The following is a 57,671-nucleotide window of genomic DNA, read 5'->3' as shown; positions in this document are numbered from 1 at the left end:
AATGCTATGCATGAGTTTACCTGAGCCAATAATGGCATCGACCGGGCAGGCGCTGATGCATTTGGTACAACCAATACATTCATCTTCACGAATAATCGCTTTCATGCGTTGTGGCCGACCATCAGTTTGAACAGGCCAAACACTTTCTTCTGCTGGCAGTTGAGAGCGACCCAGTAATTCAGCCAGAGCATTTGCTACAGGTTGTCCGCCTGGTACACATTTATTTGCCTCTTCACCTTCACTTATGGCTTTTGCATAAGGCAGGCATCCATCTCGATGGCCGCAAAGTCCGCATTGTGTTTGCGGCAACAGGGCGTCAATTTTTTGAATCAAGCTAATTTGAGTGTTCATGTATAACCGGGAGTGCTAGGCAAGCAGCGTGAAAACAATGTGCTGGAGAGCAATACTAGCATGTTTTTACATAGAATTCCTGTGCGCAAAAATGGAACCATAAATGCATTAATATTGGGCAAAATATTACATTAATATATAGCTAAAAGTTATTCAATTTATAAATAAAATGACTAAATAATTAAATTAAATATATGTTCTATATAGAAAATTGAAGTTTTTTTCAAAAAACTATTGCTGAATAGGTGCAAGTGATATTTAATGTTTTGCGCCAAAATATATCATTGATTGAAATTTTGACCAATTTTGATCCATTTTCTGCTGAGGATTAAGCGTTGAAATACAACAGCCTTAACGACTTCCTAAACTACGTTAAATCACGTGATCAACATCAACCAGAGTTTCTACAAGCTGTAGAAGAGGTAATGACTAGCCTTTGGCCATTCATTGAAAAGAATCCTGAATATGCTGATCATGGATTACTTGAACGTCTTGTAGAACCTGAACGTGCGATTCAGTTCCGTGTTTCATGGGTAGATGACAAAGGCCAAACTCACGTAAACCGTGCTTTCCGTGTACAGTACAACTCAGCTATTGGGCCATTTAAAGGGGGGATGCGTTTCCACCCTTCAGTGAACCTTTCAATTTTGAAATTCCTAGGTTTTGAACAAACTTTCAAAAATGCCTTGACTACATTGCCTATGGGCGGTGGTAAAGGTGGTTCAGACTTCGACCCTAAAGGTAAGTCTGAAGGCGAAATCATGCGTTTCTGCCAAGCATTAATCATCGAGTTGTACCGTCACCTTGGTTCTAATACTGATATTCCTGCGGGCGATATTGGTGTAGGTGGCCGTGAAGTGGGTTACATGGCTGGTATGATGAAAAAGCTAAGCAATGACACTTCATGTGTATTCACTGGTAAAGGCTTAACTTTCGGTGGTTCATTGGCTCGTCCTGAAGCAACTGGTTACGGTACTGTGTATTTCGCTGAAGAAATGCTAAAAACTCGTGGCGACAGCTTTAAAGATAAAGTCGTGACTATTTCTGGTTCGGGTAATGTTGCTCAATACGCTGCTGAAAAAGCAATGTTCTTGGGTGCGAAAGTCGTTTCACTTTCTGACTCTGCGGGTACTGTATTCGTTAAAGATGGTTTCACTGACGAACTTCTTGCGGAAGTGATGGAACTTAAAAACGTTCAACGAGGCCGTATTTCCGAGTTCGCTTCTAAACACGGTTTTGAATATTTTGAAGCTCAACGTCCTTGGGGTATCAAGTGTGATATCGCGCTTCCATGTGCAACGCAAAACGAATTAGATGCAGACGATGCAGCTAAACTTCTTGCAAATGGCGTGATCTGTGTTGCTGAAGGTGCAAACATGCCTTCTACACTGGATGCTGTAGAGAAATTCGTTGAAGCGAAAATTCTTTATGCGCCAGGTAAAGCATCGAATGCAGGTGGTGTAGCGACTTCTGGTCTTGAAATGTCTCAAAATGCATTGCGTTTAGGCTGGTCTTTTGAAGAAGTTGATGAACGTTTACACGCGATCATGAAAGAAATTCATCGTAACTGCGTGAAATACGGTACTAAAGAAGATGGTACTGTGAACTATGTTGACGGTGCGAACATTGCTGGCTTCGTAAAAGTAGCTGACGCAATGCTTGCTCAAGGCGTATTCTAAGTTTGACTTAGTTTAAGCTTTAAAAAAAACCGATGCTTTGGCATCGGTTTTTTTTATGTTTTAAATAAATTGCTTATTTAATCATTGAGCGTTCGACCGTCATGTCATGGATATACGCGTACTTCGACTGATCTGCAGCGGGATGCTTGATTTCATAACGTTTGACCCGAATGATTTGTCGCTCGTTGGGGTTATGGGTAAAACCTTCGATCTGGTCATAGAACAAAGTCCAGTCTTTATCGATCTGGGTTTTTACACCGCTTTCACTGTATTTAACTTCCCGAACCTGTAAACAGGTTTGTGGCGCAACACCGCTACATGGTTTAGTTTCAGGTGAAATTTCCAGAAAAATGGTTTCAGCTTGGCTTTGATATTTAGTTTCAGCTGTCATTTTTCCTGTAAAAATATATTTCTCACCTGTCGCTGAAATGATGGTCAATGTAGGTTGCTGTGCATCTTTTAAATCTAAAATAAATGGAGCTTTGCGATTGTCAAATAAATCTTTAGCGACACTTTCTTGTTGCATGGCTTTTGGTTCACATGCCATTAGGGTTCCCATTAGAGGCCCTGTCACAATCTGGTTATGTTCCACTTTCCAGCTGCTGCCCATACCATTACAGCTGGTAGCAATGCTCAAGCGGCCTTTATCGTCAAAATTCAGTACCAATGGTTTAGGTGCAGTACCGGTACGGGTACTCCATTGATAAGAAGCTAAAGTCTGATCGGCTTTTTGTTGATGTAACACTGACACGGCAACATCTCCAGCTTTTTGAATATCGCCAGACTGACATGCGGCAAGCATGAGAGGGAAAAGGGCTATCGCTAAAAATTTAAGTTTCATGTTAAAAGTACTTGGTTTTGAAGAATTTTTATGAGGATATCGTATTGTTATTCAAAAAATATGGATAAATTCTGGTGAATTAGGTATCAAAATGTATCCATAACTATAATTTTGTTAATAATTAATAAAAAGTTATGAATCAATCAAAACGGTAAATATCCATACCCAGCGAGCCCATGCTGAAACTGCTATGCACGATACTGAAACGATGTCCGGTCCCCATCGCAAAGAACAGTGGCGCAAAATGTTCCAAGGTCGGATGATTACGCTCTACATAGGGGATATTTTGCCAGTCCAGCACAGCGTCATAATCACCATGGTTCAGTTTGCTCACCACATAGTTACGGAAAGTTGAGGCCCATTCAGGTACAGCAGCAGCTTCACCATTCCATGCCAGTTCACGCAAGTTATGGGTAATGCTGCCTGAACCAATCATCAACACTTGTCTTTCTCGAAGTGGTGCAAGGGTTTGACCGATTTTATAAATCTCTTCGGCAGACATGTTCATGGGTAAAGAAATTTCTACCACTGGAATATCAGCATTAGGATACATATGCAGCAATGGCATCCATACGCCATGATCACGTGGACGGGTGCTATTGGCATGAGCAGCCAAGCCGGCACTGGCTAAAAGGTGCAGGATTTCTTCTGCAAGTTCCGGCTGACCTGGCGCAGGGTAGCGCATTTCATACAGCTCAGGCGGAAAACCGCGAAAGTCGTGCCATGTTTCGGGGCGAACACTGCTACTCACTTCAAGGGCATTACTTTCCCAGTGGGCTGACATCACAATAATGGCTGGTGGTTGAGGCAGATTTAAACTCAATCGCTCCAAGGCCGGGCCAACCTGTTCCGGATTAAGCGCCAGCATGGGTGATCCATGTGAAATAAATAAACCGGGTAAAGTTTGTAAATTCATGATGACGCGCCTAATTCAAATAATATCGATTGAGGATATGATGCCAAATAAAGAGAAATAGAATAAATACAATTTATATCAACATATTGTTTCGTTTATAGAACAATAGAGCAGGATTCAATTAGATCTATGATTTAGGCTTAGAAATACACCAGCTTTAAACGATTTAGCCAAACTCAAAACATCCTGCTATTAGCTTGCTTAACCCGCCCGATGATAAGGATGATTATTGTTGATACTCATGGCACGGTATAGCTGCTCGATCAGCATGACGCGAACCATAGGGTGAGGCAGAGTCAGCTTGGAGAGTGACCAGTGCCATGCAGCGGCTTTACGCACCGCTTCTGAGTGACCATCCGGGCCACCTATGGCCAAAACCACATCATTGCCTTCAAGCATCCATTGTTTCATGGTTTCGGCCAGTTTTTCAGTACTGAATTCTTTACCGCCAACTTCCAGTGCAATTAAGGTTTCATTATGTTTCAGTGCATTCAGAATGCTTTCACCTTCAATCTGGCGATATTTCAGGATATCGGCTTCAGAATCGTTTTTTCCGCGTTTTGCCATAGGTAATTCTATAATTTGGGTCTGCACAAAAGGCTGGATACGTTTGAAGTAATCTTCAAAACCGGTGAGCACCCAGGCTGGCATTTTTTGACCGATGGTAATAATACGGATTTTCATAAGATTCGATGATTTAAGACTCATCTTTATTATAAACGCTAAAACTGATTTTACTTATTTTTGAGCAACAAATTGCAATTGAAAAGGCGTGCCAGATGCTGCTTTAATCTTCAGCAATAGATTGAATATGCATAAGAAAAGAGGAAGATAATAAATGAGATTAAAAAGGGATAAAAATTTAGGCTTATGGTTGAGCACCTTCCTTTGCACTCTTTTGTTCAATACTTCAAGTTGGGCATTACCGAGCATAGCACCCGCCAGTACCGATAATTTAAAGGTCTATCTGGAGCAAATTATAGGTCAGCAGGGACATCGTAATTATAAAAACTCACAAGAGCTGCAACGCGTTTCTGCCTGGATTAAAGAACAGATGCGTTTGTTTGGCATACCCTGCCAGTATCAAAATTATTCGGTCAATGGTTTGGGCTATCGCAACGTAGTATGTACCTTAACCGCAGGTCATGCTGACAAAGTGATTGTCGGCGCGCATTATGATGTATTTGGCGAGCATCAGGGGGCGGATGATAATGCTTCGGGTGTAGCGGGAGTAATTGAAACGGCGCGGATACTGGCGCAGCAGAAATCCCAACTGGCACATAATGTGAATTTTGTATTTTATACCTTGGCTGAGCCGCCATTTTTCAAGACTGAACAGATGGGCAGTTTTGTGCATGCTAAATCTGTACAGGCGCAAAAGGAGCAGATTCAGGGTGTTTATATTTTAGAGATGATTGGTTACTTTGATGAAAAACTGGTACAGGAATATCCAGCGGGGTTGAAATGGGTGTATCCACAGCATGGTAATTTTATTGCTGCGGTGAGTAATTTACAGTCTTATGATCTGGGGGCGAAATACTGTCAAGCGATGCGTAGGCTCGATCGTTTGGAGTGCCAAAGACTGGTAGCTCCTTCTTTTATTAGTGCCATGGAGGTTTCTGATCATTTGAATTACTGGAAGTTTGGTATTCCGGCCATGATGATTACAGATACGGCTTTTTTCCGTAACAAGCATTATCACACTGCGGCGGATACGCTGAAGACACTCAATATTGGAAAAATGGCCAACGTGATTGATGGTCTGGTTTATAGTTTATTGCTTCAAGCTGATGAATAAAAAACGCAGCCCCTTAAGTGAAAACTGGGACTGCGATCAAAAGGTCATCTACCTGGAGATGTAGATGACCATTCACATAACTTATTAACTACAAATCAATTAGAAACGAACAGCGCATTTAGGGTCTCTATACTATTAGATAAGGGTGAGAGGTGGATTTTTCAAGCCCTTTTCTATTTATATAGTAAAACTTATGCACATAAAAAAAGAGAGCCGAAGCTCTCTTTTTTGTAGCGAATTGCAATTAATGACGGGCTGCTTTGCCTTCTGTAATTGGCTTCACAATCGGTGTTTTTGGCAAAGGCTTTGGTGCTTCGGTTAAAGCCAATGGCAAGATATCATCGATACTTTTCACTGCTTTAATTTCCAGACCTGCTTTCACGTTGTCCGGAATTTCCACCAAGTCACGTGCGTTTTCTTGAGGGATGAAGACCAGTTTAATGCCACCGCGATGTGCAGCTAAAAGTTTTTCTTTTAAGCCGCCAATACGCATTGCACGACCACTCAGGTTGGTTTCACCCGTCATGGCAATATCCGCGCGAACTGGAATACCTGTGAAGGCAGAAACCAGGGCAGTGGTGAGTGCCAAACCTGCAGATGGACCATCTTTCGGAGTTGCACCTTCAGGTAAATGCACATGGATATCGGTTTCTTCAAATCTTGAAGCCTCAATCCCAAGTTCATCTGCACGGGTACGTACTACAGTCATTGCCGCAGTAATGGATTCTTTCATGACATCACCAAGTGAACCGGTGGTAATGAATTTACCTTTACCTTTTACAGCTGCAACTTCAATGGAAAGCAATTCACCGCCCACTGAGGTCCAAGCCAAGCCATTTACACGGCCTACTTGCGCTTCTTCTTCGGCCATACCGAAGTCGAATTTATGCACGCCTAAGTAATCAGGCAAGTTTTCCGCAGTCACATCGATATGCAAGTTTTTGGCTTTTTTGCTTACCGCTTCTTTCACGACTTTACGTGCAATTTTTGACACTTCGCGTTCAAGGCTACGCACACCCGCTTCGCGAGTATAACGACGCACGATGTCACGAATCGCTTGTTCATGAATAGTCAATTCTTTGCCACGTAAACCGTTGTCCTTAATGGCTTTTGGAACCAGGTAACGTTCAGCAATATTGACTTTTTCCTCTTCGGTATAACCCGGCAGACGAATTACTTCCATACGGTCAAGCAAAGCTTCAGGAATATTCATGCTGTTCGCAGTACAGATGAACATCACTTCAGAAAGGTCTAGATCAAGATCGAGGTAGTGATCGTTGAACTTGCTGTTTTGTGATGGATCGAGTACTTCAAGCAAGGCTGAAGCCGGATCGCCACGGTAATCCTGTGCCATCTTGTCAATTTCGTCGAGCAAGAACAATGGGTTCTTCACGCCAACTTTGGTCAAAGACTGTACTACTTTACCGGGCATCGCACCAATATAAGTACGACGGTGACCACGGATTTCCGCTTCGTCACGCACGCCACCTAAGGCCATACGCACAAATTCACGACCTGTTGCTTTGGCAATCGATTCACCCAGTGAAGTTTTACCTACCCCTGGAGGACCAACCAGACAAAGAATTGGACCTTTGAGTTTTTTCACGCGAGATTGAACAGCCAGGTATTCAACAATACGTTGTTTAACTTCGTCCAGACCATAATGGTCAGCATCCAATATTTCTTGTGCCTTGTTCAGGTTAATGCTGACCTTGCTGGCTTTATTCCAAGGCGTATCTAAAATCGCCTCGATATAATTGCGCACCACGGCAGCTTCACTTGAAGCAGGTTGCATTGCTTTGAGTTTACGGAATTCAGATTCCGCTTTTTTACGCACGTGTTCAGGTAAATCGGCTTCTTCAAGACGACGCTCAATTTCAGCCACGTCATCTTCAGCACCGCCGTTCATGTCGGAAAGCTCGCGCTGAATCACCTTCATTTTTTCATTCAGGAAGTATTCGCGCTGGTTTTTCTCCATCTGGCGTTTTACCGAGTCATGCAAAGTTTGCTCAATCTGTTGTTCTTCAGATTGTTGCAACAAATAAGTCATGAGCTCAGTCAAATGTGCTTCAAAGTCATCCTGTTCCAGGAACTTTTGTTTGACATCGATGTTCAATGGCACACGAGTGGCCACGAAGAACAACAGTTGCAATAAATCATCGATTTTATTGGCAGCAGTAATCAATTCACGTGCATTACGTAATTTTGCTTCTGCATATTGTGCAAATAAAGTTCGCAGTTCTTGGACGCGTGTTTCTTGAGAGTCAGCTTCAATATTCACTGTCATGGGGCTAAGTGCATGTTCGGCTGATAAATATGCATCGTTGTCGATGATTTTGACCAGTTTCGAACGGTGTAAGCCCTCAATGAGTACTTTTATACAGTTTTCATCATTTTCATGATTCACAACTTGCACAATCTTCGCGACAGTACCGTATTGATATAAGTTGTCGTGATCAATTTCTTCTGTAAGAGAATCTTGTTGTGCAACTACAAATACCAGATTGTCACTGTTACGGGCCACGTCAACTGCATTGATCGATTTTTCACGACCTACAAATAACGCAATTTGCATGTGTGGATAAACCACCACATCACGTAGCGCTAAAAGTGGTAATACGCTTGGAACCTGTGTATCTAAGGTTTCTTGATTCATAATAATTTCAGACATGGGCACTCCTAATGAGTAACAACAGTGTTGCCATGTTTTTTATAGTGATGGGTATTTTAAAAAATACAAGGGCAGGGCAAATGAAAATGTATAAAAAATGAGTAAATGTGTGATTTTAAAATATTCCTGTCAGTCAAAAATACCCATTCAACGCTTAAAGTGTAGATATTTTGCAGGGGTGAGTAAGGCATCGAGAGGTTGATCCCAGACTTCACGATGTAAAGGCTGCTGAATCAGCTGAAAGTCATGCGCAATACCAAGCCGATAGGGTTTATGGGGGGCGCTGGCGAGGGTTTTGTCGTAGAAGCCGCCGCCCATCCCAATGCGGGTGCCATAAATATCACAGGCCAGCAAAGGCATGATTAAAAAATCCAGCGTCGAAACATGCAGGCCACGCCCGGCCATAGGCTCTTTCATGCCGAGTGGATGATATGAAAATTGATTGTTTTTGTATTGTTGTTGAGTGATTTTGACCCAGTGCAATTGCTGGTTCATGGTGCAAATCATGGGAAGATAAACTTCTTTGTCCAGTTTGAAACAATATTCAATCATTTTTTTGGTATGGATTTCACCAAAGGCATTCAGATAGATGCCGATTTTTTTGGCATGCTGAAAAGATTTTAGCCGGATCAGTTGCTGAAGTACTTTTTGTTGCGCCTGTTTTTGTTGAAAGCTGGAAACGGCTCTGCGCTGATGTCGAAGTTGCTTGCGTAAAACTTTTAAATCCACTGACATCTGTTATAGGTTCCCAAAAAATATATACATTTTCATCGTAAAAGCAGTTTAACTGTTTTTCAGCTCTTTCAAAATCGGGCAACAGCTTTCATTGGTGGTTTTACATTCATCTACCCAACTGCTTAAACGGGTTTTGAGTGCCTGCAATTCCTGAATCCTTTGATCAATTTTTTCCAGACGTTGCTCAATGACATGCCTCACCTGTTCACGATCTTCGAGTTGAAGTTGCAGTAATCCCTGTATTTCACTGAGTTGCAAGCCTGCATCTTTACCTTTTTGAATAAAGCTTAAGGTTTCAATATCTTTGTCATTGTAATAACGGTAACTCTGCGCGGATTCAGGTACGCGCATTAAACCGATGCGTTGATAATAGCGAATGGTTTCGACGTTTACATGACAGTGTTTGGCCAGTTTTCCGATGGTGAGCATAAAATATCCTCAAATGACTTGACTCCGTACCTGGGTACAGACTTTATGCTAACACAATGAAAGAATAAAACAGGTGAGTCGGATGAATGAGCAACAAAAATCTTCCTGCTGTGCAAAACAGGATTCAGCTCTTGAATTAGTAATAGTTGATCCGGTGTGTGGCATGACCGTGTCTGGACATTCGGAACATGTTTTTGAATTTGAAGGGAAAAAATATTTGTTCTGTTGCAATGGCTGCAAACAGAAATTTATCGATTCTCCTGAGCAATATCTTCAACAGCAAAACAAGCTCGCTTCCGGTTGTGGCTGTACCAGTCGGGCAAAAGCTGTTGCATCATCAAGTTCGTGTTGTGGCAGTCAAAAAGCTGAGTCAAAACAGTATATTGATCCCGTCTGTGGCATGACCGTGACAGATTTATCCAAGCCGCATAGCGAATATTTGGGACAAAGTTATTATTTTTGCGGTCAGGGCTGTTTGAATAAATTTCAGGCCAATCCTGAACAGTATTTAGAAAAGAATAAATCTAAAACTTCGGGCTGCGGTTGTGCATCTAAATCAAAAACAGATGAAAAAAAATCTTGCTGTGGTTCTCAAAATCAACAACCCGTAGCGCAATCATCAGGCTGTTGTGAGGGAAATAAAGCGCAAACCGTAGAGCAGGTGAGTGAAACAACTGTTGATCCCGTCTGTGGCATGCAGGTGAAAACCGATTCTAAATGGCACAGCCAGTTTGAATCAAAAGATTATTATTTCTGTTCAGAACGCTGTTTAACTACATTTAACCAGCAGCCTGAGCAATATGTACAAACTCTGCAAACAGCATCTTCCTGTTGTGGTTCAACAGCAAAAGTGGCGGTTGAAGAAAAGAAATCCAGCTGCTGTGGCGGAACTCATCCTGCATCAGTGCAGAGTTCAGAGATCGATCCCGTGTGTGGCATGGTGGTAGATACGTCAACCGACTTAAAAACTGATTATTCGGGTAAAACTTACTATTTCTGTAATCCGTCCTGTCTGGAAAAATTTAAAGGCGATCCGGAGTTTTATCTGCTTCCAGCAGACCAGCGACCTGTACCGGAAGGCGCGGAGGATATGGATTATACCTGTCCGATGGACCCTGAAATTGTGCAGAAAGGGCCGGGAACCTGTCCGATCTGTGGTATGGCTTTGGAGCCGATGCAACCGACTTTAAATGATGCACCCAATCCTGAGCTGGTCGATTTTAGTCATCGTTTTTGGATGACTTTACCACTGACTTTAATTGTCTTTGCATTGGCCATGGGTTCGCATATTCATGCTTTTATTCCGCAGCATATTCAGCCGTGGATTGAACTGGTGCTTTCTATTCCCGTCATCCTTTGGGCAGGGAAACCTTTTATTGAACGCTGCTGGATTTCCTATAAAACCCGTAACCTGAACATGTGGAGCCTGATTGGGGTCGGGGTACTGGCGGCATTTATTTACAGTCTGGTGGCGACAGTTTTTCCATCCCTGATTCCGATGCAGGCCAAAACCGGTCATGGGGTTGCCGTGTATTATGAAGCGGCCTGTATGATTGTGTCCTTGAGTTTGCTTGGGCAAATCATGGAGTTAAAAGCTCGTGCCAAAACAGCAGATGCACTTAAATCTTTGCTGAAACTACAACCGCATACTGCAAAACTGGTGCAGCATGATCAGGTGGTGGAAGTGGATATTGGCATGGTGAAACAGGGCGATATCCTGCAGATTTCTTCAGGTGATCAGATTCCACTCGATGGCATTGTGGTGGAAGGCAAAACCTATGTTGATGAAGCCATGATGACGGGTGAACCTGTACCCGTCAAAAAAGAACTTGATGACCGGGTGATTGGTGGGACGGTGAACCAGCAGGGCAGTATTCGTATTCAAACCACGGCAGTGGGTGCCAATACCACCTTGGCGAAAATGATTCAGACCGTGGCGGAAGCACAGCGTTCCAAAGCGCCGTTGCAAAAACTTGCCGATGTATTTGCCAAATATTTTGTGGTGATTGTTTTAGCGATTAGTGTGTTGACCTTTATGGCTTGGATGCTCTTTGGCAAAGCACAGTTTGATCTGGCGCTGATGTGTGCAGTGGCTGTACTCATTATTGCCTGTCCATGTGCTTTAGGGCTGGCAACCCCGATGTCGGTGATGGCAACCACAGGGCGGGCAGCGCAAAAAGGCGTGCTGTTTAAAGATGCTGAAGCGATTGAGGCTTTAAGTAAAGTCACCACTTTAATTGTCGATAAAACTGGAACCTTGACTGAAGGTAAACCGAGCCTGAAAGAGATTAATCTGCTTTCAGATACAGCCCAGCAAACGCAAGTGGAACAATGGATTGCCTCGATTGAACAGTATTCAACCCATCCGATTGCACAGACTTTAACCAAGCTTGTTCCGCATGAGCAACTGCTGAAAGTCATTGATTTTGAAGATGTCACTGGTTTTGGGGTGAAAGGTCAAATTGAGGGTCAAACCCTGTATGTGGGCAGTCAAAAGCTGATTGATCAGTTGGGTTTGCAGCTGCCTGAACATGTTCAAGTGAAGCTGGATGCTCAACGTGAGAGCGGTAATGTGATTAGCTTTCTGGCTAATCAGCTGCAAGTTCTGGCTTATATCTCCATTCATGATGCGATTAAACACAATGCCCATCAGGTGATTAATCAATTGATAGCCGATGGCATAGAAGTAGTCATGGCCACAGGTGACCATGAACAAAATGCAAAACTGGTCGCAGCAGAACTAGGAATTCAGCAGGTTTATGGCAACTGTACCCCGACTGAAAAATTAGACATCGTGAAAAAATATCAGGCTCAAGGAAAAGTTGTGGCCATGGCGGGAGATGGCATTAATGATGCGCCAGCACTTGCCCAAGCCAATGTGGGTGTGGCAATGGGCAATGGTACCGATATTGCCAAACAGACGGCTCAAGTAACTTTGGTGAAAGGAGATATTCGCGGTGTGGCAGATGCCATTCACATGGCTAAATTAGGGGTAAAAAACATGAAGCAGAATCTGGCATTCTCTTTTGTGTATAACGGTTTAGGTGTGCCGGTCGCAGCAGGTATTTTTTATCCTTTAACAGGTTTGTTACTCACTCCGATGCTTGCTGCGGTTGCCATGTCACTGAGTTCTTTGTCTGTCGTGATTAATGCACTTCGTTTGCAAAAGTCTGAATAGTACTGAAAAGTGTAGTCGTTGATATAACCTACCCAAGATGAAAATCTTGGGTATTTTTTTGCATAAAAATATCAATGAATATAGGCTGAAAAAAAATTGAAGTTTAAAAATGAAGTTTTTGAAAATGTAAAATAGATGAAGAAATATTGTAATAAATCACGCTTAGAATAATAAGAAAAAACACTCCGAAGATGCCGCTGCATGTCGTTACCCTGAACCCGAAGAAGTTCAAGGTGGACGCGACGCATACTTGCTGGGTTTCCCATGCGAAGATGGGCATACACTCTAAATATGCAGAACACAATCCGTAGATTTAAGTATCGGCAGGGATATAGACTCGCTGGCGAACACCTCAGAGATGAAGTAAGTATAACCAATAATGAGATATTGGCAAATCATCCGTGTGCAGGAACTGTAAACTTAGTTTTCAACTGTCGATACTTTAGTCAATTTAAATGAAAATTAAACTAACTCATCCACTTCTTCTAAAATTGTCGTCAATAAGCGTTCACAGTGTGAGTATTCCTGCAAGGATTTGTTCATGGCCAGCACTTCCTGCATCAGTTCCAGTGCCACCATAATAATCAGCTTGCTGGGTTCAACCCGCGGTGCTTTACGACGAAAATCATCATATTTTTCATTTAATAATTCAGCAGCACGTTCCAGATCGGCTTTCTCGGTTTCCGTGGTTGCCAAGCGGAAATTATGACCCAGTACACGCAGTTCCACAGCAATTTGTTCACTCATGATTAAATATCCTCATTTGCATCGGCTGGGTGAGCAAGCTGTTGAATTTCTTGCGCATGCTGATCTTGAGCAGTACCTAAAATTGCAAGACGCTGAATAATGGCTTCAACTTTGGCTTTAGCATGTTCATTTTTTTGTAACAATCTTTCACGTTCCTGTTGCAAGCCCTGAATTTCCTGTTGAGCAACACGGTGATCATTTTGCATTTTTTCTTTAATGACACGTAATTCATTACGTTCAGCCAGAATTTCCTGAAAACGGTTTTTAAGATCGGTACAACTTTTCTCCAAACGGCTATAACGGTCGGCCAAAGATGCGGCATCTGTATTCAATTGCTTGAATTGGGACTGGGTTTCGCTTAATTGCTCGCTCAGATTATCTATTTCTTCTTGTTTTTGGGTGATAATGCCATTTTTTTGCACAATTTGGGCATGATGATGCTCGGCAGAATTTTCTTTTGCCGCGGTGAGTGCACTATTTTCACTTTCATAATGCGTAAGTCGCGTTTTTAAAACGCCAATATGCGCCTGTAGACGCTGTAATTCTTCTAACATATGGTAGTCGCACAGTATTGCAAACAAAGGTAATATATACGAAGTATAGAGATTGGATAAACGAATGCAAGACGATATTTCAGGTTGGTCGGAATGGCACCACAATTTTTCAAAAATTGAAGAGATTTCAAGCCCAAGTGAGTTACATGGGCTACTAACGGGTATTGTTTGTGTTACTCAGGCACCGACTGGTGATGAATGGCAACAAATTTTAGCCACGCTTGAAATTCCTGCGCTAGAGCAGCAGGTTTTAGAGATATTAGCCGATGAAGCAGAAGATATTGCCCATGCTTTATCTGAAGATGAACTCGACTATTTACCTTTGCTTCCGGATGATGAACACGTTCTTGCGGATCGTGTACAAGCCTTGGCGGACTGGTGTGCCGGTGTGGTATTGGGATTTGGTCTGGCATCAGGACATATCCGTCAAGATGAAATGGAACTGATCGAACATCTTCAAGATGTAGCAGCAGTCGAGTTTGATGCGTCGGATGATGACGAAGAAGGCGAAGAAAGCTATCAGGAACTTTATGAGTTTGTGCGCCTGATTCCAGTGAGCCTGTCTTTGGGACGCAAGAAAGTAGAAGTTGCAGAAACGCCATTGTTGCAAAATATTCAGCCGCAGTTGCAAAAAAAATAGCGCGACTACAGAAGCCAGCAGTGTAGTGGAAATGTTTACTCCACATCGTCCGAGCTAATTCGGGCGATTTTATTCAAGAACAGACCCTTTAAAAGTTATAACCTACTCATAAAAGACAAAAGTACACTTAATGATGAAACTGACTCAAGCAGATTTTCAGGAACGTCGTGACCGCCTGGCAGAAGAAATGGGTCCGCACAGTATTGCAATTATTGCCACCAGTCCGGTTGCTATGCGTAACCGCGATGCGGATTATAAATTCCGTGCCGATAGCAGCTTTTTCTACTTGACGGGCTTTGCAGAGCCTGAAGCAGTGGCGGTGATTGAAACTTTTGAATCGATTGATGAAGGTTATACCTATAGCTTGTTCTGCCGTGAACGCAACCGTGAAATGGAAATCTGGAACGGTTATCGTGCCGGTGTCGACGGGGCAGTAGATGATTATGAGGCGGACGAGGCTTATGCCATTGACCTGCTGGATGAAGAAATTATCGAGAAATTGCTCGATAAACAAAAACTGTTCTATCGGATTGGCCAGCAGGCCGATTTTGATTCCCGTGTAGCAAAATGGATTGCTCAGGCCAGTGGTGAATCACGCAAAGGTACTTCAGCACCTGCGCATGTGATTCAGCTGGACCGCATTCTGGATGAAATGCGCTTACACAAATCCGAAAAAGAAATTAAGTTGATGCAACTTGCGTCGAATATCAGTGCTGAAGCGCATACCCGTGCCATGCAGACCGTGAAACCGGGCATGATGGAATATGCGCTGGAAGCAGAATTGAATTATGTGTTCGGTAAAAATGGCTGCCTACCTTCCTACAACAGTATTGTGGGTGGAGGTAAAAATGGCTGTATCTTGCATTATGTGGAAAATGACAAAGAGCTCAGAGATGGTGATTTGGTGCTGATTGATGCAGCATGTGAATATCAGCTATATGCCTCCGACATCACCCGTACTTTCCCGGTCAATGGCAAGTTTAGTCCTGAACAAAAAGCCTTGTATGAACTGGTTTTAAAAGCACAGCTTGCAGCGATTGATGTAGTACGTGTCGGCAATTCCTATAAAGAACCGCATAATGTTGCGGTGCGCATTCTGGTTCAGGGCTTGCTGGATTTAGGCCTTATGCAGGGTGATCTGGAAGAAATTATCGAAAAAGAAACTTTCCGTCAGTTCTATATGCATGGTACCGGTCACTGGCTGGGCATGGACGTACATGATGTTGGTTCATATAAAATTGATGGTGAATGGCGTACTTACGAAGACGGCATGGTGGTAACTGTTGAGCCAGGTCTGTACATTGCACCAGATGATGAAACTGTAGATGCAAAATGGCGTGGTATTGGCATTCGTATTGAAGATGATGTGGTTGCTACCGAAAATGGTCCACTGGTGCTCACCAAAGATGTGGTGAAAACGGTAGAAGATATTGAAGTGTTGATGGCTCAAGCAAAAGCAGCCTAAGCGAAAGTGTATGTTAAAAGCCGGTCGAAAGATCGGCTTTTTTATTGTTTTACATTTAAAACAAATTCCAAGATCTATTTCGCGTGAACATGAGATTATTTTGAGCCTAAATATTATATTATAGCTTTTTAAATTTCCTACTTTCTGTCATTTCGAACATTATGGGCTGTGTTCATGCATAACATTCAATTTCACAACTTTGAGGAAGCAGGAAAACAAGTTCTTGAATATCTTCATGAAAATTTAGGTTTTGGCTTGTGGATGATCACTCGTGTAGAGGGTGAGAATTGGATTGTGTTACAAGCAGAAAATGAAAAATATAATGTTAAAGCGGGAAATTTTTTTCGTTGGGCTGATTCATTTTGCTACCATATGGTACAAGGCAAAACGCCAAATATCGCTCCATGTGTGAGTGATATTTCACTGTATGCGAACGCAGCTATTAATCAAAATTTATCGATTAAATCGTATATTGGTCAGGCTTTATTTAATGAAGATGGCTCTGTGTTTGGCACCATGTGCGCAATTGATACTGAAATTAAGCCAAACGATATTTTAAAAGATGCACCATTGGTGCAGCTACTCGGCAGTTTATTAAGCTCTATCCTGCAAGGTGAATTACGTGAAAATCAGCAACGTCGATTACGTGAACGTTTTGAAGTTGAAGCTTTAACTGATGGGCTAACAGGATTATTTAATCGCCGTGCCTGGGATCGTCTTGTTGAGTCAGAAGAAGGTCGATGTCGGCGTTTTGGTTTGCCAGCGACGATTTTTAGTATCGATTTAAATGACTTGAAACAAGTGAATGACCAATTTGGTCATTCACAGGGCGATCACCTTATTCAGAAGGCAGCAGAACTGTTGCTGAAAACCACTCGAAGCAATGATGTGGTTTCACGTTTAGGGGGGGATGAGTTTGCTATTTTATGCCCTGAAATGTCGATGTTCGATGCGGAAGCTTTGTTTAAGCGTCTGATCAGTGTGTTTTTAGAGGAAAATATTCACGTTGCAATAGGCTATGCAACTCGACAATTAGATTCCGATTTACCTGGGGCATTTATTAAAGCTGATAAAAATATGTATGAACATAAGCGGCAAGTGAAGCTAGAAAACACGAGCGTTTAGGTACTCATGCTGATATCAATAAATCTCAGTAAAAGCCGGTCAGTTGATCGGCTTTTTTACTTACGTTTATCGCCAATAATTCAAATAAAACTCACCAAGTTAAAAATTAGAACCTATAAAATGACACTAACTCAACACAGAAAATCGGTTTTTAGCATTAAAACAACATATTAACTCCAGTTTCGTTCTCATAATTTTGATCATTAAATATACAGTTGGAGAAATTTATGAAACTTAATACGATTGACTGGATTGCCTATGCTTTAGCGATTATTGGTGGCCTAAACTGGGGCTTAATTGGTGCATTCAACTTTGATTTGGTCGCTGCGATTTTTGGTGAAATGAGCACTCTATCTCGAATTGTTTATGTCCTGGTGGGTTTGTCTGCACTCTATTTAATTTATACAGGCACGAAATTAGGCAGAACAGTACATCATACTGATACACATACAAATATTGTGCGTTAACAGCCAAGGTTTGAATGTATAGATTAACTTGAATCTTGATGAAGTCGATTGTTGCGTCATTTATATCATCGGCTTATTTGCATGACTTAATTGTCCTAAACAAAAACGGAGCCTAAGCTCCGTTTTTTATGAGAATAAGTTGAGAACTATATGTTTTTCTGTGGGAAGCTTTAATTGATATTGAGCTTAGGAATCATTATTTCAACATATTTTGCTATGGTAGAAATTTTAAAATTATTCCTACAATTCGAGTAATAGTGAAAATTCCCCGTATGGCGAAAAGGTAGCAATGCATGAACATCTGTATAGCCGAAATTTAGCCACATTTCCATATCATGAACAAGCAAAGTTCTAATTCATTATAAAAATGAAAATCTTTGATGTAATATAAAATCCATTACAGCTTATACGTATTTCGATTAAATCTCCTGAATTCGAATACCTGATAAAAAAAGGATGAAAGCATGCAGCAAGAAGTCATCATTGTTGGCGGCGGTATGGTCGGACTCAGTCTGGCTTTAATGTTGGCAAAGGCTAATATTGGGGTGAAGCTGCTCGAAGCCATCAAATACCCAAATTATGATGATGCCAATCTTGCACCTTATCACTCCAGTTTTGATGCACGAAACAGTGCCTTGTCACGACGTAGTGTACAGATTTATCAGGAATTGGGCTTATGGAATGCCTTGCAAGAACATGCCACCCCTATTTTAGAAGTGCATATTACCGAACAGGGCAGCTTTGGTAAGGCGCGTTTAAAAGCAGAACAGGAAAAAGTCGAAAGCTTTGGTCAGGTGATTGAAAATGCCTGGCTGGGCCGTGTACTACTGACTGAAGTACGTCAACAGCCTTTAATTGAATTGATTGATGGCGTACAAGTCACCTCACTGAAACAAGATTCTGATCAAGCTTTTATTGAAGCACAACGTGGCGAAGAAACATTATCTTTACAAGCAAAACTGCTGATCGCTGCCGATGGCCGTGACTCATTCTGCCGTAAAGCCCTAGGGATTGGTGCTTCAGAGCATGATTATGATCAGGTGGCGATTGTCACTACTGTGCAAACCTCAAAACCGCATAACCATGTTGGCTTTGAACGTTTTAGTCCACTTGGACCTTTAGCATTATTGCCATTACCGGGTGAATATCGCCGTTCGGTGGTCTGGCCGGTGAAAAAAGGTACAGAAGGGGAATGGTTAGGCGAAGAAAACGACCAGCACTTCTTAGATGCCTTACAGGAAACTTACGGTGACCGAGCCGGCAAATTCCAGAAAACGGGTCGTCGTTTTAGTTTCCCTTTATCACAAGTGCTTGCGGAAAAACAGGCCGTCGGTCGTGTGGTGTTGATGGGCAATGCGGCGCATACCATTCACCCGGTAGCCGGTCAGGGCTTTAACCTGTGTATGCGTGATGCCTATGTCTTGGTGCGTTATTTAACTGAACAACTGGCACAAGCAGCCGACTTGGGTGATGCAGTCATGCTGCTGGAGTATGAAAAATCTCGTCTGACCGATCAACAACGGGTGATCAAGTTCTGTGACAGTGTAGTGCGTGGTTTTAGTAACCAGAATCCCATCCTGAAATTAATACGCAATACCGGACTGGTGGCTTTTGATACTATTCCAGGGATTAAGCCGCTGGTGGCCAACTATGCCATGGGGTTGAAAGCATGACACTTAACCAAAATAGCAAAGTTCTTGATGTGGTGATTGTGGGTGGTGGTCTGGTTGGCGGTTTGACTGCATTGTTGCTTGCTCAAGGCGGTGTGCAGGCGACAGTACTGGATGCGGCTCCTATTCTAGATGCAGAAAAAACCAAGGCGATTGCCAATCCGCGTGTATTGGCATTAAGTCAGGCGACCATTCATTTGCTGAAAACGGTCGGGGTGTGGGAAAAACTGGCACGTCAGATGCCTTATAGTGGCATGCAGGTGTGGAATAAAAACGGCTATGGTGAAATCAATTTCGGTCAGGTATGCATAACAACACTAACGGCTGAACAGGGATTGGGTTCAATGGTCGAGCCGAGTATCCTCAATCTGGCGATTCAGCAACAAATGCTGCAGCAGCTTGAAGATTACCGCACTCAGGTTAAAGTGACAGCTATAGAGCAGGGTGTAGCAGGCATTTGGCATATCCATCTGGCAGATGGAACCCAGCTGAAAACCAAGCTGCTGATTGGTGCAGATGGTGCCAATTCTTTTGTCCGTGAACAAGCCTTTATTGATCTGGATATTCTCGATTACAAGCAGGCTGGCTTGACCTGCGCGATTCGTACAGCCCAGCCTCATCAGCATGTGGCCCGACAGATTTTTCTGGAAACGGGACCATTGGCTTTTTTACCGATGGCCAGTTTAAAGCCGGAACAGGATGGCTATTGGCAATCGATTGTCTGGACATTACCAGACGATTATGCAGAAGAATATGCAACTTTGAATGATAGCGATTTTACTGCGTTGCTCACGCGCGAAAGCCATCACATGCTGGGCGAAGTTTTAGAGGCAACGCCACGGGCACAATTCCCGCTGAAAGCCCGTGCTGCACAGCAATATGTCAAAGCCGGTTTAGCCTTGATTGGAGATGCTGCACATGTGATTCATCCGCTTGCCGGTCAGGGGGTGAATATTGGTTGCCTGGATGCCGCCATTTTATGTGATGCACTGCTGCATGATTTAAAACGTGGGGTATGGGCACATGAACAAACCTTGCAGCGTTATGAGCATCGCCGTAAAGGTCAGAATGATGCCATGATGCACAGCATGTCGGCGATTGGATGGATGGAAACCACAGTGCTTTTCCCGGTGGTTTGGGCTAGAAATTTCGGCTTAAAACAGGTGGAACAACATGCGGCATTAAAAGATGCCTTTATGTCACAAGCCAACGGATTACAAACCTTAAAAGACACTTGTTATGCAGTTTGAGGTTGAACAACTGTTTTTTGTACAAATATTTATACAAGTTTACTTTTTTGATTAAAAAAGATACGATTTTTTTAAAATTGACCCTATGCGAAACGTGCAGAGATTGTTAAATTTCTTCCTAATTCGCAATCAATTTAAATTGGATTGATAGAAGTCATTGGTGGGGAGAAAGAAAGATGACAGATATGAATGACTACGATGATGTAGAAGAAACTGCAGTTGATGAAGATGAAGCAAAAGCTGCTGAAAAAGGTGCGTCTGACAGTGATACAACTGCAACTGATGGTGATGTTGCCGAAGCTGAAACACTTACAGTGACTGCCAAACTGAAACAGCGTCAAGCTTTGGAAGATGAAGTTGCTGCTTTCCTTGCTCGTGGTGGTCGCATCACTGAAGTACCTGCAGATGAGTCAGCAAAAGATTAATAGAATCTTTTGCCGGGTTTCGCTACAGAATAAAAAAGCATCACTTTGGTGATGCTTTTTGTTTTGAGCTGACAGCCGTTCAGATTTTATTGCTGAGTTCCAACGCACGTTGATAAGCCACTTTCTTTTTAATTCCGGTCAAGTCTGCTGCCAGTTGCGAAGCGGCCTTTACTGATAAGTCCTGTAATAAACGGCTCAATAACTGATCCAGTTTTTCCTGTTCCAGATCCTTTTCTTCAGTTGCACCGCCAATCACCAGCACAATTTCACCTTTTTGCTGGTTGTGGTCAGCTTCAATAAACTGCACCAGTTCTGCCAGGGTCATCTTTTTGATGGTTTCAAAGGTCTTGGTAATTTCACGAGCAAAACCCACTGGGCGATCGGCACCAAACACCTGTGCCATATCTTTCACTGATTCCAGAATGCGATGCGGTGCTTCATAAAAAATCAGGGTTTGGGTTTCATCTTTCAGCTTTTCTAACTGGCTAAGACGCTGGCTTTGGCGAGAAGGCAAAAAACCTTCAAAACTAAAACGGTCACTCGGTAAACCGACTGAACTCAGCGCTGCAATGGCTGCACATGCACCAGGTACCGGAACCACACGGATATTGTGCTGCTGAGCTGCACGAACCAGTTTAAAACCTGGATCGCTAATCAGCGGCGTTCCTGCATCACTAATCAGCGCCATATTCTCGCCGTTTAGTAATCTTTGAATCAATACATCAATTTTATTGCTTTCATTATGTTCGTGACAGGCAGTAAGCGGAGTTGTAATATTAAAGTGCTTTAATAATTGAGCAGAAGTGCGCGTATCTTCTGCCGCGATGATACTTACAGACTTTAGAATATCAATAGCACGATAAGTAATGTCATCTAAGTGCCCAATTGGGGTCGCTACAACAAATAACTGAGCACTCATAAGGTTTCTCCAATGTTGAATAATAAAAAAATATTGATGAGCTTCATCCTGTATTGCATTTTGAATCACGCCCAAGCTGAAGTGCTGGTCATTTTACCCGAATCGGGACCTTTGGCGCGAGCCGGATTAAGTATCAAACAGGGTTTTATGAGTGCTTATCATGCATCAGACCTGAAAACGCCAATTAGATTTGTAAACTCGGACAAAAAACAAATCGCGCAGTTGCTTAAACAAAATGTCAATAAAAAAACCCAACTGGTGATTGGACCCTTGGCACGTCAAGATGTGGAAGCTGTAATCAAGGCGCAGCCGAAAGTTCGGGTTTTGGCTCTGAATGAGGTGTCATCGCAGTTTGCCAATGTGGGACAATTCAGTTTGTCCAAGCAGGATGATGCGGTGGCGCTAGATCAGGTATTACAAAATGACAAAATCAAAGAGCTGTATGTATTGCAGCAAAAGGATTCTGAAATTGACAATGAACTGTTTCTGATTTCTTTGCTTACCCAGACTGATTACCCGCTGAATTTAATTGAGGAAGCCCCGAAAAAATTAAATAAACAAACCGGTTTATTGTTACTGGGCAATAATAGCTGGCTAAATAAACTGGCAAAGCTGCCACATAAAAACATCTATATCTTAGCCAATGCCATTGAACAAGATCAGGCATTACCCGTAGGGGTGAAGTTTTGTGATGCTCCGGCCTTATATGGCACTGAATGGCCAGATGTCATGCAAGCCAATCAGCAAAACAGCGTTTCCATGGCCTATCAGCGGCTGATCGCCTTTGGTGGTGATGCCTGGCATATGGCAAGCCAGTATTTAGTAGACCCTCATTTAAAAAGCCTGCAGTTTCAGGGACGTACTGGCTTGATTCAAATCAATAATAACCTAATTCACCGGATTCCCCATTGTTATGAAAATACCAAAAAAGGGATCAGGGCATTGTGATGTCAAATCTTCCAGCACATTTAAATTTGGGACAATGGGCTGAACAGCAAGCGTTAAAGTTATTAAGAGAACACGGTTTTCAGTTGCTTGTAGCAAATTATCATTGTCGTTATGGGGAAATTGATTTAATTGTACATAAAGCTCAGGAACTGATTTTTGTCGAAGTTAAAGCGCGTTCAGTGACCCAATATGCCCAATCCTGTGAAAGCATTTCTTTTTCCAAACAACGCAAGATTATGAAATCGGCACTGTGCTTTTTGCATGCCTATCCGGAATATCAAACTTGTTATTGTCGTTTCGATGTGATTTGTTTTGATTTTTCTCAACAATTTGCAAAAACCATACAGCAAGATTTTTCCAAATTCACTTATGATCAACAATGGATTGAAAATGCTTTTACTTTTGATCAAGAGTTTATTAATCTTTGAACAAAATCAGAGCATAAATGCTGAAATAAAATAGAATTTAAATTAACGATTAGGAGTCTTGCTGAGTGTTTAACCGTATTGCAATGACGTTACTGTGTGTAGCAAGTTTATCTGGTTGTGCAAGTTTTATCTCAAGTGGCACAGGGTCAGCCCCGGTAGGTACAGAAAGTGGCGCCCGTTCTCTTGGACAGGTATTTATTGATTCCTCTATAGAACGTACCGCTAAAATCAATTTATATAAATTAGACAGTCGCTTTAAACAATCTCGCGTTAATATTGAAAGTTTTCATGGCAATGTATTATTAACCGGTCAAGTGCCGGATGCACACTTAAAGCAGTTGGCTGAAGATAATGTCCGTGCCATGAGTGATGTGAAGACCGTGCATAATTACATTACTGTCGGTAACCAGATTGGTTATGGCACGATTATGCAAGATACCACCGTGACTGCGAATACCCGCGGCCTGATTATGAAAGCCGTAGTGGTATCTGACAGTAAAGTGCGCATTCACACCGAAGATGGTGTTTTATATGTGATGGGGCGTTTAAATACCGCAGAAATTAATGATCTGAACCAAGTGCTGCAGCAAGTTGGCAATGTCACTAAAATCATTACCCTGATTGATAATATTGAACAGTCTAGAGCAGTGACTTCAAGCTTGAGTAGTGCGCTTGTGAATGCACAACCGGTGGAACAGACACCAGTGGCCATTGATCCCGATCAAGCAGAGCCAACCTATGCTCAATAAGGTTGTACAAGCAGTTAGAAAGGAAATCGAGCAAAAGGTCGAAAAAGCGAAAATACTCTACAAGGATTTTCGCCTTTACGATTTTGGCAGTTATGCCCTTAACCGTTTAACCCCACGCAAAGGTTATACGCTGCATGAAAATATTGCTTATGGCTTAAAAGCACGTCAGCGTTTTGATATTTTCTCCGCTGCATCTCCGCTTGAGCAGCGGCCTTTAATCGTGTTTGTCCACGGTGGGGCATGGTTGCACGGTGATAAAAAAGATTATCGTTTTGTTGGTGAAGCCTTTGCCAAAGAAGGTTATGACGTTGCGGTGATTAACTATCATCTTGCACCAGAACATGTGTTTCCAAGTTATATTGATGACCTGAGTCTGGCGCTGAATTATTTGACTCAGCATCAATCCAGATTGAATATTCGGACTGAAAAAATAGTACTGATGGGGCATTCAGCCGGTGCATTTAATATCATGTCGGCCTTGTATCATCCCCATCCTTATAGTCTGCAATGCCGTTCTCAGATTCGTGCCATTATTGGGTTGTCGGGACCCTATCATTTTGATTATAAAGATGATCCGCTATGTGCAGAGGCCTTTGACCAGAGTGTGCCTTATCAGCAGGTGATGCCTTACTATTTTGTTGAATCCAATCAGGTGCGGCATTACCTGTTTTTGGCTTCCAATGATCAAGTTGTAGGGCATAGTAATTCGCAGGATTTGCACAGTATTTTGCAGGAAAAGGGCAATCATAGCCAAATGATTACCATTCCCGGAACAGGACATGTGTCTATTATGGGTTCGGTATCGAGTCTGTTTAGCCGTTATTTTCAGACCAAGAAACAAATTTTGGCGGTTCTGGATGAAGCTTTAAAACCCTAGTTTACAGCCATTCACGGGTGTCATCTGCTACGGGATGACCTTCGGTAATGTGTTTAATCATGGCGTAGGCAATACTGCCTTTAAATGGAATTTCAGGCAGTTGATCCATTTTAAAGAATTGTGCATCGCTAATTTCTTCTTCTTGAAGCTTGATTTCTCCAGAAGCATATTCAGCACGGAAGGCCAGCATCAAGTTACTTGGGAAAGGCCAGGGCTGGCTGGCAAGATACTGGATATTTTTTACTTTTAAACCGACTTCTTCAATTGTTTCACGGCGTACAGCTTCTTCCAGCGTTTCTCCTACCTCAACAAAACCGGCAATCAGGCCGTACATATTGCTTTTGTTGTTGGCATTTTTAGCCAGCAGAATTTCATCTTGACCACGGGTAATGATGGTGATGACGCAGGGCTGTACCCGTGGATATTGATGATAACCGCATGCTGGACAAACCATGGCATATTCAGTTGCATGGGCTTCAGTTGGATGTCCACAATGACTACAGAACTTGTGGTTACGGCGCCATTCTAACAGCTGGATGGCACGACTGGCAGCTTCAAACTGCGGGGTATCCCACAAGGTTAACAATTGACGGATAGGAACCAGTTGCAAGCCTGCAGGAATAGGCTCATTTTCGAGAAGATCACGGGCAATCACCTGATCACCCGTGTTGAAGTGAAGGTCACTTGCTAAACGTTCTACCCGAGGGAGCTGAAAGTTTTCATCGACTAGAAGTTGATGTTGATGAAAGATATAAGCAAGTGACAATTCAGACATTAGGCAACAGTTTTCAGTTTTTCGCTACTTTGCAATGCTACATCAAACATGGACTGCAGGACAGGCTGTTTTGATTTTAAATTGTCAATCAGGATATCGGCACTGGCTAAAGTATCGAGGGTGTGGTTGATTTGTTCAGCAGTAATCGTTGCAGCATTTTCAATTTGCTGTTGAATAAAGGTTGCAGCCGTATTCAATGAAGTTCGACCCGATTCTGCATTTAAGAACAGCAGAGCACCGCCAATTTCACGTAATTGGGTAGGAATATTTTCAAGTGCAGCCAGATTTTGATCTTGCAGATACTGCATCAAGATTTGGCTAGAAAGGTCAATCACAGCTCTAGTTTCGTTTAATAAAGCTTCATGTGCTTCATCTAAACGGTCTAAAGAAATGTTCATATTATTGACACGAAGTTGTAAACGGCTTGAGGTGTAATGGCGTTCCAGAACCCCAATCGAGTTCATTGCTGACAAAATGCAATTCATCAACTGCTGTGCAAAATTTTCATCTTTTAAAATATCACCCTGGCTGAGTGATGCAGCCTGACGCGATAAATCCTTATATGCTTCATTCAGGTTCAATACTTTAAAGATATTGGCCAGACTGAGTAATTGCGCTTGTAGTTGCTGCGTTTTCTCGGCTGTCATATTTTGATAGTTAAATTCAATATCATTACGAATTTGTCCCATTTCAGCACTCACCAATTCACTAATGGTATGCATGGTATCAAAATCAGGGCCATAGAGATGTCGGCTGAACACCTGCAATTGTGTATCCGTTAAGTGATCTTCACCAATATTCAGCTGGCTACGGATATGTTGAGCCGTCTCATCTTCCTGGCTAATACATAGGCTTAAAATATTAGCTAGATCAGATAGGTTGGGCTTGAAGCGATCTGGCGCGCTGAAATATTGGGCCATATTGCGTTCAATGCTGACCAAGGTGCGTAAACGTGCATCATTGATCAATAAATGGTTCACCTGATTAAATGCAACATGCACCAGATTCCAGTATTGTTTGCTTAGCGTGTTTTCTGCCAGACCTGCCAAATAGGCACCGACCAGTTTGATCGCTTGCAGATCTAATTCAGTTTCTTCCTGTTTAATCAGCTTGTTTAAAGACAGTTTGTACAGGCGATGTACATATTGCGACTTTTCCAGGCTTGGTGCTTGAGGCAGCTTAAAATCAGGAGTAATACAGTCCAGTAAAGGCTCAATATGCTGACCTTCATGGCTAAGAGGTTTGCCCAGCACGATTTCTAGACGGTTTAAGGTATCCAGTAAAAATTGTGGAATTTTAACTTCGCGCAAGCAAATAAATTCGATGTAGCGCTTTAACATGGTGGTGCCTTCGCTTAAGGCAATCACTTCCTGGGTGTTAATTTGAGCAGGATTCCCCATGATCTTGCGCATTAACTCTGCAGAATATTGAGCAATTTTAGCCAGGCTTTGCATGTCAATGAGGGCAAGAACCTGGGCACACTGTTCAAACTGATTCAGTGCATCGTCAATACCAAAGGGTAAAGTGTGGTCTTCTGCCAAGGTGCTAACCGCTGATTCAACTAATTTAATTGAGTTATCAACCTCATTTTTTATTATCAGCAATGCAGTCGGGTCAAAATGAATAGAGGTTTGGTAAGAAGACATGGATCTGCACCTTTCCTAGTGTTTTATCTGTTTATGAGTAGCCCGTTCAAGGCCAAACTTCTTCGAGTTTAACTATAACGTAACTGTTAAACGTTTAAATACAAAAAACCACTAGAAATGTAGATTTTATTTTGCAAAAAGACAAGCTGTTCCATGTTTTTCTGCAAATTGTTTGACCCAATTCTCATGTGCATGCAGTTCTTCGGCTGAAGGTAAAATTACAGGCAGGTCTATTTGCACAGTGGTACGGGCAGTTTGGCCTTGTTGTTGCTCGGCCTCAGTCAGGGTATCCATATCAAAGGAAACCTGACCACCGGTCATGGCCAGATAGACATCCGATAAAATTTCGGCATCCAGTAACGCACCATGGAAAGTACGGTCACGCTGTGGAATTTCATAACGGCGCACCAAAGCATCCAGGGAGTTTTTTTGTCCCGGATGCTTGCTCTTGGCCATGGCCAAGGTATCGGTTACTGCACATACTTCCGATAATGTAACAAAGCCTGCGCGCTTGAACTCCATATCAAGGAAGTTCATATCGAAGGTTGCGTTATGCGCGATAATTTCTGCGCCTTTTAAATAGTCAAACAGCACATCGGCAATTTCTGCATAAAGTGGTTTGTCTTTCAGGAACTCATCTGAAATACCGTGAATATTTTCAGATTCGCCAACAGGTTTTTGCGGATTGATGTAAATATGAATGGAGCTGCCGGTCAGTTTGCGGTTGACCATTTCAATCGCCCCGACCTCAATAATCCGGTCCGTGTCCTGAAAATAGAAACCGGTGGTTTCAGTATCCAGAATCAGTTGACGTGGACCATGAACTTCCTTGGTTCGTGGGGTAATCACGATATGCGGGTGTAGTGGTTTATCCGAAGCAGGTGTTGCGCTTGCTAAAACAGGTTCTGGAACTTCCGCAAGTTGTTGCAAGCTATCTGCCTGATGGTTTTCCTGTTCCGCATTTTCTAAAGCCTGACTGTCTAAGCTTGGATTTTCTAAAGCATCGTTTTCTAAAGCTGCATTCTCCAAAACTTCGCTCTCATCTTGCAGCTCGGCTTCGATCAGGTCGAAACCAAAGGGATCATCTAATAACCAGTCCTTTTCAGCTTTTTTTTTATCCAGCATATCCACTTGTTCTAAGTTAGTTTCGGCAGATGCTAAGGGATTTTTCATAATTTTTAAGGTTTGATCGGCACCCTGATTGGCCAGCTGATCGGCCATTTCGTTGCCTGGATGTCCAGCATGGCCTTTGATCCAGTTCCACTCAATGTCGCGACCCTGACAAGTCGCATCCAGTAATTTCCACAGATCCGGATTTTTGACATCTTTCCAGTTTTTCTTTTTCCAGCCATGAATCCATTCAGTGATGCCTTGTTTGACATATTTGGAATCGGTCCAGATGATCAGCTTGGCATCGCGCGGACAAAACTGAATACCTTCAATTGCCGCGGTGAGTTCCATGCGGTTATTGGTGGTTTCTGCTTCGCCACCATAAATTTTATGCTTTTCTGATTCGGTAATGATATATGCACCCCAACCGCCTAAACCAGGATTGCCACGACAAGCGCCATCGACATAGAGAGTGATTGTTTGAGTCATATAAACCAAATCCGAACGCTAAAATAAGAGTCAAGTTAAACCAAGTGATTGGCATATTGTATAACGCAATTCCACCTTAAAAGTGTATTCCATGGTTATTTTTTAAATTCTTGTAACATTTATAGTGAAATCGCGCTAAATTAATCGCTTGTGTCTACCCCATGCTTCACTACAATGGCAGATCTAAAAAATAAATTTTATACGAGTTGTTTGGATTTTTTTATGTATAAACCAACCGCGATTTTGTGGCAGCCTACATTACCCAATTTTTTAAAAATAACTGTACTGGGTTCAGCTTTAGCTGCTTTGGGACTGACAGGATGTTCCTCAAGTCAGAGTGTAACACATGGCTCAAAATCGAAAATGGTGGGTTCATCCGGATATCTGGATGCCGACAGCTTGGATTCATTGGAAGATTTATTGTCTGCAACAGATATGAGTGCGGTAGAAGGTGACCGCTTGCTGATCTTGAAACATGGTGATGTGTGGAAACGTATGACTGTGGGTTTCAAGATGGATCAGAGCCATTGGGATACGCGTATTGAAGCTCAGCGCGGCTGGTTTGTTTCCCGACAGCCTTATCTGGACCGTTTAAGTGCCCGTGCATCCCGTTATCTTTATCATACCGTGAAAGAAGCGGAACGTCGTGGTTTGCCGACAGAGCTGGCTTTATTGCCGATTATTGAAAGTTCATATGACCCTGCAGCGACCAGTAGTGCAGCAGCAGCCGGGATGTGGCAATTTATTCCAAGTACCGGACGTATTTACGGTTTAAGACAAACCAGTTTGTATGATGGTCGCCGTGATGTGGTGGAATCGACCCGTGCAGCCTATGAGTTTTTAGGCGGTTTATATAACCAGTTTGGGTCATGGGAACTGGCTTTGGCGGCTTACAATGCAGGCCCGGGACGTATCCAGCAAGCCATTAACCGAAATAAAGCGGCAGGTCTGCCTACGGATTACTGGTCACTGAAACTGCCTCAGGAAACCATGAACTATGTGCCACGTTTCTTGGCGGTGGCGCAAATTATTAAGAATCCGAATGCCTATGGGGTGTCTCTACCACCGATTGCTAACCGTCCGCACTTTAGGGAAGTGTCGGTGGGGCCGGTGAGTTTAAATGAAGTGGCATCGGTGACCGGTTTAAGCCGCGCCGAGCTATATCAGTTAAATCCAGGGCATCGTGGTGATTGGATTGATGATCAAAGTCCAATGAAGATTATTATTCCAGCCGATTTAAGTCCTGCTATTGATGCCCGACTTAAAAAGCTCTCGCCAAATTCGGGTACGCTATGGGCAAGCACGGCAAAACCCTTTACTCCGGAAAGAAGCAATCCACCTGAGTTAAATACGCAAGTGATTAATCCGGTAAAAACAGCTCCACCGGCATTAACTGCAAGCACCACCAAAACTTCTCAGCCGGTCAGCAGTACGCCGATTAAAGCAGTAAACCCTGTAACGGTAACTAAGCCTTCGACCACAACCCGTATGGCTACGCCTCAAGGGTCTGATGCCTTGGCATCTTTTGCTGCAAATAGTGATATTCCAAGTGCACCACGTATTCCTGTTGCGGTGAGTCAGGTGGCCAATGTCAAGCTAGTGACTGTAGAGCCACCATTGTCTGCGGCTGAGCGTGAGCAAATTATGGCGGCCGTGAAAGCAGACGGTGAAAATAAAACGGTAGAACAGGTGCTTCAGCCTGTGGCAAGTAAAGCTGAACAGGAAAAAGTGGTGGCAGAAATTAAAGCCATTGCACCGAAAGGCACCGAAATTGTCGATCCATTTGACGGCAAAATTAAGTTAACTGCCATTCAAACTAGCTTGTCAGTGGCTGAGCAGCAAGGTAAGGAGTTAACCAAAGGGTTTGCTTATCCAAAAGGTGTTGCGGAAAATACCAAGCCTGATTCAGATGAAGCTAAACGTAACCAGGGTAAAAATTACGTTAAGACAGATACTGAAATTGTAGTGGTTGCACCGAAAGGAAAACGCAGTACTTATACCGTTCAACAGGGCGATACTTTAGCCGTCATTGCTATGAAAAATGGCCTGAACTGGCGTGATGTAGCCAAATGGAACCAGATTGATCCAAATTCTCCGCTGTACGTGGGAACCAGTATTTATTTATACGATGCCAAACCACAAAGTACAGAGACTTCAGGCAGCAAGTCTAAAGCACACCCGGAAACTTATGTGGTTCAAGCCAATGATAGTCTGACCGGGGTGGCTAGCCAATTTGGCTTATCGGTCAAACAATTGGCAGAGTACAATAATTTGTCGGTCAGCAGTGGTTTGCGGGTTGGGCAAAAATTATCGTTAAAAGAAACTGCGCAAAGTAATTCCGATACTGCTGAAACCAAGACCAATAATTCAAAATCCACTGCCAAAGTGAAGACCAAACCTTATGTGGTTAAGCGTGGTGAATATCTCAAACTGATTGCTGACCGTTATGCCTTGTCCAATCAGGAGTTGGCTGATTTAACCAGCGGGTTAACTGCAGGCAGTAGCTTAATGGTGGGACAAAAAATTAATGTACCCTTACATGAAGTGGCCAATAAGCCAGAAGAAAAAGCGAGTCTAGTTAAAATAGATCCGGTAGTCATTGAGCCATCCTATAAAACGGAAAATTATCAGGTGCAACGTGGCGATACCCTGTCGAGCATTGCAGCTAAATCGAAAATTTCCTTAACCGAATTGGTACAGCTGAATAAATTATCCAACAACAGTGGCGTCCGGGTAGGTCAAACCCTGAAGATTCCTGCAAGTTCAACTGTTCCGGAGAGTTATACCGTGCAATCCGGGGATAGCCTGTCTGCGATTTCGGCCAAATATAATTTAGGCATGGATTATATTGCCAATATTAACGGGATTAACCGCAATACTGGCTTACGCGTGGGACAGCGTTTAAAACTCAGCGGTGAAGAACCCGTCGCAGCAGCTAACAAAGTAGAAGTCAAAGTTGAAAAAGTCAGCTTTGAAAAGAGCGATAGCCATGTGGTGAAACCGGGTGAAACATTAAGCAGCATTGCGAAAAAATACCATTTACAGCTGGATTATTTATCAGCGTTAAATGGTTTAACCCGCAATTCCAGCGTACGTATCGGGCAACGCTTAAAAATAGAGGGTGATTTGCCCCAGCTTGAAACTAAGGCGGAAGCAGCGGTAACAAAAGCAGTGAAATCATCGAAAAGTACCGATGCATATACCGTAAAGTCAGGTGAGTCTTTAAATGCCATTGCCAACCGGGTCGGTGTATCGGTTGCTGAATTGGCAGCAATGAATGATTTGAATGCCCGTGCCGGTTTGCGTGTCGGTCAGCAGATTGTGCTGCCTAAAACTGTGGTTGAATATAAAATCAAACGCGGTGACACTTTGATTGGGCTGGCTAACCGTTATGGATTAGATAAAGATAAACTGGCGGAAATGAATGCGATCAAACCAGATACCCAATTGCGTATTGGTGAAGTGATTAAAGTTCCAAACTTATAATAATGCAAAGACAGGGAGTCATTTAGATGTCATTTGCTATCGCAAAACGCTTGAGTTTTGCCTGTGGGATGAGTCTGTTGACTCAAGGGCTGTGGGCTGCTGTGCAGACTACGCCCTACATTGCAGTACATAGCCAGCCGAAATATGCTGGCTTGTTAGTCATGCCTTATGCCAATGCCCGAGCGTCTAAGGGCGGTTATTTAAGTACCGCCAGCAATGGTACTTTTGACAATCTAAACAGTATGAATGGCAAAGGCAGCTCAACGGACGGGGTGGAATATCTGTTTGATTCGCTGATGTCGAATTCGCTGGATGAGCCGGGGGTAATGTATCCCTTGCTGGCCGAAAAAGTAACGTATGATCCTGATCAAACCAAATACGTCATTTTTCATCTCAATCCCAAAGCGCGTTTTAGTGATGGCAGTGAAGTGACTGCACAAGACGTCAAATTCAGTTTTGATACCTATAAAACCAAGTCTAATCCGGGACTGCAGATGTATCTGGCCGATCTGGATAAAACTGAAGTGTTGTCCAAATATGCGGTCAAGATGAGTTTTAAGTCCGGTAATAATGCGGAAATGCCATTGATTCTGGCGCAGATGCCGATTTATTCAAAAAAAGACTGGCAGCATAAGGATTTTACCCGAGTCACCATGCAACCTATTTTAGGTTCAGGACCGTATTTGATTGACCGTATAGATGCCGGGCGTAGCATCAGCTATAAACGCAACCCCAAGTATTGGGGCAAAGACCTGGCGGTCAATCAGGGGCGTTATAATTTTGACCGTTTGAAGTATGTCTACTACCGTAATTTAGATATTGCTTTTGAAGGTTTTAAGTCGGGCCAATATACCCTGCATGAAGAATTTACCGCGCGTAAATGGGTGACTGAATATCATTTTCCTGCGGTCAAAGCAGGCATGGTGGTGAAATACAGGTTCCAGCATCATAATCCCATTCCAACGCAAAGTTTTGTGTTTAATACCCGCCGTGCGCCTTTTCAAGATATTAAATTTCGTCAGGCCATCAGTTATGCTTACGATTTTGAATGGCAAAATAAGGCCTTGTTTTATGGTCAGTATCAAAGGCTGCAAAGTTATTTTGCCAACAGTGAACTGGAAGCCAAAGGCACGCCCAGCCTTGCAGAGCTGGCGATTTTAAAACCCTATCTAGCCCGACTGAATCCAATTCAGCGGCAGGGGGTTCTGCAAAACTGGAAATATCCGGTGTCGGATGCCAGCGGATTTAACCGCAATAATCTGCTGACTGCACGTCAGCTACTCATCAAAGCCGGCTATACTTTTAAAAATGGCCGTTTGCTCGATACCCAAGGCAAGCCGATCCGGATCGAATTTTTAATTCATCAGGATGGTTTGCAGCGTACCTTGATGCCCTTTATCCGCAATATGAAACGCTTGGGGGTTGAAGTGGCGATCCGCCATGTCGATGTGCCGCAGTATATCGAGCGCATGCGGACCAAGGATTTTGACATGACCACCAACGTGATGCCACAGTCGCTCAATCCGGGCAATGAGCAGGCACAGTTCTGGGGCAGTGCATCGGCAGATCAGCCGGGGAACTACAACTATGCAGGCATTAAAAATCCTGTGATTGATGCGATGGTCCAGCAGGTTATTCACGCACCGAGTCGTGAGCAACTGGTGCTGAGAACCCGGGTGCTGGATCGCTTGCTGCGTGCCGGTTATTATCAGATCCCGACCTATGGTAAGGGTGAAAACTGGTTCGCCTACTGGAACATGTATCATCAGCCCAAGGTAAAACCGAAGCTGTCATCGGGCATTGACTATTGGTGGAGTGATGCCGGGCAAGCGAAAAAAGTCACTCAATATTTACGTCAAAAATAAACAATAAGTCATAACGCAGGCACAAGGAACACTGTTTCGATGGGCATATATATATTAAAAAGACTGCTGCTGATTATTCCAACGCTGTTTTTCATTTTATTGATTAACTTTGTGGTGATCCAGATTGCACCGGGTGGACCCGTTGAGCAAGCCATTCAACAGGCAGAAGCTTTTCAGGGCCTGGGTGCAACGAGTGGCGAAACGGCCAGTGTCAAAGGTAATTATCAGGGTGCCAAAGGTTTAAGTGATGAAATGGTGGAGAAGATTAAAGCTCAATATGGCTTTGATCAGCCTGCGCACATCCGTTTCTGGGACATGCTGAAAAGTTATGCCCATTTTGATTTTGGCAGCAGTTTTTTTAAAGATAAACCCGTCACGCAATTGCTGTGGGAAAAAATGCCGGTATCGCTGTCTTTGGGGCTATGGAGCACTTTGCTGATTTATCTGGTGTCTATTCCTTTGGGGATTAAAAAAGCCCGTCAGCATGGCATGCTGTTCGATAAATCTACTTCGCTATTACTCGCGATTGGCTATGCAGTACCTTCTTTTGTTTTTGCAGTGTTGCTGATTGTATTCTTTGCCGGGGGATCATATTTTCAATGGTTTCCACTACAGGGTCTGGTCTCGGAAAATTTTCACAGCTTAAGCTGGCTGGGCAAAATCAAAGACTATTTCTGGCATATGACTTTGCCTTTACTGGCCATGGTGATTGGCGGTTTTGCCGCATTGACCTATCTGACCAAATATTCCTTTATGGAAGAATTAAACAAGCAGTATGTACTGGCGGCACGATCCAAAGGCTTAAGTGAGTCACGGGTACTGTATGGCCATGTGTTTCGCAATGCCATGCTGATTGTGATTGCCGGTTTGCCTGAAGCGCTGATTGGCATTTTCTTTGTCGGCAACCTGTTTATTGAAATCATTTTCAATCTGGACGGTTTGGGACTGCTCGGGTTTGAAGCCATTCAACAGCGAGATTATCCGGTGATTTTTGGCACTTTGTTCCTGTTTACCTTACTCGGTCTGGTGCTGCGTTTAATCAGTGATGTGTTATATCAGGTGATTGACCCGCGGATTAATTTTGATTCGCGAGGTGCTGAATAATGTCACCTTTAATGCAGGCGCGTTTCAAGCGCTTTCAGGAGAATCGGCTCGGCTTTGCTTGCCTGATTGTGTTTGCCATTATTTTTGTATTGTCGCTGGCTTCAGAATTGATTGCCAACGATAAACCGCTGTTGGTGAGTTATAATCATTCACTGTATGTGCCGGTATTAAAGTCTTATCCAGAAACGACTTTTGGCGGGGTATTTGAAACCGAAGCCGATTATAAAGATCCTGCGGTGCAACAACTGATCAATGCAAAAGGCTGGGCAGTCTGGCCGCTGATTAAATACTCCTATCAAACACCTAACTTGGAACTGTCAGTTCCTGTGCCTTCCGCACCGACTTCACAAAACTGGCTAGGCACCGATGATCAGGGCCGTGATGTATTGGCGCGCATACTCTATGGCTTGCGCGTATCGCTATTATTTGGTTTTGCCTTAACCTTTGCTTCAGCATTGCTTGGCATCGCTGTTGGCGCGATTCAGGGTTATTACGGGGGATGGGTTGATTTATTGGGACAGCGGATTTTAGAAGTATGGGGCGGTTTGCCGATGTTATTCATGGTGATGATTTTGGTCAGCATGTTTACCCCAAACGTCTATTGGCTGTTTCTGATTATGCTGTTATTCGGCTGGACGACTTTGGTGGGATTGGTGCGTGCCGAGTTTTTAAAGGCACGTAATCTGGATTATGTGCGTGCTGCACGCAGTCTGGGCGTCACAGACCGAACCATTATGTTTCGGCATATCTTGCCGAATGCCATGAGTTCCAGCCTGTCGCAGTTACCGTTTATGTTGACCGCAAACATCACCGCACTAACGGCATTGGATTTCTTGGGTTACGGTTTACCGCCAGATGCGGCATCACTCGGCGAGCTGTTGTTACAGGGTAAATCCAACCTGAATTCGCCGTGGTTGGCACTCTCGGGCTTCTTTAGCTTGGCCATTGTCCTATCTTTATTGATTTATATTGGGGAGGCGACACGCGATGCATTCGATCCAAGACGCCAATAATCCAGAAGCGGTATTAACTGTAGAACATCTTAATATTCAGCATCAACAACAGGTTTTGGTGGATGACCTGAACTTTAAGCTGCATGCCGGTGAAACCATTGCCATTGTCGGTGAAAGTGGTTCGGGCAAGTCGATTAGCAGTCTGGCCTTGCTGGGGCTTTTGCCCAGTACTTTGAAGATTCAAGGTCAGGCCTGGCTGGGACAGCAAAATCTACTGGCGCTGAAAACTGAACAGCTGCGCCAAATTCGTGGCCAGAAAATTGCCATGATTTTTCAGGAACCGATGACCGCTTTAAATCCTTTACATCGGGTGGAAAAAATCATTGGTGAAACCTTATTGCTGCAAGGCTGGTCTAAACAGAAGACCCGGGCACGCATTATCGAATTGCTCAAGGATGTAGGGATTCCCGATCCGGAAGATAAATTGCGCCGTTATCCGCATGAGCTTTCCGGCGGGCAGCGTCAACGCGTGATGATCGCCATGGCCTTGGCGCTAGATCCGGATATTTTAATTGCGGATGAACCGACCACAGCTCTGGATGTAACGCTACAGGCACAGATTTTAAAACTGTTGAAATCTTTACAGCAAAGCCGAAATATGGCGATGATTCTGATCAGTCATGACTTAAATCTGGTGCGTCGCTATGCCGATCAGGTGATTGTGATGAATAAAGGTGTGGTGGAAGAACAGGGCAGTGTTACTGAAATCTTTAAACATCCGAAACAAGCTTATACCCGTGATTTGCTCAATCATGATTTTGGTGAAGCGTTGCACATTACAGAGGCTGAAAATTTATTAACTTTAAATCATGTTGCGGTGAAGTTTCCGATCAAGCAGGGATTGCTCAACCGGGTTAAAGATTACTTTGTCGCGGTAGAACCTTTGGACTTGCAGTTAATGCAAGGCGAATCGATTGGCATTGTCGGCGAAAGCGGGTCCGGTAAAAGCTCGCTGGCTTTGGCGATTACCCGCCTGATTAAAAGTGATGGTGAAATTGTGCTGCTCGGCACTGATATAAACCAGTGCAATGAAAAGCAGTTACGGCCTTTACGTGCTGATTTCCAGATAGTCTTTCAAGATCCGTTTAGCAGTTTAAATCCACGTCTGAATGTGGAGCAAACCATTGGGGAAGGTCTGGGCTTAAAAAAATTCTCTGCCATGGAAATATCGCAGCGCATTGATGAAGCACTGGAAAAAGTAGAATTACCGCTGAGCTTTAGAACACGTTATCCGCATGAATTATCCGGCGGTCAGCGTCAGCGTGTCGCCTTGGCGCGCGCTTTGGTGTTGAGTCCTAAACTGCTGATACTGGATGAACCGACCTCGGCGCTGGACCGTACTACTCAGCGGGCGATTGTGAAATTGCTCAGACGTTTACAGCAGGAACATCAGATCAGCTATTTATTTATCAGCCATGACCTGCAAGTAGTGAAAGCATTGTGTCAGAAAGTTTTGGTGCTACGTCATGCACAGGTAATGGAATTTCAAAGCACTGAACAATTATTTTTAAATCCGCAAACTGAATATACCCAGCAACTTATAGAGGCCAGTCAGTATGTTTAAATATACTGACAAGATATATTGTCAGAATAGCTATTGACGGATTGCAGAATATGTTTAGGGTATTAAAGCTAAATAAATACAAATAAATCAGGATTGAGATATGAGCCATCTAGCTGAAGCAACCACCATTCGAAATACCCCTTTTAAAAACAGAATTATCAAAGCTGCGATGAGTGAGGCTTTGGCAAATGATGCGGGTCAGCCCAGCCAGTTGCATTTCAATCTGTATGAAGCTTGGGCCAAAGGTGGTTTGGGCTGTGCCATTACCGGAAATGTGATGGTGGATTTTCGTGCCAAGAATGAACCGGGCGTGGTGGTGGTTGAATCGGAACGTGATTTGGCCAAGCTACAGCAATGGGCAGAACTAGGCAAGAAATATGGCATGGTGCAGCTGATTCAATTGTCTCATCCAGGCCGTCAGTGTCCTAAAGGTCTAAACAAGGAAACCGTTGCACCTTCAGCGGTAGCTTTCTCTCCGATGCTGGCAACCACATTTGGCACACCGCGTGAATTACGTGAAGATGAGATTTACGACATTATTCAGCGTTTTGCCACCTCTGCTCAAATCTGCGAAAAAGCCGGTTTTGAAGGTATACAGTTGCATGGTGCACATGGATATCTGATTAGCCAGTTTTTATCGCCTTTGACCAATAAGCGTCAGGATCAGTGGGGCGGTTCAATTGAAAACCGGATGCGCTTCCTGCTAGAAATTTACAAAGCGGTTCGTGAGACCACCTCGGATCAATTTATCATTTCCGTGAAACTGAACTCGGCCGATTTCCAGCGTGGCGGCATTACTGAAGAAGAAGTAGTTGCGGTCTTTAAAGCGATAGATGCAGCGGGAATCGACTTGATTGAAATTTCTGGCGGAACGTATGAAGCTCCGGCTATGGCGGGCGCGAAAGAAGATAAGCGCAAAGCCAGTACCATAGCACGTGAAGCTTATTTCCTCGATTTTGCCGAGAAAATTCGTAAAGAAGTGCAATGTCATTTAATGGTGACCGGTGGCTTCCGTACCGTAGAGGGGATGAATGCGGCACTCGACAGTGGTGCCTGTGATTTTATTGGTATTGCCCGGCCATTGGCGGTGGAAACCGATTTAACCGATCGACTGATCGCTGGACAGGACGTGCGTTATGCGGTGAATAAAATTAAAACCGGTATTCCTATGGTCGATAAAATGGCAATTATGGAAATTATCTGGTATGCCGCGCAGTTTAAAGATATTGCACGAGGCAAACGTCCAAATCCTAAACTGTCACCGCTGAAAGTTTTCTTGAAATATGCCAAAAATAACATTACTGCCATTATTAAAGGCCAGATTAATTCACGTCGTAGTGCTTAGCGCTACCATGCTTTAGCCCAATAAGACTGAAATTACACAGCAGACCATTGTCCTTTTTCCAATGCACGTTGAAAGGCAGGTCTGCTTTGGATCTGTTGCAGATAACGCTGAATATGCTGTAACGATGCAAATGCCGTATTTGATTGCGTACAGGCCAGTAGCGGAAACCAAAACAACAGATCTACACGCCTAAAATGATCACTGCTAAATAGTTATTTTTTAGATATGTAGCAAAGATCAAGCAATATTGAAATTCAATTCATTTAAAAACAAAAAAGCCTGATTTATGATGATCAGGCTTTTTTGGTGAGATTTTTCAATCTCGAATATGGCGACCCTACGGGGATTCGAACCCCGGTTACCGCCGTGAAAGGGCGATGTCCTAGGCCTCTAGACGATAGGGTCATCTAAGTATTGGCGTCCCTACGGGGATTCGAACCCCGGTTACCGCCGTGAAAGGGCGATGTCCTAGGCCTCTAGACGATAGGGACGTTTCAGAGGTGGGCGTATAATAGGGTGGATAGCAGACCCTGTCAAACCTTTTTCCGGGATAATTTTTAAAAACCCATTCAACTGAATAAAAATAAAACAAATATGTGAAAAGTACTTTGAAATGCACTATTTTTCAGGCATTAAACCTTCAATGATGCTGTTGATTACGGCAGGATGTTGCAAGTAACCGGTAATACTATGCGGGTTTTGAAAGAAGGTGGTAATGGCCTGATTAATGATGGGGGGATCAAAATCGAAGGGCGGTTCAGACAAGGGAAAAGCAGTCAAAAAATCATCTGGGGAATAAAAATTAAACCAGTCACCCTGCAGTTGAGGTGGTCTTGAAATCGGGGTGACGAGTTTTTCCTGAATGACTCTAAAAGCCAGGGGAGAGCCTAAGGTAATAAAGCGCTGAATTCTAAAATGGGGATATTGATGCAGCAGGTTATAGGTAATGACCGAACCGAGGGAATGCGCCACAATAATATGATCTAACTCAGGATGAAGGTAAGACATGATCCGGTGATGGACTTCATGCATGAAGTCTGGATTGGATAAATACAGGTAAGTTTCAATCAGGAATTTACGGATAAATGTTTCATGCAGCTTGGGATAATGATTCAGAAATAGTGCCAGTTCTTTAAAGGTATGGTCTCTGGTGAGCGCGCTGAATACACTTAGGCGCTGGGTAAGTGATTCAGAATGTTCCGGATTAAAGATGGGTAAGGAGTGAATACAGGGTTTGTGTTCCTGCACCATGGTGTCGTTATGTCGCAAATGAAAGGGAAGATGTAAATGTGCAATAGACTTGGGTAAAAAAGTATCCAGATCCAGGCTGTTATATAAATGATGTTTGCTGAGCAAGTCTCCATAAAAGGGGAAACGTATTTCCAGAGAGTTAAGATCTATATTTTGCTGGGAATTGCGTAAGCCTGTCTGAAAAGCAGATAGCCAATGTTGTTTTAATGAGGGTTGATCATAATTCTGTTGATTCATGCCGTGAATAAAAATGATTTTCATACATGGTCAGAGTTTTTATAGAGGTGATTCTCTTGCTTTAGCTTAAAAAAAAGACCGGTACTTGACCACTCTTTTTATGTGTTAGTTTTGCTTATCATAAAAAATAGCTGTGATAGCAGGTCTTCTTATAAAGATCTGATCGTTAAAAATTTAAGGAGATAATAATTGCTACAGGCTGCTTTTGTGCAATCACTTTTAGCAGATATTAAAGAGAGAATGGCTTAAAAAAATAGATAAAACGAGTCGTTATCATGCAAACTAAAAATCTGCGATGGAATAATAATGAGAATTAAATTTTGGAAAATCGTATGGAGCGATATATGGCGACCCTACGGGGATTCGAACCCCGGTTACCGCCGTGAAAGGGCGATGTCCTAGGCCTCTAGACGATAGGGTCGTTAGGAGGTGATGCGTATATTATGGAGTTTTCAGCGGACTGTCAAACCTGTAATTGTGTTATTTTTATAATATTGAATTAATTGCATAAAAAATGACAAGTCTGCAAGAAAAAAGCGCAGTTATTACACTGCGCTTAATTGATCATACAAGCAGGCATTAATTTTTATTGTGATATAACCAGTAATAACTGGCATAGCAAGCGGCCATAAACAGTAAGCAGCCAATAAAACCTGACAGCATTTCAGGATCATAGGCCATACTTAGACCTGTGGCTGTACAGCACACAAAACCAAGAATCGGCACCAGCGGAAACCACGGGGTACGGAATTTAAGTTCTGCAACACTATTGCCCTGCTTCAACCATTGGCGGCGGAAGTTAAACTGACTCCAGCAGATACTCATCCACACAATCACCATGGTGAATGCCGCAACACCCATCAGGTTTTTAAAAATAACATCTGCACCAAATTGTTCAGACAACAATCCTGGCAAACCGCCAATCATGGTGACCCAGATCGCAATGACAGGAACGCCTGATTTACTCACTTTGGCAAAGATACGTGGCAGCTGGTTTTGTGCAGCCAAAGCCCACATCATGCGTGAAGCGGCATACAGGCCTGAGTTTGCAGTAGAAAGCAAGGCAGTAATAATCACAAAACGGATGATATCCACTGCATAAGGGATGCCCATCAGGTTAAATACCGAGACAAATGGGCTGCTGCTTAAGCCTTCACCCTGAGCGCCAGCATTGAGACCTGCATCGGTATAAGGAAGTAGTGAGCTGATCACGATGATGGTACCGACAAAGAAAATCATCAAACGCCATACCGCAGCATGAATTGCTTTAGGGACATTTTTTTCAGGATTTTCTGTCTCACCCGCGGCAATACCGATCATCTCGGTACCATTAAAGGCAAAGTTAACAATCAACAGTGTGCTGAAAAGCGGAATCAAGCCATTGGGTAACCAGCCGTGTTCAGTCAAGTTGCTGAACAGTGGTGCAGATTCGTAACCCTGGAATGGAATAAAGCCAAAAATACTGCCGAAACCGAGAATAATAAATACCAGCACGGTCGCGACTTTGATCATCGATAGCCAAAACTCGGACTCGGCAAAAGTACGGGTTGAACTCAAGTTTGAAATGAGTACACCGCTGGCAAAAATCAGGGTCCATAACCAGATGGAGGTTTGCGGGAACCATTCCTGCATCAGAATGGCGGCTGCGGTGAATTCTGTACCTAAAGTGGCTGACCAGCCCAGCCAATACATCCAGGACACCATATAGCCTGTACCGGGGCCAATATAGTTTGAGGCAAATGCACCAAAAGAACCGGATACCGGTAAATGTACAGCCAGTTCGCCCAGGCAAAGCATGACCATATAAGCGATTAAACCACCAATGATATAGGCAAGTACTGCACCAAGTGGCCCGGCTTGTGAAATAACTTCACCAGAGCCCATAAACAGGCCTGTACCAATGGCACCACCAAGTGACAACATAATGAGGTGACGTGTAGACATGGCTCTTTTGAGCGATGGCTTACGCTCCTCGGCAGGCGAATGCTGTGAAGGTTGGGTAGGAGATTGCATAAAATAAATAATAGGTTGAAAGTACTATTTTAAGTGTTTGTTCGATGAGTTTTCAAATAAATCATTTTTTGCTGATGATTATTGCCTCATTAGGCTTCTCTCATAAATTATTTTAGAAACTAAAAATTGTTCGTAAAGCCAAAATTGAAAATAGATTTCAGTCGATATTAGATTCATGAGTGTGGCATGGATGCCACACATTTCCCATCCCTTGCACTGCATTTTAAAGCAGTGCTTAAAACTGACTCAGGATGCCGTGTATGGGAAATAAAAGGTTTTTCTTGCGGACTCAAAATATATTTTGAGATCCTCATTTTGACCTTTCAAAAGTAGAGAGATTGCCTACGAAAAGGTAAAAAAATTAAATCAATCAAATGAGGCCGTGCTGATTTAAAAAAAATCTAATATTGAACATTTTTGATTTATGAAAGAGATCTATTACAGCTGTAGATTTAAAAAAAGACCACATTTAGTGGTCTGGTGTCTAATATTTCTGCGGCTGGGGTGCCGGAGTTGTGGTTGTGGTATTTGCCGGATTTTTGCTTTGTTCTTCATCTTTGCTGGCGAGATATAAATATACAGCTGAAGGCAGCAGAATCATTAAAACAATAAAAACTTTTTTCAACATAATGGCTTTTTCAACCTGATGATTTGAGTATTGACCGGAATAAGTTGATCTTCACATGTAAATTGCGATAAACCAAGCCATAAGTACAGTGCTCAGACGATCAATCTGCAAAAAACTAAAATTTTAAAACTATAAAATTAAAATATAGTTGTGCTTAAGCAGCGATTGATATCAAAAGAATGAAAATAGAATAAAGAAATTGAAGTGTTGAATTAAAACAAGAAGAGAAAATAGATGGCGACCCTACGGGGATTCGAACCCCGGTTACCGCCGTGAAAGGGCGATGTCCTAGGCCTCTAGACGATAGGGTCGTTTAGAAGATGGCGGTATCTTATTGATCCGCCACCAAAGTGTCAAGTAGATGGGGTGCGAGTTTGTTCAAAATATAGCAAAACAGTTCGGCAGTCTTTTGAGTATCGTATAGAGCAGAGTGTGCTTCCTTACCATCAAACTCGATTCCAGCCTGAATACATGATTTTGCCAGCACGGTTTGACCAAACATCACGGCACTTAAAGTCACGGTATCGAACACAGAAAAACTGTGGAACGGATTCTGATTTTTAGTACCGGTACGTGCAATGGCAGCCTGGACAAAGCCCAAATCAAAATGCGCATTATGACCGACCAAAACGGCATGGGTACAGTTTTGCTGACGGCGAACTTCATTCACAGATTTAAAGATACGCTTGAGCGCCGTCTTTTCATCTTCCGCCATGGCAATGCGCATTGGGTTTGAAGGATCTATACCAATAAATTCTAAGGAACGACGGTCTAAATTTGCCCCTGCAAAAGGGTTAATATGTGCATGGTGGGCTTCACCAGGTACAAATTGACCTTCTTCATTATAAATAATTGGGATAGCTGCAATTTCCAGCAAGGCATCGGTCTGTGAGTTAAAACCTGCTGTCTCGACATCGACAACAACAGGTAAAAATCCACGGAAACGCTGACCAATTACTGGTTGGGTTTCATCTGTCACACTTTTCTCCATTGGATGGTCTTACCCGCATACAGTGGGATAATCTGTTCTCCATCCAAATAGTCTAAACTTTCCGGAATAACTTGCTCTTCTTTTACCAGGGTAATGGTATTGGTATTGCGCGGCAGGCCATAGAAGTCAGCACCGAAGTGGCTGGCAAAACCTTCCAGACGATCCAGTCGGCCTGCCTGATCAAAAGCCTGCGCATAGAGTTCAATTGCAGTCGGTGCGCTATAACAACCGGCACAGCCACAAGCATTTTCTTTGGCATTTTTTGAATGTGGCGCACTGTCTGTTCCCAAGAAAAACTTAGGATTAGAACTGGTCGCAACTTCAAGTAATGTTTGCTGATGGGTTTGACGTTTTAAAATTGGCAAACAATAAAAATGCGGTTTAATACCACCAACCAGCATATCGTTACGGTTAAACAATAAATGCTGAGGGGTAATTGTAGCAGCTACATTGCGGTCTTGTTCAAGTACAAAATGGGCAGCTTCACTGGTGGTGATATGTTCGAGTACCAGTTTAAGCTTTGGAAACTGTTTAAGCAGTGGTGAAAGCACTTCATCCAGGAAGCGTTTTTCACGGTCAAAAATATCGACATGGTTATGGGTGACTTCACCATGAAGCAACAACGGCACCTGATGTTCTTCAAGCTGTTCAATTACGGCATAGACTTTACGAATATCACTTACGCCATTATCTGAATTGGTGGTGGCACCAGCTGGATATAGCTTGATGGCATTGACATGTTCAGATTCTTTGATTTTTTTTACTTCGCTCGGCTGGGTTTGATCGGTAAAGTAAAGCACCATACGCGGATCGAACGCTACACCTTCAGGAACGTGCGCCATAATGCGTTCACGATAAGCCAGTGCTTCTTCAACTGTTTTAATGGGAGGGACAGTATTTGGCATACAGATGGCACGCGCAAACTGCTTGGCAAGGTCGGGAACTGTACGTTTTAAAGATAAACCGTCACGTAAATGAGCATGCCAATCGTCTGGCTGGAGAAGAGTAATAGTATTCAAGGCCATTTCAATCGAAGAAATAAAACAAATGATAATCCATAAAGTGTGAAAATGGTAACGAGAATTACAGACAAATGGTTAGATATGTATAATTACAAACATGAAATATATGTTATTTTTAGTAACTAAAAGAAGTAAGTAATGCTAGGAAATGGAATCCAAGTATATTTTAGCGAAATTACAATACGATAAAGAAAAAATAGAAGAGCTGATTACGCGGCAAAGTCGTCGTGTAGGTCAGGTTTTTCCCAAAAAAATGGAACAGGAATTTTGCTCTAAAAACCTGGAACGTGCCCGTAAGCATGTAGAAAAATATCTATGGGGCGGCATTTTATCCTATTTTATGTTTATGCTGGTCATGATTCCGAGTGATTACTGGATTATAGATCAGCAATATTTTGCTCATGATTTTGTGCAATGCGTGGTTGGCTTGGTCAATGGCGGTCTTTGTTTACTCTTCTTATTTTGCTTTTCATATTTTCCTAAATTACGTGCATATTTTGCTCAAGCTTCCATGGCGCTTATGTTCTGGGCCATTATATCCATAGCTTGGACGACTATTACTGTAAAAACCATTGCCATGCAGCATCAGGCCATGGCCATAATTTGTATTATTTATATTATTGCTCCTCTCATTACCGGCGTGAAGCCAATCCAGATACTCATGACTGGATTATCTGCAGCATCAGCGACCATCCTGCTATTTGTTGCTTTGGATGTTGAATTTGATGCCGTGGTACTGGGGCGTATTCTCTTTGGTATTTGTATACTGAGTTATGTGATTTGCCACATGATTTTTGCACGTGAACGAATGATTTATTTGTATTCCATGCGTGCCAGAATCAGTGAAAAAATGCATCGCATTCACAATTCTGAATTATTGCATTTAAGTCAGCATGATGACCTGACTAAAATTTCAAACCGTCGTAGTTTCGATGAAATGATGCAAGTATTTTACGAACAAACCCGTCATGACCAAAGTGCTTTATCCGTCCTGTTTATAGATATCGACTACTTTAAAAAATATAATGATTTTTATGGGCATCAAAAGGGCGATGATGTTATTTTCTCTATCGCCAAATCCATTAAAAATGCCATTCGGCATATGGATTTTGTTGCACGATATGGTGGGGAAGAGTTTGTGGTACTACTGCCTGAAACAGATGCTCATGGTGCCTATGCCGTAGCATCAAATATCTATAAGGCCATAGAGCGTTTGGAAATTCCCCATGCCGAATCCTTGGTTTCGAACTATATTACCATCAGTTTGGGAATCACCGTGTATCGTGGCGAAGCTGATTTGAGTAAAGAAGAATTATTAAGCATTGCCGATCAGGCTTTATATCGTGCCAAAGAGCTTGGTCGAAATCAGATTTATTATCAATCTATTGGTTCGAATATATCTGAAAGTGATTTCATGAAATCATAAACAGATCATATAAAAAACCGCTCGAAAGAGCGGTTTTTTTGACCTTAAACAAACTTATTTGTTTTTGTCTTTTAACTGAGGCACTGCAGAAGCTGTACCTACTGCAAGTAAGCCAGTGTTTGTATAGATACCTAATTTCGCACGTGTATCTGTAATATCCAAGTTGCGCATAGTCAATTGACCAATACGATCCATTGGAGAGAACATTGAATCACCTTTCTCCATGGTTAAACGCTCAGCTTCATAAGTGAGGTTAGGAGATTCAGTGTTCATAATCGTGTAATCGTTACCACGACGAAGTTCTAAAGTCACAGTACCAGTCACTGCTTTAGCAACCCAACGCTGTGCAGTTTCACGAAGCATCAGCGCTTGAGAATCGAACCAACGACCTTGGTACAACAAGCGACCTAAACGTAAACCGTTGATACGGTATTGTTCGATGGTGTCTTCGTTATGAATACCAGTCACAAGACGTTCGTAAGCAATATGAAGGAGAGCCATACCCGGAGCTTCATAGATACCGCGAGATTTTGCTTCAATGATACGGTTTTCGATCTGGTCAGACATACCTAGACCATGGCGACCACCGATACGGTTTGCTTCAAGAATGAACTCAACTGGATCTTCGATACGTTGACCGTTAATCGCAACAGGGAAGCCTTCTTCAAAAGTAATTGATACTTCTTCAGGTTTGATTTCGACTTCTTCTTTCCAGAACGCCACGCCCATGATTGGGTCAACGATTTTGATACCGGCATTTAAGTATTCAAGATCTTTCGCTTCGTGAGTCGCACCCAGCATGTTTGAGTCAGTTGAGTAAGCTTTTTCTTTTGACATTTTATAGTCAAAGCCGTTGTCGATCAGGAATTGTGACATTTCTGCACGGCCACCAAGCTCATCAATAAAGGTTTGGTCTAACCAAGGTTTGTAAATTTTAAGCGCAGGATTAGTCAACAAGCCATAACGGTAGAAACGTTCAATGTCATTACCTTTATAAGTTGAACCGTCACCCCAGATGTTTACGTCATCTTCTTTCATTGCGGTAACAAGCATGGTACCAGTTACTGCACGACCCAATGGCGTAGTGTTGAAGTAAGGAACACCACCAGTACTGATATGGAAAGCGCCACATTGAATAGCAGCAATACCTTCTAATGCAAGTTGTAAGCGGCAATCAACCAAGCGAGCTTTTACTGCGCCATACGCTTCCGCTTTTTTCGGAATCGCATCATAGTCGTCTTCATCAGGCTGACCCAGGTTCGCTGTATAAGCATAAGGTTCTGCGCCTTTTTGTTTCATCCACAATAGAGCAGCTGAAGTATCTAGACCACCAGAGAAGGCAATACCAACTTTTTTGCCTACTGGGACATTCTGCAAGATAGTTGCATTATCAGACATTGTTAATCCTAACGATATGAAATAGGCACCGAGAAATTTGGTGGCCCAAGAAAATACACATTTCTTCAATTGTAGCACTATTTTATTTCTAATGGTTTTACAAAAGAAAATCTCGTTGAAAATTTGAAATTGATAGATTCAATATATGGTTATAAGCAAAGATTTGGATTGAATCGTGAAACAGAGCAGAGCTGAGGATTATAAACAGGAGTTAAAAGGAAGGTTGATAACAATTGTGAGCAGCACATTGAACGTTTGACCGGTTGCAACATGTCTGCGCATTTTATTTCCTCTCAGAATGGCTTTCTGTTGCACTTGTTATGGGTATCTAATTATCCAGGATACTAATGATCAGTATCTATGCTTGTTATAAATAGTGTTTTGCTTTGAGCAAGCATTGTTCAAATAATCCATATTATCGACTAAAGTATTACATGATTGTCCCGGATTTATTATTTTTCTAAAAAATTAATAAAAATTAATAAAAATTAAATAATTAAAAATACCTGAGTGAATTTTAATCAGTGTAGTCTGTGCAAATTTTAAATATTTCATGTGTAATATTGGTATGACCAATTATAAATAATAAATTATTAATTGATCTTTAATTCGGCAAAAAGTAAGATATTTAACATTAAGAGACATATTTTTTTTATTAAATGATTATTGGTCATACCAATTAAGGTGCTAATTGGTAGGTGATCAGACCATTTTGTGTTCTGGAAAGCATTTCAAGGAGATGACAATGCTTCAACAATGGCAACAGATTTATGATCCTATGGGCAATATCTGGCTCTCCAGTTTGATCGCCCTGATTCCCATCATTTTCTTCTTTTTAGCGCTTGCGGTATTCCGCATGAAAGGCAGCGTAGCGGGAACCATTACCGTGATCCTTGCGCTGCTGGTTTCATTATTTTCCTATCAGATGCCGGTCGTGATGGCTTTTGCATCGATGATTTACGGTTTTTTCTATGGTTTGTGGCCGATTGCCTGGATCATCATCGGCGCGGTATTTCTGTATAAAATTTCGGTTAAAACCGGGCAGTTCGATATTATTCGTTCGTCCATTCTGTCGATTACCGAAGATCAGCGTTTACAAATGCTCTTTGTTGGTTTTGCCTTTGGTACCTTCCTTGAAGGTGCAGCAGGTTTTGGTGCTCCAGTGGCCATTACTGCTGCATTGCTGGTGGGTTTAGGGTTTAAACCCTTATATGCAGCGGGCTTGTGCCTGATTGTAAATACTGCACCCGTTGCCTTCGGTGCGATGGGTATTCCAATTATCGTGGCAGGGCAGGTTTCAGGTGTAGATACCCATGAAATTAGCCAGATGGTAGGACGTCAGTTGCCGTTTATGGTGCCAATTGTTCTATTTTGGATTATGGCGATTATGGATGGCTGGCGTGGAGTAAAAGAAACATGGCCCGCAGTGATTGTGGGTGGTGGATCATTTGCTATTGCGCAATATCTGACATCTAACTTTGTAGGTCCTGAACTTCCTGATATTACTGCCTCAATTGCATCACTGGTTTCATTAACCATTCTTCTGAAATTCTGGCAGCCAAAACATATTTTCCGTTTTGCAGACCAAGACGCAAATGTTGATGAAGCAGATGCTCAACAGCTTGCCGCTCAAAAACAGCAAAAATATAGCATTGCCCAAATTGCCAAGGCATGGTCGCCATTTGCAATTCTAACGGCTATGGTGACGCTGTGGAGTATCAAACCCTTTAAGGATTTATTTGCCAAAGATGGTGCACTGCATGATCTGGTCATTTCCATCAAAGTACCGTATTTGCATCAGCTGATCCAGAAGATGCCGCCGGTGGTTCCTGAAATTAAGGACTACGATGCGATTTATAAATTTGACTGGATTTCTGCCACAGGCACAGCCATTTTTATTGCCGCCATCATTACCATTATTTTCCTGAAAATGAAGCCAAAAGTAGCAGTGATCACTTTTGGCGAAACCATCAATGAGTTAAAAGTACCTATTTATTCCATTGGTATGGTACTGGCCTTTGCCTTTATTGCGAACTATTCAGGCATGTCGGCCACCCTAGCTTTAGCGCTGGCGCATACAGGCCAGGCATTTACTTTCTTCTCTCCATTCCTGGGCTGGATTGGCGTGTTCCTGACTGGTTCAGACACGTCTGCCAATGCGCTTTTCTCGGCACTTCAAGCCACTACTGCACAACAGATTGGGGTGCCAGAAGTATTGCTGGTTGCAGCCAATACTAGTGGCGGTGTAACCGGAAAAATGATTTCACCTCAATCGATTGCAATTGCCTGTGCGGCTGTAGGTCTGGTAGGTAAAGAATCTGATTTGTTCCGCTTTACGGTGAAACACAGTATCTCCTTTACCGTGATGATTGGTATTATCATTACCTTACAAGCCTATGTGTTCCCATGGATGATTCCATAAACTGGAATTGATGCAAGAGTAGAGAAATGCAGATGAAAGTTTCCGACCAAGCCGTACAGCAGCTCCGTATGTTGATTGAACAGAGCAATATGCAGGTTGGAGACCGTTTGCCTGCAGAACGTAAATTATGTGAACAGCTCGGGGTGTCGCGTTCATCGCTGCGTGAAGCCATTCAGCATTTGGTCAGTACAGGCATGTTGCTGAGCAAGGCAGGCTCGGGAACCTTTTTGCAGTTGCTACCGGGTGCCTGGACCAATCATCAAATTGTAGAACCTTTAAGCAATTTGATCGATCAGGACCCGGCTTACCGATTTGATGTGCAGGAAGCCCGCAGCGTTTTAGAGGGTGGTACTGCCTGGTATGCCGCTCAGCGTGCAACAACAGCAGACCTGGAAAATATTCGCCGCTGCTATGATCAGATTGCCCATTATCAATCTATTGGGGATGATGATCAGGCTTCTAAAGCGGATGCCGAGTTCCATTTAGCCATTGCTGAAGCCTCACATAATTTAGTGCTAATACAGATGATGCGCGGCCTGTTTGACCTGTTGAAATACAACGTGGTTTTGGGCCGGCGTAAAGTCTATAGCGAATCGCACCGTTTTGATCAATTGCACGATCAGCACTTTCAAGTGATGGATGCAATTGAACGCCGTGATCCTGATGCTGCACGCAGTGCAGTCTGTGGACACATTGGGTTTGTAGTACAACAGGTACGCTTGATTGATGAAGAAGAAGCTCGTCGCCAGCGTGCCAGTAGATTAAACAGGATATAAGCATGATTATTTCTTCTGCGAATGATTATCGTGAAGCTGCGAAACGCCGGTTGCCCCCTTTTCTTTTTCACTATATTGATGGTGGCGCATACGCGGAATATACACTGAAGCGTAATGTGGAAGATTTATCAAAAATTGCGTTGAGACAACGTGTACTGAATGACATGTCGCAGTTAAGTCTGGAAACCAAACTGTTTAATGAAACCCTGTCGATGCCAGTGGCATTGTCGCCAGTCGGTTTAACCGGTATGTATGCACGTCGCGGGGAAGTTCAGGCGGCAGTGGCGGCAGATAAAAAGGGTATTCCTTTTACCCTGTCTACTGTTTCAGTCTGTCCGATTGAAGAAGTTGCGCCAGCGATTCAGCGTCCAATGTGGTTTCAGTTGTATGTGCTGCGTGACCGTGGCTTTATGAAAAATGCCCTGGAACGTGCCAAAGCGGCAGGTTGCTCAACCTTAGTATTTACAGTAGATATGCCTGTTCCAGGTGCACGTTACCGTGATGCCCACTCAGGTATGAGTGGACCCAATGCAGCAATGCGCCGTTATATGCAATCCTGTTTCCATCCGCATTGGGCCTGGAATGTCGGCATGATGGGCCGTCCACATGACTTGGGCAATATTTCCAAATATTTAGGCAAACCAACGGGTCTTGAAGATTATATTGGCTGGTTAGGTTCTAACTTTGACCCGTCTATTTCATGGAAAGATCTGGAATGGATTCGTGAGTTCTGGGATGGCCCAATGGTGATCAAGGGCATTTTAGACCCTGAAGATGCCAAAGATGCGGTACGTTTCGGAGCAGATGGTATTGTGGTGTCGAACCACGGTGGCCGTCAGCTGGATGGGGTTTTATCTTCCGCGCGTGCGCTTCCACCGATTGCCGATGCGGTTAAAGGTGATATCAAAATTCTAGCCGATTCGGGTATCCGTAATGGTCTGGATGTGGTGCGTATGCTAGCTTTAGGTGCAGATACTTGTATGCTCGGACGAGCCTTTGTCTATGCCTTGGGTGCAGCCGGTGGTGAGGGGGTATCTAATCTGCTGGATTTAATTGACAAAGAAATGCGTGTGGCTATGACGCTGACAGGTGCCAAAACTATCGAAGATATCAGTTCGGATTGTTTGGTGAAGTTGGATAAAGAATTGGCGGAGTGATTCTACCCGAACTCTTTTTTGACAAGAAAAAGTTCCCCTCTTTATTAAAGAGGGGTTAGGGGAGATTAAATAATGAATTTATTAACATTTATCATGCGTTAAACATGATTGTAAAACTTCATATTAAGTATTTTCACGGCCAGCTTTTGCGGAGAATGGGTTTAGATTTATTTGTGTAGGCTTTATCTTACTTTTGATGGATCAAAAGTAACAAAAATCCTTCGTTGAGCAGAAGGAACTTCCTTGTTTCTCTGCCCAACGGCGGCATCCATGCCGCCAGATGCGATAGTCAATGCTGTGAATAATCAAAGTTTAAAAATCAGGATATTCATACTTTTAACTATTTAAATTTATGGACATGAAAAATCAAACTAGCAGAGGTGTTAAGTGCTGACTGCAACAAATCCACAGCAAACCATTCAAAAGCTCATCAACATTGTCGGCAAGCAACATGTATTAATAGATGACAATGACACACGTTTATACCGTCAGGGACGCCGTTACGGTTCCGGTCAAGTCCTGGCCGTGGTCGTCCCGGGTTCATTGCTGGAACAGTGGCAAGTCTTGCAGGCTGCGGTGGATGCAGACTGTATTGTGATTATGCAGGCAGCCAATACCGGACTTACTGGTGGTTCCACCCCCTTTGGTGATGATTATGACCGTCCTGTCATTTTAATGAGTACCCGTCGTTTAGCCGGTATTCAAGTCATCAATAGCGGTAAACAGGTAATTTGCTTACCTGGAGCAACGCTAGACAAACTTGAAAAGGAACTTGCCCAATTTAACCGTGAGCCGCATTCTGTGATTGGTTCTTCCTGTATTGGTGCATCGGTTTTGGGTGGTGTGTGCAATAACTCGGGTGGTGCGCTGGTTCGACGTGGGCCTGCCTATACCGAACTTGCCCTGTATGCACGAGTGAATAGTGCTGGCAAATTAGAGCTGGTGAATCATTTGGGAGTGAATTTAGGTGCAACGCCTGAAGAGATTCTGACAAAACTGGAAAGCCAAAACTACCAGACAGCGGATATTGAAAATAATCCAAGTTGCTGTGCTTCGGATCAGCATTATGCGCATGATGTGACTCAAGTCGATGAGAATACTCCGGCACGTTTTAATGCCGATCCATCGCGTTTGTATGAAGCATCCGGTTCGGCGGGAAAAGTCTGTGTGTTTGCGGTACGTTTGGATACCTTTGAAAAAATTCCCAGTCAGGTGTTTTATGTCGGCACCAATACCCAGCAAGATTTAACTGCAATCCGCCGTTTTCTACTCACTGATTTACCGCGCTTGCCGATTGCAGGCGAATATATTCACCGGGTAGCTTACGATATTGGCGCTGAATATGGCAAAGATACCTTCATGTTTATCGAGAAATTTGGAACAGCCAAAGTACCGGCGGCTTTTGCCATGAAAGATAAGGTGGATAGCTACCTGGAAAAAGTCGGCATGAAAGGACTGTCTGACAAAGTCCTGCAAATGCTGAGCAAATTTTTACCGTCGCATTTACCGAAACGCATGAATGAATTCCGGGATTTGTATGAGCATCATCTGGTGCTGCGTATCGAGAATCAGGACGTAGAACAGGTGCAGCAATTTTTGCAGCAATATTTTTCAGCCAATACCACTGGAAATTATTTTCTATGCAGCGAGGAAGAAGGGCGTAAAGCCTTTCTGCACCGCTTTGCGGTTGCGGGAGCAGCAATTCGTTATCGTGATACCCATCGGAGTGAAGTAGAAGATATTGTCGCGTTGGATATTGCCTTACGCCGTAATGACCGTGAATGGGTCGAAACCTTGCCTCAGGAAATGGATGACTTGATTATTCATAAATTGTATTACGGTCATTTTTTATGTCATGTGTTCCATCAGGACTATATTGTGAAAAAAGGCGTTGATCCTTTGGCGATGGAGCATCAAATGTGGCATTTGCTGGATGCGCGTGGAGCTGAATATCCGGCTGAGCATAATGTTGGACATTTATATGTGGCCAAGCCTGCGCTTAAAAAGCATTATCAAAAATTAGATCCGACCAATAGCTTTAATGTGGGGATTGGTCAGACTTCCAAATTAAAATACTGGGATTAATATAGATTTATTTCCCGGAACTTATACGAGGTGTGGTTTTAAAACTGCACCTTTTTTTATGCTGAATTGACTGTTTCGTCAGACAATCTTTAAAACAAGTCATAAACAAAATGATAAAAATAGGTAAAGTAATATGCAACAAGTTGCAGAGCCAATATATTAAGGACCCATCATGACAACTAGCTATGCAAATATTTTAAAACCGCTACATTTGGGCTTTACGACCATTAAAAACCGTGTCGTGATGGGTTCCATGCATACCGGTCTGGAAGATCGTTTTTATAATTATCCTAAATTAGCCGCATATTTTGGCGAACGGGCAAAAGGTGGTGTAGGTCTGATTATCACTGGGGGGATTTCACCGAACCGTCAGGGGTGGTTGCTTCCTGCGGGCGGTACCATGAATCATTTGGCGGATGTGGCGCCGCATCGCTTGGTGACGCATGCTGTACATAAGCATGGTGCAAAAATTTTGATGCAAATTTTGCATTCGGGTCGTTATGGTTATCAGCCTTTTGTGGTTTCTGCCAGCCCAATCAAGTCACCAATTTCACCGTTTAAACCGCGTCAGATGAGTGAAAAACAGATTCTCGAAACCATCAATGATTATGCACATACCGCTAGTATTGCCAAAAAAGCCGGCTATGATGGTGTGGAAATCATGGGCTCTGAAGGTTATTTGCTGAATCAGTTTTTAAGCCGTCATGTCAATCAACGTACTGATCGCTGGGGTGGAGACATTCAAAGCCGGATGCGTTTTGCAGTGGAAATTGTAAAAGCTATTCGGAAAAAAAATGGCGAAAACTTCATTATCTGCTTCCGTTTGTCGCTACTAGATTTGGTGCATGATGGCAATACCATGCAGGAAGTGATTACGGTTGCCCAAGCGCTGGAACAAGCAGGCGTAACTTTGCTGAATACCGGTATAGGCTGGCATGAAGCACGTATTCCGACCATTGTTACTTCGGTACCGCGTGCAGCATTTGCCGATTACACGGCCGAGGTGAAAAAACACGTTGCTATTCCCGTGATTGCATCTAACCGCATTAACATGCCTGAAACAGCCGAAGCCATTTTGGCTGCTGGAAAAGCCGATATGGTGCAAATGGCACGACCTTTGTTGGCAGATGCATTCTGGGTCAGCAAGACCGCAACCAATCGTGTTGATGAAATTAATACCTGTATTGCCTGTAACCAGGCTTGTTTGGATCACACCTTTAAAAATAAGCGGGCAACCTGTTTGGTCAATCCACGCGCTGCCTATGAAACAGAACTGGTCTATTTAAAAACCAAAACACCGAAAAAAATTGCTGTTGTTGGTGGTGGCGTAGCAGGCATGTCTGCTGCAACAGTTGCGGCAAGTCGCGGCCATAAAGTCACTTTATTTGAAGCCTCTAAAGAAGTGGGCGGGCAATTTAATCTGGCCAAAGTGGTTCCGGGCAAAGAAGAATTCCACGAAACCATTCGTTATTTTAAAGTTCAAATTGAAAAAACTGGATTGGAGCTTCGGTTAAATACCAGAGTGAACCGTGAACAACTGGAACGTGAAGGTTTTGATGAGGTCGTGGTTGCGACTGGAGTTGTTCCGCGTGCATTAAAAATTGAAGGCAGTGATGCACCGCAAGTATTATCTTATGCGGAAGTGCTTCGCGGTGCTCCAGTGGGGGATCGTGTTGCAGTGATTGGTGCGGGGGGGATTGGTTTTGATGTATCGGAATTTTTATTAAAACCTGAACGTCAGCCACAGCCGCAACCATTGGCGGACTGGCAGCGGGAGTGGGGCATTGACCCAAATCCAAATTATATTTCTGAAGGAGGAATGCAAGCTGCTGAAGTGGCTCATCCTGTCCGTGAGATCTATTTATTGCAACGTAAAACCACACCGCTGGGGATTGGATTAGGCAAAACTACAGGCTGGGTGCATCGTGCTCAATTGAAAAAACATACAGTGAAGATGTTACGCGGCGTGCAATATAAGTCTATTAGCAATGAAGGCTTATGGATAGAAACCAATGGTTATGACCAACTGTTACGTGTTGATACCGTGGTGGTGTGTGCAGGACAAGAGTCAGTGAAGGATATTATGCCGAATGACGGTGAACATACCTTGGCGAATTACCATATTATTGGCGGTGCCAAACTGGCAGCAGAGCTTGATGCCAAGCGTGCAATCCGCGAGGGTGCTGAATTGGCAGCCAAATTATGATGTTTTAAGTTGATTTGGTGAAACAATATTCATTTGAATGGTTTAGTTGTAATTTTTACTTGTCAGCTTTTAAAAACATCCGTATTATGGCGCACATGGAAGCGTGGCAGAGCGGTTTAATGCACCGGTCTTGAAAACCGACGAGGGTGCGAGTCCTCCGTGAGTTCGAATCTCACCGCTTCCGCCAAATTTCGAATTAAGCCCTTGTATTTGCAAAGGCTTTTTTCTTACCTGTGCTTTTGTCCCACATTATAACCCACATAAAATTTTGGATTGGAATAATCAAAATAAGAATAATTCAGACAGGTTTGGATAATAGGTAAATAGATCTCTTTCATAAATCAAAAAACGAGCACCTTTTTGATTGATATTTGTACTCTAATTTTCTTAGCATTCGTGCATAATCTGCGGATGAAATACATTGATTCAAAGAAGCTTTCTGAAAAACAGTTTAAGCGATATACAGGCATCTCATGGTCAACCTTTTATTTAATGGTTGAGCAATTGCAGAAGCATGTTCCAGCTAAAGGCAGACCACCCAAATTAAGTCTGGAGGATCAGGTTCTGCTCTGTCTGAGCTATTGGCGGGAATACCGAACCTTATTTCACATTGCTACGAGTTACGGGATTTCAGAGCCTACAGCCTCAAGAATTGTACGTCATGTTGAAGATTGCCTGATTCAGTCCAAGCTGTTTAATTTACCGAAGAATTTGCCCGAAGGCGAAGGCATAGACTGGAATGTGGTGATCGTGGATGCCACAGAAATTCCAATTCAAAGGCCTAAAAAAACAGAAGAAAA

At 43.1% G+C, this 57,671-nt stretch carries 45 protein-coding genes, 5 tRNA genes, 1 other RNA gene and 2 pseudogenes (1 of these 53 running past the window's edge); 28 read left to right on the top strand and 25 right to left on the bottom strand.

Translation table 11 applies throughout. The features are described 5' to 3' along the window. Positions 1 to 351, bottom strand: the start of a protein-coding gene (locus WAE57_RS01700) for an RnfABCDGE type electron transport complex subunit B (RefSeq protein ID WP_337707727.1). The gene continues 444 nt to the left of window position 1, outside the view; the window shows 351 of its 795 coding nt (coding positions 1–351); the start codon lies at positions 349 to 351; its stop codon lies beyond the left edge, outside the window. 335 nt (positions 352 to 686) lie between these two features. Here WAE57_RS01700 and gdhA point away from each other — a divergent pair, with 335 nt between their 5' ends. Continuing rightward, a complete protein-coding gene (gene gdhA / locus WAE57_RS01695; RefSeq protein WP_337707726.1) occupies positions 687 to 2,030 on the top strand; it encodes an NADP-specific glutamate dehydrogenase in 1,344 nt (447 codons plus the stop codon). A gap of 73 nt (positions 2,031 to 2,103) precedes the next feature. On the opposite strand, the gene WAE57_RS01690 is transcribed toward gdhA, so the two are convergent. The 3 genes from WAE57_RS01690 to rlmH form a co-directional block, all read right to left on the bottom strand. Beyond that, positions 2,104 to 2,871, bottom strand: coding sequence for an META and DUF4377 domain-containing protein (locus WAE57_RS01690; RefSeq protein ID WP_337707725.1), 768 nt, complete (start codon positions 2,869 to 2,871; stop codon positions 2,104 to 2,106). Positions 2,872 to 3,010: 139 nt separating this feature from the next. Beyond that, positions 3,011 to 3,787: a class III extradiol ring-cleavage dioxygenase gene (locus WAE57_RS01685; RefSeq protein ID WP_337707724.1), complete on the bottom strand. Its 777-nt coding sequence runs from the start codon at positions 3,785 to 3,787 to the stop codon at positions 3,011 to 3,013. Between the two features lie 201 nt (positions 3,788 to 3,988). Further along, positions 3,989 to 4,471, bottom strand: coding sequence for a 23S rRNA (pseudouridine(1915)-N(3))-methyltransferase RlmH (gene rlmH / locus WAE57_RS01680; protein WP_086194926.1), 483 nt, complete (start codon positions 4,469 to 4,471; stop codon positions 3,989 to 3,991). A 154-nt stretch (positions 4,472 to 4,625) separates the two neighbouring features. Here rlmH and WAE57_RS01675 point away from each other — a divergent pair, with 154 nt between their 5' ends. Next, positions 4,626 to 5,585 carry a M28 family peptidase gene (locus tag WAE57_RS01675; RefSeq protein WP_337707723.1) on the top strand — a complete coding sequence of 320 codons (960 nt, stop codon included), beginning with the start codon at positions 4,626 to 4,628 and terminating at the stop codon, positions 5,583 to 5,585. A gap of 244 nt (positions 5,586 to 5,829) precedes the next feature. Here WAE57_RS01675 and lon read toward each other — a convergent pair whose 3' ends face one another. The 3 genes from lon to WAE57_RS01660 form a co-directional block, all read right to left on the bottom strand. Beyond that, positions 5,830 to 8,256 carry an endopeptidase La gene (gene lon / locus WAE57_RS01670; protein ID WP_337707722.1) on the bottom strand — a complete coding sequence of 809 codons (2,427 nt, stop codon included), beginning with the start codon at positions 8,254 to 8,256 and terminating at the stop codon, positions 5,830 to 5,832. 147 nt (positions 8,257 to 8,403) lie between these two features. Then, entirely contained in the window at positions 8,404 to 8,991 is a 588-nt protein-coding gene (locus tag WAE57_RS01665; RefSeq protein ID WP_337707721.1) for a 5-formyltetrahydrofolate cyclo-ligase, read from the bottom strand. A 48-nt stretch (positions 8,992 to 9,039) separates the two neighbouring features. After that, a complete protein-coding gene (locus tag WAE57_RS01660; protein WP_337707720.1) occupies positions 9,040 to 9,420 on the bottom strand; it encodes a MerR family transcriptional regulator in 381 nt (126 codons plus the stop codon). A gap of 82 nt (positions 9,421 to 9,502) precedes the next feature. Between WAE57_RS01660 and WAE57_RS01655 the strand changes: the two genes are divergently transcribed. Continuing rightward, positions 9,503 to 12,598 carry a heavy metal translocating P-type ATPase gene (locus WAE57_RS01655; protein WP_337707719.1) on the top strand — a complete coding sequence of 1,032 codons (3,096 nt, stop codon included), beginning with the start codon at positions 9,503 to 9,505 and terminating at the stop codon, positions 12,596 to 12,598. Between the two features lie 179 nt (positions 12,599 to 12,777). On the opposite strand, the gene ssrS is transcribed toward WAE57_RS01655, so the two are convergent. The 3 genes from ssrS to WAE57_RS01640 all read right to left on the bottom strand — a co-directional run bounded on the left by ssrS (position 12,778) and on the right by WAE57_RS01640 (position 13,899). Further along, a non-coding RNA gene (ssrS, locus tag WAE57_RS01650) (6S RNA) lies at positions 12,778 to 12,960 on the bottom strand. Positions 12,961 to 13,060: 100 nt separating this feature from the next. After that, positions 13,061 to 13,345 carry a cell division protein ZapA gene (locus WAE57_RS01645; protein ID WP_086175239.1) on the bottom strand — a complete coding sequence of 95 codons (285 nt, stop codon included), beginning with the start codon at positions 13,343 to 13,345 and terminating at the stop codon, positions 13,061 to 13,063. A gap of 2 nt (positions 13,346 to 13,347) precedes the next feature. Next, on the bottom strand, positions 13,348 to 13,899 hold the full coding sequence (locus tag WAE57_RS01640; protein WP_237786776.1) for a hypothetical protein: 552 nt from the start codon (positions 13,897 to 13,899) through the stop codon (positions 13,348 to 13,350). A 64-nt stretch (positions 13,900 to 13,963) separates the two neighbouring features. On the opposite strand from WAE57_RS01640, the pseudogene WAE57_RS01635 reads away from it, so the two are divergent. The 7 genes and pseudogenes from WAE57_RS01635 to WAE57_RS01605 all read left to right on the top strand — a co-directional run bounded on the left by WAE57_RS01635 (position 13,964) and on the right by WAE57_RS01605 (position 20,941). Further along, positions 13,964 to 14,597 (top strand): annotated as a pseudogene (locus WAE57_RS01635) (UPF0149 family protein). A 75-nt stretch (positions 14,598 to 14,672) separates the two neighbouring features. After that, positions 14,673 to 16,004 (top strand): Xaa-Pro aminopeptidase, encoded by a 1,332-nt coding sequence (pepP, locus tag WAE57_RS01630; protein ID WP_337708036.1) that lies wholly within the window; start codon positions 14,673 to 14,675, stop codon positions 16,002 to 16,004. Positions 16,005 to 16,178: 174 nt separating this feature from the next. Then, positions 16,179 to 17,129, top strand: coding sequence for a GGDEF domain-containing protein (locus tag WAE57_RS01625; protein WP_337707718.1), 951 nt, complete (start codon positions 16,179 to 16,181; stop codon positions 17,127 to 17,129). A 227-nt stretch (positions 17,130 to 17,356) separates the two neighbouring features. Continuing rightward, entirely contained in the window at positions 17,357 to 17,596 is a 240-nt protein-coding gene (locus tag WAE57_RS01620) for a DUF378 domain-containing protein (protein ID WP_237786779.1), read from the top strand. Between the two features lie 464 nt (positions 17,597 to 18,060). Beyond that, positions 18,061 to 19,269 carry a 2-octaprenyl-6-methoxyphenyl hydroxylase gene (ubiH, locus tag WAE57_RS01615; RefSeq protein ID WP_237786780.1) on the top strand — a complete coding sequence of 403 codons (1,209 nt, stop codon included), beginning with the start codon at positions 18,061 to 18,063 and terminating at the stop codon, positions 19,267 to 19,269. Continuing rightward, the gene (locus tag WAE57_RS01610) at positions 19,266 to 20,516 is read left to right on the top strand and encodes an FAD-dependent monooxygenase (RefSeq protein WP_337707717.1); all 1,251 of its coding nucleotides are present in this window, start codon (positions 19,266 to 19,268) and stop codon (positions 20,514 to 20,516) included. Before ubiH ends, WAE57_RS01610 begins: the two co-directional genes overlap by 4 nt. A 176-nt stretch (positions 20,517 to 20,692) precedes the next feature. Beyond that, positions 20,693 to 20,941: a hypothetical protein gene (locus WAE57_RS01605; RefSeq protein ID WP_086175247.1), complete on the top strand. Its 249-nt coding sequence runs from the start codon at positions 20,693 to 20,695 to the stop codon at positions 20,939 to 20,941. A 79-nt stretch (positions 20,942 to 21,020) separates the two neighbouring features. Here WAE57_RS01605 and rsmI read toward each other — a convergent pair whose 3' ends face one another. After that, on the bottom strand, positions 21,021 to 21,860 hold the full coding sequence (rsmI, locus tag WAE57_RS01600; protein WP_086198679.1) for a 16S rRNA (cytidine(1402)-2'-O)-methyltransferase: 840 nt from the start codon (positions 21,858 to 21,860) through the stop codon (positions 21,021 to 21,023). Between the two features lie 12 nt (positions 21,861 to 21,872). On the opposite strand from rsmI, the gene WAE57_RS01595 reads away from it, so the two are divergent. The 4 genes from WAE57_RS01595 (at position 21,873) to WAE57_RS01580 (ending at position 24,862) form a co-directional block, all read left to right on the top strand. Further along, positions 21,873 to 22,808: a penicillin-binding protein activator gene (locus WAE57_RS01595; RefSeq protein ID WP_337707716.1), complete on the top strand. Its 936-nt coding sequence runs from the start codon at positions 21,873 to 21,875 to the stop codon at positions 22,806 to 22,808. Beyond that, positions 22,808 to 23,236, top strand: coding sequence for a YraN family protein (locus WAE57_RS01590; protein ID WP_337707715.1), 429 nt, complete (start codon positions 22,808 to 22,810; stop codon positions 23,234 to 23,236). Before WAE57_RS01595 ends, WAE57_RS01590 begins: the two co-directional genes overlap by 1 nt. 65 nt (positions 23,237 to 23,301) lie before the next feature. After that, positions 23,302 to 23,985 (top strand): BON domain-containing protein, encoded by a 684-nt coding sequence (locus tag WAE57_RS01585; protein ID WP_237786784.1) that lies wholly within the window; start codon positions 23,302 to 23,304, stop codon positions 23,983 to 23,985. Further along, positions 23,975 to 24,862: an alpha/beta hydrolase gene (locus WAE57_RS01580; RefSeq protein ID WP_337707714.1), complete on the top strand. Its 888-nt coding sequence runs from the start codon at positions 23,975 to 23,977 to the stop codon at positions 24,860 to 24,862. The genes WAE57_RS01585 and WAE57_RS01580 overlap by 11 nt, the downstream gene beginning before the upstream one ends. Before the next feature lies 1 nt (position 24,863). Here the strand turns inward: WAE57_RS01580 and nudC are convergent, their stop codons facing one another. From nudC to dnaQ, 3 genes are all read right to left on the bottom strand, one after another. Continuing rightward, positions 24,864 to 25,637 (bottom strand): NAD(+) diphosphatase, encoded by a 774-nt coding sequence (nudC, locus tag WAE57_RS01575; RefSeq protein ID WP_337707713.1) that lies wholly within the window; start codon positions 25,635 to 25,637, stop codon positions 24,864 to 24,866. Then, positions 25,637 to 27,283 carry a chemotaxis protein gene (locus WAE57_RS01570; protein WP_337707712.1) on the bottom strand — a complete coding sequence of 549 codons (1,647 nt, stop codon included), beginning with the start codon at positions 27,281 to 27,283 and terminating at the stop codon, positions 25,637 to 25,639. Before WAE57_RS01570 ends, nudC begins: the two co-directional genes overlap by 1 nt. A gap of 126 nt (positions 27,284 to 27,409) precedes the next feature. Then, positions 27,410 to 28,882 carry a DNA polymerase III subunit epsilon gene (gene dnaQ, locus WAE57_RS01565; protein ID WP_337707711.1) on the bottom strand — a complete coding sequence of 491 codons (1,473 nt, stop codon included), beginning with the start codon at positions 28,880 to 28,882 and terminating at the stop codon, positions 27,410 to 27,412. A gap of 222 nt (positions 28,883 to 29,104) precedes the next feature. Between dnaQ and WAE57_RS01560 the strand changes: the two genes are divergently transcribed. The 6 genes from WAE57_RS01560 to WAE57_RS01535 all read left to right on the top strand — a co-directional run bounded on the left by WAE57_RS01560 (position 29,105) and on the right by WAE57_RS01535 (position 39,259). Next, complete coding sequence (locus WAE57_RS01560) at positions 29,105 to 32,368, top strand: LysM peptidoglycan-binding domain-containing protein (RefSeq protein WP_337707710.1); 3,264 nt, start codon at positions 29,105 to 29,107, stop codon at positions 32,366 to 32,368. A 26-nt stretch (positions 32,369 to 32,394) separates the two neighbouring features. Further along, positions 32,395 to 34,233 (top strand): extracellular solute-binding protein, encoded by a 1,839-nt coding sequence (locus WAE57_RS01555; RefSeq protein ID WP_337707709.1) that lies wholly within the window; start codon positions 32,395 to 32,397, stop codon positions 34,231 to 34,233. Between the two features lie 39 nt (positions 34,234 to 34,272). Continuing rightward, on the top strand, positions 34,273 to 35,337 hold the full coding sequence (yejB, locus tag WAE57_RS01550; protein ID WP_337707708.1) for a microcin C ABC transporter permease YejB: 1,065 nt from the start codon (positions 34,273 to 34,275) through the stop codon (positions 35,335 to 35,337). Further along, positions 35,337 to 36,350, top strand: a complete 1,014-nt coding sequence (locus WAE57_RS01545) for an ABC transporter permease (protein ID WP_337707707.1) — start codon at positions 35,337 to 35,339, stop codon at positions 36,348 to 36,350. Before yejB ends, WAE57_RS01545 begins: the two co-directional genes overlap by 1 nt. Next, the gene (locus WAE57_RS01540) at positions 36,325 to 37,914 is read left to right on the top strand and encodes a dipeptide ABC transporter ATP-binding protein (protein WP_337707706.1); all 1,590 of its coding nucleotides are present in this window, start codon (positions 36,325 to 36,327) and stop codon (positions 37,912 to 37,914) included. Before WAE57_RS01545 ends, WAE57_RS01540 begins: the two co-directional genes overlap by 26 nt. 100 nt (positions 37,915 to 38,014) lie before the next feature. Further along, entirely contained in the window at positions 38,015 to 39,259 is a 1,245-nt protein-coding gene (locus tag WAE57_RS01535; RefSeq protein ID WP_337707705.1) for an NADH:flavin oxidoreductase/NADH oxidase family protein, read from the top strand. A gap of 32 nt (positions 39,260 to 39,291) precedes the next feature. Here WAE57_RS01535 and WAE57_RS01530 read toward each other — a convergent pair. The 10 genes and pseudogenes from WAE57_RS01530 to pyrC all read right to left on the bottom strand — a co-directional run. Beyond that, positions 39,292 to 39,441 (bottom strand): annotated as a pseudogene (locus WAE57_RS01530) (glutathione S-transferase); the annotation flags it as partial. Positions 39,442 to 39,588: 147 nt separating this feature from the next. Then, positions 39,589 to 39,664, bottom strand: a tRNA-Glu gene (locus WAE57_RS01525). A gap of 10 nt (positions 39,665 to 39,674) precedes the next feature. Then, positions 39,675 to 39,750 (bottom strand) — tRNA-Glu (locus WAE57_RS01520). A gap of 127 nt (positions 39,751 to 39,877) precedes the next feature. Beyond that, entirely contained in the window at positions 39,878 to 40,771 is an 894-nt protein-coding gene (locus WAE57_RS01515) for a hypothetical protein (RefSeq protein WP_337707704.1), read from the bottom strand. Positions 40,772 to 41,092: 321 nt separating this feature from the next. After that, positions 41,093 to 41,168, bottom strand: a tRNA-Glu gene (locus WAE57_RS01510). Between the two features lie 158 nt (positions 41,169 to 41,326). Further along, entirely contained in the window at positions 41,327 to 42,760 is a 1,434-nt protein-coding gene (locus WAE57_RS01505) for an amino acid permease (RefSeq protein WP_337707703.1), read from the bottom strand. Between the two features lie 484 nt (positions 42,761 to 43,244). Beyond that, positions 43,245 to 43,388, bottom strand: coding sequence for a hypothetical protein (locus WAE57_RS01500; protein WP_237786797.1), 144 nt, complete (start codon positions 43,386 to 43,388; stop codon positions 43,245 to 43,247). Between the two features lie 235 nt (positions 43,389 to 43,623). After that, a tRNA-Glu gene (locus WAE57_RS01495) sits at positions 43,624 to 43,699 on the bottom strand. 20 nt (positions 43,700 to 43,719) lie between these two features. Next, positions 43,720 to 44,379, bottom strand: a complete 660-nt coding sequence (rnt, locus tag WAE57_RS01490) for a ribonuclease T (protein ID WP_086175264.1) — start codon at positions 44,377 to 44,379, stop codon at positions 43,720 to 43,722. Beyond that, entirely contained in the window at positions 44,364 to 45,398 is a 1,035-nt protein-coding gene (gene pyrC / locus WAE57_RS01485; protein WP_086175330.1) for a dihydroorotase, read from the bottom strand. Before pyrC ends, rnt begins: the two co-directional genes overlap by 16 nt. 151 nt (positions 45,399 to 45,549) lie before the next feature. Here pyrC and WAE57_RS01480 point away from each other — a divergent pair, with 151 nt between their 5' ends. Then, complete coding sequence (locus WAE57_RS01480; protein WP_337707702.1) at positions 45,550 to 46,827, top strand: GGDEF domain-containing protein; 1,278 nt, start codon at positions 45,550 to 45,552, stop codon at positions 46,825 to 46,827. Positions 46,828 to 46,881: 54 nt separating this feature from the next. On the opposite strand, the gene argG is transcribed toward WAE57_RS01480, so the two are convergent. Further along, entirely contained in the window at positions 46,882 to 48,225 is a 1,344-nt protein-coding gene (gene argG, locus WAE57_RS01475) for an argininosuccinate synthase (protein ID WP_337707701.1), read from the bottom strand. Between the two features lie 739 nt (positions 48,226 to 48,964). On the opposite strand from argG, the gene lldP reads away from it, so the two are divergent. The 7 genes from lldP to WAE57_RS01440 all read left to right on the top strand — a co-directional run. Next, positions 48,965 to 50,647: an L-lactate permease gene (gene lldP / locus WAE57_RS01470; protein ID WP_337707700.1), complete on the top strand. Its 1,683-nt coding sequence runs from the start codon at positions 48,965 to 48,967 to the stop codon at positions 50,645 to 50,647. Between the two features lie 32 nt (positions 50,648 to 50,679). Continuing rightward, the gene (gene lldR, locus WAE57_RS01465) at positions 50,680 to 51,423 is read left to right on the top strand and encodes a transcriptional regulator LldR (protein ID WP_337708034.1); all 744 of its coding nucleotides are present in this window, start codon (positions 50,680 to 50,682) and stop codon (positions 51,421 to 51,423) included. 2 nt (positions 51,424 to 51,425) lie between these two features. Beyond that, the gene (gene lldD / locus WAE57_RS01460; RefSeq protein ID WP_337707699.1) at positions 51,426 to 52,580 is read left to right on the top strand and encodes an FMN-dependent L-lactate dehydrogenase LldD; all 1,155 of its coding nucleotides are present in this window, start codon (positions 51,426 to 51,428) and stop codon (positions 52,578 to 52,580) included. A gap of 387 nt (positions 52,581 to 52,967) precedes the next feature. Next, positions 52,968 to 54,665, top strand: a complete 1,698-nt coding sequence (dld, locus tag WAE57_RS01455) for a D-lactate dehydrogenase (RefSeq protein WP_337707698.1) — start codon at positions 52,968 to 52,970, stop codon at positions 54,663 to 54,665. Positions 54,666 to 54,837: 172 nt separating this feature from the next. Further along, entirely contained in the window at positions 54,838 to 56,871 is a 2,034-nt protein-coding gene (locus WAE57_RS01450; protein ID WP_337707697.1) for an NADPH-dependent 2,4-dienoyl-CoA reductase, read from the top strand. A 97-nt stretch (positions 56,872 to 56,968) separates the two neighbouring features. Then, positions 56,969 to 57,058, top strand: a tRNA-Ser gene (locus WAE57_RS01445). 224 nt (positions 57,059 to 57,282) lie between these two features. Further along, the coding region (locus WAE57_RS01440; RefSeq protein ID WP_337707696.1) for a transposase family protein at positions 57,283 to 57,671 on the top strand (389 nt) is incomplete at its 3' end.

It is taken from the genome of Acinetobacter sp. NS-4 (assembly GCF_037402435.1).
GTDB lineage: Bacteria > Pseudomonadota > Gammaproteobacteria > Pseudomonadales > Moraxellaceae > Acinetobacter.
This window is presented reverse-complemented; position numbering and strand designations above follow the sequence as displayed.

Coding starts and splice junctions, on each gene's coding strand:
- rlmH (WP_086194926.1), bottom strand. CDS start 4,471: ATGAAAATCCGTATTATTACCATCGGTCAAAAAATGCCAGCCTGGGTG.
- WAE57_RS01580 (WP_337707714.1), top strand. CDS start 23,975: ATGCTCAATAAGGTTGTACAAGCAGTTAGAAAGGAAATCGAGCAAAAG.
- WAE57_RS01625 (WP_337707718.1), top strand. CDS start 16,179: ATGCATAACATTCAATTTCACAACTTTGAGGAAGCAGGAAAACAAGTT.
- WAE57_RS01450 (WP_337707697.1), top strand. CDS start 54,838: ATGACAACTAGCTATGCAAATATTTTAAAACCGCTACATTTGGGCTTT.
- dnaQ (WP_337707711.1), bottom strand. CDS start 28,882: ATGACTCAAACAATCACTCTCTATGTCGATGGCGCTTGTCGTGGCAAT.
- yejB (WP_337707708.1), top strand. CDS start 34,273: ATGGGCATATATATATTAAAAAGACTGCTGCTGATTATTCCAACGCTG.
- lon (WP_337707722.1), bottom strand. CDS start 8,256: ATGTCTGAAATTATTATGAATCAAGAAACCTTAGATACACAGGTTCCA.
- WAE57_RS01555 (WP_337707709.1), top strand. CDS start 32,395: ATGTCATTTGCTATCGCAAAACGCTTGAGTTTTGCCTGTGGGATGAGT.
- WAE57_RS01590 (WP_337707715.1), top strand. CDS start 22,808: ATGTCAAATCTTCCAGCACATTTAAATTTGGGACAATGGGCTGAACAG.
- WAE57_RS01685 (WP_337707724.1), bottom strand. CDS start 3,787: ATGAATTTACAAACTTTACCCGGTTTATTTATTTCACATGGATCACCC.
- nudC (WP_337707713.1), bottom strand. CDS start 25,637: ATGTCTGAATTGTCACTTGCTTATATCTTTCATCAACATCAACTTCTA.
- WAE57_RS01540 (WP_337707706.1), top strand. CDS start 36,325: ATGCATTCGATCCAAGACGCCAATAATCCAGAAGCGGTATTAACTGTA.
- pepP (WP_337708036.1), top strand. CDS start 14,673: ATGAAACTGACTCAAGCAGATTTTCAGGAACGTCGTGACCGCCTGGCA.
- WAE57_RS01570 (WP_337707712.1), bottom strand. CDS start 27,283: ATGTCTTCTTACCAAACCTCTATTCATTTTGACCCGACTGCATTGCTG.
- WAE57_RS01535 (WP_337707705.1), top strand. CDS start 38,015: ATGAGCCATCTAGCTGAAGCAACCACCATTCGAAATACCCCTTTTAAA.
- WAE57_RS01675 (WP_337707723.1), top strand. CDS start 4,626: ATGAGATTAAAAAGGGATAAAAATTTAGGCTTATGGTTGAGCACCTTC.
- WAE57_RS01595 (WP_337707716.1), top strand. CDS start 21,873: ATGTTGAATAATAAAAAAATATTGATGAGCTTCATCCTGTATTGCATT.
- WAE57_RS01545 (WP_337707707.1), top strand. CDS start 35,337: ATGTCACCTTTAATGCAGGCGCGTTTCAAGCGCTTTCAGGAGAATCGG.
- WAE57_RS01500 (WP_237786797.1), bottom strand. CDS start 43,388: ATGTTGAAAAAAGTTTTTATTGTTTTAATGATTCTGCTGCCTTCAGCT.
- rnt (WP_086175264.1), bottom strand. CDS start 44,379: ATGGAGAAAAGTGTGACAGATGAAACCCAACCAGTAATTGGTCAGCGT.
- WAE57_RS01505 (WP_337707703.1), bottom strand. CDS start 42,760: ATGCAATCTCCTACCCAACCTTCACAGCATTCGCCTGCCGAGGAGCGT.
- WAE57_RS01620 (WP_237786779.1), top strand. CDS start 17,357: ATGAAACTTAATACGATTGACTGGATTGCCTATGCTTTAGCGATTATT.
- ubiH (WP_237786780.1), top strand. CDS start 18,061: ATGCAGCAAGAAGTCATCATTGTTGGCGGCGGTATGGTCGGACTCAGT.
- rsmI (WP_086198679.1), bottom strand. CDS start 21,860: ATGAGTGCTCAGTTATTTGTTGTAGCGACCCCAATTGGGCACTTAGAT.
- argG (WP_337707701.1), bottom strand. CDS start 48,225: ATGTCTGATAATGCAACTATCTTGCAGAATGTCCCAGTAGGCAAAAAA.
- WAE57_RS01480 (WP_337707702.1), top strand. CDS start 45,550: ATGGAATCCAAGTATATTTTAGCGAAATTACAATACGATAAAGAAAAA.
- WAE57_RS01655 (WP_337707719.1), top strand. CDS start 9,503: ATGAATGAGCAACAAAAATCTTCCTGCTGTGCAAAACAGGATTCAGCT.
- lldD (WP_337707699.1), top strand. CDS start 51,426: ATGATTATTTCTTCTGCGAATGATTATCGTGAAGCTGCGAAACGCCGG.
- WAE57_RS01605 (WP_086175247.1), top strand. CDS start 20,693: ATGACAGATATGAATGACTACGATGATGTAGAAGAAACTGCAGTTGAT.
- lldR (WP_337708034.1), top strand. CDS start 50,680: ATGAAAGTTTCCGACCAAGCCGTACAGCAGCTCCGTATGTTGATTGAA.
- WAE57_RS01560 (WP_337707710.1), top strand. CDS start 29,105: ATGTATAAACCAACCGCGATTTTGTGGCAGCCTACATTACCCAATTTT.
- WAE57_RS01645 (WP_086175239.1), bottom strand. CDS start 13,345: ATGAGTGAACAAATTGCTGTGGAACTGCGTGTACTGGGTCATAATTTC.
- WAE57_RS01515 (WP_337707704.1), bottom strand. CDS start 40,771: ATGAAAATCATTTTTATTCACGGCATGAATCAACAGAATTATGATCAA.
- WAE57_RS01610 (WP_337707717.1), top strand. CDS start 19,266: ATGACACTTAACCAAAATAGCAAAGTTCTTGATGTGGTGATTGTGGGT.
- lldP (WP_337707700.1), top strand. CDS start 48,965: ATGACAATGCTTCAACAATGGCAACAGATTTATGATCCTATGGGCAAT.
- WAE57_RS01640 (WP_237786776.1), bottom strand. CDS start 13,899: ATGTTAGAAGAATTACAGCGTCTACAGGCGCATATTGGCGTTTTAAAA.
- WAE57_RS01690 (WP_337707725.1), bottom strand. CDS start 2,871: ATGAAACTTAAATTTTTAGCGATAGCCCTTTTCCCTCTCATGCTTGCC.
- WAE57_RS01665 (WP_337707721.1), bottom strand. CDS start 8,991: ATGTCAGTGGATTTAAAAGTTTTACGCAAGCAACTTCGACATCAGCGC.
- WAE57_RS01660 (WP_337707720.1), bottom strand. CDS start 9,420: ATGCTCACCATCGGAAAACTGGCCAAACACTGTCATGTAAACGTCGAA.